This window comes from Chryseobacterium formosense (assembly GCF_900116415.1).
GTDB classification, from domain to species: Bacteria; Bacteroidota; Bacteroidia; order Flavobacteriales; family Weeksellaceae; genus Chryseobacterium; species Chryseobacterium formosense.
On the sequence record NZ_FPAP01000004.1, the window covers coordinates 1 to 57,671 of the forward strand.

56 protein-coding genes and 1 tRNA gene are annotated in these 57,671 nt (G+C 34.9%); 22 read left to right on the plus strand and 35 right to left on the minus strand.

Annotated features, from left to right (window positions below):
• The 22 genes from BM371_RS15735 to BM371_RS15835 all read right to left on the minus strand — a co-directional run.
• On the minus strand, positions 1-3,185 hold a 3,185-nt coding region (locus BM371_RS15735; RefSeq protein ID WP_228423585.1), incomplete at its 3' end, for a hypothetical protein.
• Positions 3,186-3,190: 5 nt separating this feature from the next.
• Positions 3,191-3,931 (minus strand): T9SS type A sorting domain-containing protein, encoded by a 741-nt coding sequence (locus BM371_RS20825; protein WP_228423586.1) that lies wholly within the window; start codon positions 3,929-3,931, stop codon positions 3,191-3,193.
• 42 nt (positions 3,932-3,973) lie between these two features.
• Positions 3,974-4,876, minus strand: a complete 903-nt coding sequence (locus BM371_RS20830; RefSeq protein WP_228423587.1) for a hypothetical protein — start codon at positions 4,874-4,876, stop codon at positions 3,974-3,976.
• 360 nt (positions 4,877-5,236) lie between these two features.
• Positions 5,237-5,310, minus strand: a tRNA-Asp gene (locus BM371_RS15745).
• A 128-nt stretch (positions 5,311-5,438) separates the two neighbouring features.
• Positions 5,439-5,756, minus strand: a complete 318-nt coding sequence (gene trxA / locus BM371_RS15750; RefSeq protein WP_047482929.1) for a thioredoxin — start codon at positions 5,754-5,756, stop codon at positions 5,439-5,441.
• A gap of 75 nt (positions 5,757-5,831) precedes the next feature.
• Complete coding sequence (locus tag BM371_RS15755) at positions 5,832-7,007, minus strand: cysteine desulfurase family protein (protein ID WP_074958843.1); 1,176 nt, start codon at positions 7,005-7,007, stop codon at positions 5,832-5,834.
• Positions 7,008-7,010: 3 nt separating this feature from the next.
• Entirely contained in the window at positions 7,011-7,469 is a 459-nt protein-coding gene (locus tag BM371_RS15760) for a hypothetical protein (RefSeq protein WP_074958846.1), read from the minus strand.
• 24 nt (positions 7,470-7,493) lie between these two features.
• The gene (locus BM371_RS15765; protein WP_065720280.1) at positions 7,494-8,081 is read right to left on the minus strand and encodes an HAD-IB family hydrolase; all 588 of its coding nucleotides are present in this window, start codon (positions 8,079-8,081) and stop codon (positions 7,494-7,496) included.
• 61 nt (positions 8,082-8,142) lie between these two features.
• The gene (locus tag BM371_RS15770; RefSeq protein WP_074958849.1) at positions 8,143-8,868 is read right to left on the minus strand and encodes an SDR family NAD(P)-dependent oxidoreductase; all 726 of its coding nucleotides are present in this window, start codon (positions 8,866-8,868) and stop codon (positions 8,143-8,145) included.
• Between the two features lies 1 nt (position 8,869).
• The gene (locus tag BM371_RS15775; protein WP_074958851.1) at positions 8,870-10,186 is read right to left on the minus strand and encodes an FAD-binding oxidoreductase; all 1,317 of its coding nucleotides are present in this window, start codon (positions 10,184-10,186) and stop codon (positions 8,870-8,872) included.
• Positions 10,187-10,189: 3 nt separating this feature from the next.
• Entirely contained in the window at positions 10,190-11,101 is a 912-nt protein-coding gene (locus BM371_RS15780; RefSeq protein ID WP_065720283.1) for a decaprenyl-phosphate phosphoribosyltransferase, read from the minus strand.
• 110 nt (positions 11,102-11,211) lie between these two features.
• Entirely contained in the window at positions 11,212-11,901 is a 690-nt protein-coding gene (locus BM371_RS15785) for a YiaD family glycine zipper/OmpA-like lipoprotein (RefSeq protein WP_065720284.1), read from the minus strand.
• Between the two features lie 18 nt (positions 11,902-11,919).
• The gene (locus BM371_RS15790; protein ID WP_034673410.1) at positions 11,920-12,417 is read right to left on the minus strand and encodes a lipocalin family protein; all 498 of its coding nucleotides are present in this window, start codon (positions 12,415-12,417) and stop codon (positions 11,920-11,922) included.
• A gap of 126 nt (positions 12,418-12,543) precedes the next feature.
• Entirely contained in the window at positions 12,544-14,220 is a 1,677-nt protein-coding gene (locus tag BM371_RS15795; RefSeq protein WP_034673409.1) for a S8 family serine peptidase, read from the minus strand.
• A 6-nt stretch (positions 14,221-14,226) separates the two neighbouring features.
• The gene (locus BM371_RS15800) at positions 14,227-14,835 is read right to left on the minus strand and encodes a WbqC family protein (protein ID WP_034673408.1); all 609 of its coding nucleotides are present in this window, start codon (positions 14,833-14,835) and stop codon (positions 14,227-14,229) included.
• Between the two features lie 63 nt (positions 14,836-14,898).
• Positions 14,899-16,590: a signal peptidase I gene (gene lepB, locus BM371_RS15805; protein WP_034673407.1), complete on the minus strand. Its 1,692-nt coding sequence runs from the start codon at positions 16,588-16,590 to the stop codon at positions 14,899-14,901.
• A 113-nt stretch (positions 16,591-16,703) separates the two neighbouring features.
• Entirely contained in the window at positions 16,704-17,405 is a 702-nt protein-coding gene (dapB, locus tag BM371_RS15810; RefSeq protein ID WP_034673406.1) for a 4-hydroxy-tetrahydrodipicolinate reductase, read from the minus strand.
• Between the two features lie 118 nt (positions 17,406-17,523).
• Positions 17,524-18,165 (minus strand): DUF5683 domain-containing protein, encoded by a 642-nt coding sequence (locus BM371_RS15815; RefSeq protein ID WP_034673404.1) that lies wholly within the window; start codon positions 18,163-18,165, stop codon positions 17,524-17,526.
• On the minus strand, positions 18,166-19,056 hold the full coding sequence (locus BM371_RS15820) for a ParB/RepB/Spo0J family partition protein (RefSeq protein WP_034673402.1): 891 nt from the start codon (positions 19,054-19,056) through the stop codon (positions 18,166-18,168).
• A gap of 88 nt (positions 19,057-19,144) precedes the next feature.
• Positions 19,145-19,918: a ParA family protein gene (locus BM371_RS15825; protein WP_034673401.1), complete on the minus strand. Its 774-nt coding sequence runs from the start codon at positions 19,916-19,918 to the stop codon at positions 19,145-19,147.
• Between the two features lie 165 nt (positions 19,919-20,083).
• Entirely contained in the window at positions 20,084-20,926 is an 843-nt protein-coding gene (locus tag BM371_RS15830) for an energy transducer TonB (protein ID WP_034673398.1), read from the minus strand.
• Between the two features lie 564 nt (positions 20,927-21,490).
• Complete coding sequence (locus tag BM371_RS15835) at positions 21,491-22,777, minus strand: adenylosuccinate synthase (protein WP_034673396.1); 1,287 nt, start codon at positions 22,775-22,777, stop codon at positions 21,491-21,493.
• Positions 22,778-22,936: 159 nt separating this feature from the next.
• On the opposite strand from BM371_RS15835, the gene BM371_RS15840 reads away from it, so the two are divergent.
• Entirely contained in the window at positions 22,937-23,221 is a 285-nt protein-coding gene (locus tag BM371_RS15840; protein WP_034673394.1) for a hypothetical protein, read from the plus strand.
• Between the two features lie 119 nt (positions 23,222-23,340).
• Positions 23,341-23,961, plus strand: coding sequence for a hypothetical protein (locus BM371_RS15845; RefSeq protein ID WP_034673391.1), 621 nt, complete (start codon positions 23,341-23,343; stop codon positions 23,959-23,961).
• Between the two features lie 74 nt (positions 23,962-24,035).
• Here the strand turns inward: BM371_RS15845 and BM371_RS15850 are convergent, their stop codons facing one another.
• The 3 genes from BM371_RS15850 to BM371_RS15860 form a co-directional block, all read right to left on the minus strand.
• Complete coding sequence (locus tag BM371_RS15850) at positions 24,036-25,625, minus strand: ABC-F family ATP-binding cassette domain-containing protein (protein WP_034673390.1); 1,590 nt, start codon at positions 25,623-25,625, stop codon at positions 24,036-24,038.
• Positions 25,626-25,860: 235 nt separating this feature from the next.
• On the minus strand, positions 25,861-26,769 hold the full coding sequence (locus BM371_RS15855; protein WP_034673388.1) for a LysR family transcriptional regulator: 909 nt from the start codon (positions 26,767-26,769) through the stop codon (positions 25,861-25,863).
• A 111-nt stretch (positions 26,770-26,880) separates the two neighbouring features.
• Positions 26,881-27,810 carry a bifunctional helix-turn-helix transcriptional regulator/GNAT family N-acetyltransferase gene (locus BM371_RS15860; protein WP_034673386.1) on the minus strand — a complete coding sequence of 310 codons (930 nt, stop codon included), beginning with the start codon at positions 27,808-27,810 and terminating at the stop codon, positions 26,881-26,883.
• Positions 27,811-27,964: 154 nt separating this feature from the next.
• Here BM371_RS15860 and BM371_RS15865 point away from each other — a divergent pair, with 154 nt between their 5' ends.
• From BM371_RS15865 to BM371_RS15880, 4 genes are all read left to right on the plus strand, one after another.
• A complete protein-coding gene (locus tag BM371_RS15865; RefSeq protein WP_034673384.1) occupies positions 27,965-28,579 on the plus strand; it encodes an NAD(P)H-dependent oxidoreductase in 615 nt (204 codons plus the stop codon).
• A complete protein-coding gene (locus BM371_RS15870; protein WP_034673382.1) occupies positions 28,579-28,866 on the plus strand; it encodes a putative quinol monooxygenase in 288 nt (95 codons plus the stop codon). Before BM371_RS15865 ends, BM371_RS15870 begins: the two co-directional genes overlap by 1 nt.
• A 165-nt stretch (positions 28,867-29,031) precedes the next feature.
• Positions 29,032-29,781, plus strand: a complete 750-nt coding sequence (locus BM371_RS15875) for a type 1 glutamine amidotransferase domain-containing protein (protein WP_177225356.1) — start codon at positions 29,032-29,034, stop codon at positions 29,779-29,781.
• A gap of 91 nt (positions 29,782-29,872) precedes the next feature.
• Complete coding sequence (locus BM371_RS15880) at positions 29,873-30,334, plus strand: PPC domain-containing DNA-binding protein (RefSeq protein ID WP_051882545.1); 462 nt, start codon at positions 29,873-29,875, stop codon at positions 30,332-30,334.
• A gap of 61 nt (positions 30,335-30,395) precedes the next feature.
• On the opposite strand, the gene BM371_RS15885 is transcribed toward BM371_RS15880, so the two are convergent.
• The 3 genes from BM371_RS15885 to BM371_RS15895 all read right to left on the minus strand — a co-directional run bounded on the left by BM371_RS15885 (position 30,396) and on the right by BM371_RS15895 (position 31,912).
• On the minus strand, positions 30,396-30,839 hold the full coding sequence (locus BM371_RS15885) for a carboxymuconolactone decarboxylase family protein (protein WP_034673379.1): 444 nt from the start codon (positions 30,837-30,839) through the stop codon (positions 30,396-30,398).
• 5 nt (positions 30,840-30,844) lie between these two features.
• The gene (locus BM371_RS15890; RefSeq protein ID WP_034673376.1) at positions 30,845-31,276 is read right to left on the minus strand and encodes a DoxX family protein; all 432 of its coding nucleotides are present in this window, start codon (positions 31,274-31,276) and stop codon (positions 30,845-30,847) included.
• A 63-nt stretch (positions 31,277-31,339) separates the two neighbouring features.
• Positions 31,340-31,912, minus strand: a complete 573-nt coding sequence (locus BM371_RS15895) for a Crp/Fnr family transcriptional regulator (protein WP_034673374.1) — start codon at positions 31,910-31,912, stop codon at positions 31,340-31,342.
• Between the two features lie 65 nt (positions 31,913-31,977).
• On the opposite strand from BM371_RS15895, the gene BM371_RS15900 reads away from it, so the two are divergent.
• Positions 31,978-32,352 carry a DUF1304 domain-containing protein gene (locus BM371_RS15900; protein WP_034673371.1) on the plus strand — a complete coding sequence of 125 codons (375 nt, stop codon included), beginning with the start codon at positions 31,978-31,980 and terminating at the stop codon, positions 32,350-32,352.
• On the opposite strand, the gene BM371_RS15905 is transcribed toward BM371_RS15900, so the two are convergent.
• Entirely contained in the window at positions 32,349-33,179 is an 831-nt protein-coding gene (locus tag BM371_RS15905; protein ID WP_034673369.1) for an anti-sigma factor, read from the minus strand. The genes BM371_RS15900 and BM371_RS15905 overlap by 4 nt on opposite strands.
• Before the next feature lies 1 nt (position 33,180).
• Positions 33,181-33,690: an RNA polymerase sigma factor gene (locus tag BM371_RS15910; protein WP_177225357.1), complete on the minus strand. Its 510-nt coding sequence runs from the start codon at positions 33,688-33,690 to the stop codon at positions 33,181-33,183.
• Between the two features lie 295 nt (positions 33,691-33,985).
• On the opposite strand from BM371_RS15910, the gene BM371_RS15915 reads away from it, so the two are divergent.
• The 3 genes from BM371_RS15915 (at position 33,986) to BM371_RS15925 (ending at position 36,200) form a co-directional block, all read left to right on the plus strand.
• Positions 33,986-34,555 carry a fasciclin domain-containing protein gene (locus BM371_RS15915; RefSeq protein WP_034673367.1) on the plus strand — a complete coding sequence of 190 codons (570 nt, stop codon included), beginning with the start codon at positions 33,986-33,988 and terminating at the stop codon, positions 34,553-34,555.
• A 79-nt stretch (positions 34,556-34,634) separates the two neighbouring features.
• Positions 34,635-35,342 (plus strand): ferritin-like domain-containing protein, encoded by a 708-nt coding sequence (locus BM371_RS15920; RefSeq protein ID WP_034673366.1) that lies wholly within the window; start codon positions 34,635-34,637, stop codon positions 35,340-35,342.
• A gap of 48 nt (positions 35,343-35,390) precedes the next feature.
• Entirely contained in the window at positions 35,391-36,200 is an 810-nt protein-coding gene (locus BM371_RS15925) for a ferritin-like domain-containing protein (protein ID WP_034673365.1), read from the plus strand.
• 36 nt (positions 36,201-36,236) lie between these two features.
• Here BM371_RS15925 and BM371_RS15930 read toward each other — a convergent pair whose 3' ends face one another.
• Both BM371_RS15930 and BM371_RS15935 read right to left on the minus strand, forming a co-directional pair.
• A complete protein-coding gene (locus tag BM371_RS15930; protein ID WP_034673363.1) occupies positions 36,237-36,710 on the minus strand; it encodes a thioredoxin family protein in 474 nt (157 codons plus the stop codon).
• 150 nt (positions 36,711-36,860) lie between these two features.
• Positions 36,861-38,933 carry a TonB-dependent receptor plug domain-containing protein gene (locus tag BM371_RS15935; protein ID WP_034673359.1) on the minus strand — a complete coding sequence of 691 codons (2,073 nt, stop codon included), beginning with the start codon at positions 38,931-38,933 and terminating at the stop codon, positions 36,861-36,863.
• Positions 38,934-39,268: 335 nt separating this feature from the next.
• Between BM371_RS15935 and BM371_RS15940 the strand changes: the two genes are divergently transcribed.
• The 7 genes from BM371_RS15940 (at position 39,269) to BM371_RS15970 (ending at position 47,117) form a co-directional block, all read left to right on the plus strand.
• Positions 39,269-40,456 (plus strand): homogentisate 1,2-dioxygenase, encoded by a 1,188-nt coding sequence (locus BM371_RS15940; RefSeq protein ID WP_034673356.1) that lies wholly within the window; start codon positions 39,269-39,271, stop codon positions 40,454-40,456.
• Positions 40,457-40,829: 373 nt separating this feature from the next.
• On the plus strand, positions 40,830-42,104 hold the full coding sequence (locus tag BM371_RS15945) for an acetyl-CoA hydrolase/transferase family protein (RefSeq protein WP_034673354.1): 1,275 nt from the start codon (positions 40,830-40,832) through the stop codon (positions 42,102-42,104).
• 294 nt (positions 42,105-42,398) lie between these two features.
• Positions 42,399-43,529, plus strand: a complete 1,131-nt coding sequence (gene hppD / locus BM371_RS15950; RefSeq protein ID WP_034673352.1) for a 4-hydroxyphenylpyruvate dioxygenase — start codon at positions 42,399-42,401, stop codon at positions 43,527-43,529.
• A gap of 261 nt (positions 43,530-43,790) precedes the next feature.
• Positions 43,791-44,258, plus strand: a complete 468-nt coding sequence (locus BM371_RS15955; protein ID WP_034673349.1) for a hypothetical protein — start codon at positions 43,791-43,793, stop codon at positions 44,256-44,258.
• A gap of 115 nt (positions 44,259-44,373) precedes the next feature.
• Entirely contained in the window at positions 44,374-45,621 is a 1,248-nt protein-coding gene (gene fahA / locus BM371_RS15960; protein WP_034673346.1) for a fumarylacetoacetase, read from the plus strand.
• 108 nt (positions 45,622-45,729) lie between these two features.
• Positions 45,730-46,137 (plus strand): GxxExxY protein, encoded by a 408-nt coding sequence (locus tag BM371_RS15965; RefSeq protein ID WP_034673342.1) that lies wholly within the window; start codon positions 45,730-45,732, stop codon positions 46,135-46,137.
• Between the two features lie 158 nt (positions 46,138-46,295).
• Positions 46,296-47,117: a flavin reductase family protein gene (locus BM371_RS15970; protein WP_034673339.1), complete on the plus strand. Its 822-nt coding sequence runs from the start codon at positions 46,296-46,298 to the stop codon at positions 47,115-47,117.
• 157 nt (positions 47,118-47,274) lie between these two features.
• Here BM371_RS15970 and BM371_RS15975 read toward each other — a convergent pair whose 3' ends face one another.
• Complete coding sequence (locus BM371_RS15975) at positions 47,275-48,123, minus strand: alpha/beta hydrolase family protein (protein ID WP_034673337.1); 849 nt, start codon at positions 48,121-48,123, stop codon at positions 47,275-47,277.
• A 201-nt stretch (positions 48,124-48,324) separates the two neighbouring features.
• On the opposite strand from BM371_RS15975, the gene BM371_RS15980 reads away from it, so the two are divergent.
• The 3 genes from BM371_RS15980 (at position 48,325) to BM371_RS15990 (ending at position 50,590) form a co-directional block, all read left to right on the plus strand.
• Positions 48,325-49,098: a HipA family kinase gene (locus BM371_RS15980; protein WP_034673334.1), complete on the plus strand. Its 774-nt coding sequence runs from the start codon at positions 48,325-48,327 to the stop codon at positions 49,096-49,098.
• Complete coding sequence (locus BM371_RS15985; RefSeq protein ID WP_034673333.1) at positions 49,085-49,468, plus strand: DUF3037 domain-containing protein; 384 nt, start codon at positions 49,085-49,087, stop codon at positions 49,466-49,468. Before BM371_RS15980 ends, BM371_RS15985 begins: the two co-directional genes overlap by 14 nt.
• Positions 49,469-49,561: 93 nt before the next feature.
• Entirely contained in the window at positions 49,562-50,590 is a 1,029-nt protein-coding gene (locus BM371_RS15990; RefSeq protein WP_034673332.1) for an alpha/beta hydrolase, read from the plus strand.
• A gap of 60 nt (positions 50,591-50,650) precedes the next feature.
• Here the strand turns inward: BM371_RS15990 and BM371_RS15995 are convergent, their stop codons facing one another.
• Together BM371_RS15995 and BM371_RS16000 are read right to left on the minus strand one after the other, a co-directional pair.
• A complete protein-coding gene (locus BM371_RS15995; RefSeq protein ID WP_034673330.1) occupies positions 50,651-51,475 on the minus strand; it encodes an alpha/beta hydrolase in 825 nt (274 codons plus the stop codon).
• A gap of 234 nt (positions 51,476-51,709) precedes the next feature.
• A complete protein-coding gene (locus BM371_RS16000) occupies positions 51,710-54,046 on the minus strand; it encodes an ATP-dependent helicase (RefSeq protein WP_034673328.1) in 2,337 nt (778 codons plus the stop codon).
• A gap of 202 nt (positions 54,047-54,248) precedes the next feature.
• Here BM371_RS16000 and BM371_RS16005 point away from each other — a divergent pair, with 202 nt between their 5' ends.
• Together BM371_RS16005 and BM371_RS16010 are read left to right on the plus strand one after the other, a co-directional pair.
• Positions 54,249-55,562: a M16 family metallopeptidase gene (locus BM371_RS16005; protein ID WP_034673326.1), complete on the plus strand. Its 1,314-nt coding sequence runs from the start codon at positions 54,249-54,251 to the stop codon at positions 55,560-55,562.
• 54 nt (positions 55,563-55,616) lie between these two features.
• Complete coding sequence (locus tag BM371_RS16010) at positions 55,617-57,662, plus strand: M16 family metallopeptidase (RefSeq protein WP_034676944.1); 2,046 nt, start codon at positions 55,617-55,619, stop codon at positions 57,660-57,662.
• Positions 57,663-57,671: the final 9 nt, after the last annotated feature.

Genomic DNA, 57,671 nt, shown 5'->3' on the forward strand with positions numbered 1-57,671 from the left:
GTGGCTCCAACTATTTTTGCTATCGGATGAGTAGAATTATAACCCCAGATAATGGCAGTAGAAATTCCGTCCTTTGTCGTATACTGTAATAAATTCCCTTTTGAATCGTATTGATCGTAAGTAATTTCCGTTGAGACAGTATTTTGAAGATCATAAGACAAAACAGAGGTAGGCAAAACAAAACCTGACGTTTTTATATTAGCTTCAGATTGATTTGTTGGATAAATTGTTTCTGTTTTTGATAAAGTGTTGGTAGTGGCTCCAATACTTTGGGTTGTTATTACTTCTAATGGTATACCTAACATATTTCGATCAACCATCAACTGATTGCCTCTTTCAATAGCATATTTTTTATCGGTAGTGATTTGCTTATTTTCATTTTCATGATAAGTATTTTCTTTAATAATATTTCCTTGCGAATTATAATTAAACGTCTTTTTTGTAATAATTTCGCGGTTTCCAAAATATTGTTTTGATACTATTGAATCTACTTTATGAGATTCAGACATCATTGGAGTAACATAATAGACATATTTTGAAATACCATCATAGTACCCCGTTGAGGCCAGTAGAGGATCTTTGCCACTCAATAAAAACTTTTTCTCTGCTCTAACACTATAAAATTGGTTAAATGGTATTAGATTTTTATATTTAAATGTAACGGATTTAATTGTAATATTATTAGCATCTTTTGACACTTTTTTTTCTAAAAGTCCATTTTGTTGATTCTTAATTGTAGGAAAATAATCAGCTACAGTATTTTCTAAATTATTGTAATAATACTCTGTTTTTCCCTTTGTTTTTAATGGGTTATTAACATCAATTATACTTTCTACAACTTTACTGTATCCTACAGCATCATACTCACTAGAAGAGATTTGATCAGTGATGGACCAAAAACTATTGTAAGAATAAGAGTCGGAACAGTTTGTTGTCTGTCCACAATTGAAACAATAAAAATCTTTCTGTTTTAAAGGACTTATTATATTATGAAGGATACCTTTTCCGTATTCATATTCTTTCCATTCGGATAAAATTCCTTGGTTAGAATAATTTTTTAACGATTTTATTCTTGGCCCATGGCCATAAGAAGTGAAATTACTTCCTATATTTGGTTTTATGACAGTGGTGAAAAATGTTTTTATTCCCGCAGAATGATATAAATCTGCAGGTTGATACATATTGTTATCTATGTTTAATACTACTCTGCAATGAATTGTTGGATCGGTAGACGCAACAATATCAAACAAGCCGTCAACTTGAAAATTATATGTTTGATTGAAAGTGGTTGGATTAGCAAGCTCTCCAAATTTCCATTCTTTAATAACTTCCAGTATTGTTTCACTACCATTAGAATTCTTCTTTATTTTTAATAATTTAATATTAGCATTAGCTGCAGCAATCTGATAATAATCATATCTTTTAGATTGAGGTCCAAATTGACCACCATCAAACCCACCGGAAAACTCGGCATGAAAATTTAAAGAAGCTCCAAAATCATAAGAAAAATCATGTATGTTTTTTAGAGGGCTATATCCTCCGATTCCATTATTATTAAGATGAGTTGTCTCAGTAAGATTAAATATTTGATCATGACTGGGAATGAACTGATTGTTAAAGGAATTAAGTTCATATTCATAATCAGTATAGCCCTTGGTAGGATACTCAATTCTCTTAAGCATATACGTACTGACATAATCTTTATTAGAGTACCTATTATTCCTTTCATAATACACCGGCACTCCCATGGCAGGAGTAAGATAGAAACTTAAATCCGGTAATAAGTTATTATTATAATATCCATTGTAATATCCCCAAAAATCTTTAGCAAAAGAAACTTTCGGAGGTAAAATATTGGAAAGATAATAATCAAACTTATATTCGTTATTATTATTTACTTTATTACCAATATCATCATAAGAAGAAAATGAAATTTTATCTAATTTTAGTCTTTTCCCTAATACATCCTTTATTTGATTATAGGTTTGCAATTCTGTCACTACAGCTGGAAAATTATCCTGATAAGGAAAATATGTATAGAAGAAATCTAATGATTTAAATTTTTTATTATTTCTTATGTTTATAATATCAATAGATTCAAGTTTTTTAAGATTATTCCAAGTATATAAATTAATATCCTGTCTATATCCAAGATTAAAAATTATTTCCAATTCATTTGTTTTAATTTTTTTTAAAATTTTAACATTACTACTGTTTAATATTGCTTGTACAGGCTCAAATTGATAATTTATTTTTCCGAAACACATATCTGTGGATCCTAAATTATAACCTGAAGTTCTAATATTTCTTTGCTGATTAAAAGAATAAAAATTATAATTAGCATCTTGGTATTCAAATAAGATTTGTTTATTATTTGGTAATAGTATTTGGCTAATTTTATAACTTCTACTTGAAAATTCTTCTGATAACGATGTACCATTATAGCTTAAAAATATTTCTTTTTGTCCAAAATAGTATTTTATACCATTATTATCTGTAGCTATGATTTGGTTATTATAAACTTCAAATTTTAAATTTTCATTCTTTTCCAACTGAACGATTTCTTTCGTTTGAAGATTAATAAAAAAACTTCCTGAATGTCCAAAAAAATTAAATCTAAAAATATCGACATCTGCATTCTTTCTATACACTATATCATTTACGACTGTATTACCATCAGAGTCATTTGGAGACGATGGTGGAAAACATCCCGGATTTTGTTGATTTCCAATAGTACACCAGTCATAATCTACAAAACCTCTTTGTTTTACAACTTTAAATCTTCCTGTTCCTCCTGGATAAGTTGCAAGTCTGTTGTAAAATGGGATATATTCATTGGGAGTTGCATAGCTTATATCATTTTGGTCAGCCTTTCCTTTAACATCTTGATAAATAACACCTTCAGGCATTAGGTCCCATCCTAAACCTACCCAAGTTGCCTGATCATCAAGTTTAATACCTGAGGCATTATAACTTAAAGAAATAGGAACTTCAAAACCAGATTCCTGAATATTGTAGATAGGGATACTGGTTTGTGCCACTCCTGTATATGTACCAACCGGGATATCTCCAAATCGTTTAAACATTGCAACTTCAGGTGAAGTGGGAAAATTAACTGTATTCTGAATCTGTGTAAAATAATAATCAGAAAATAGACATATTATTATTAAATATAGTTTTTTCATTGTGTTTATTTTTTAATCAGTTTAGCATTAGCAGTTTGGTTATAATTCGTTTTCACAGTCACCAGATATGCTCCCTGAATCAGATTCTGCGTATTAATTTTAGTGACTTTATTTTTTGTTTTAAGACTCTGAAGTTGTCTTCCGCCCATATCATACAAAATAATATCTGCTTCCTTAAACTCAAAACCTATCTCCACATAACAATAATCTGATACAGGATTAGGATAAATCTTTATATCCTGCTTTTCGATCAATTGGTCAATCTGGCTATCTTCCAATTTCACGATCTTCCAGTTTTCTTTGCCTAATTCTTCAGCACTCGTTCCCGCCAATACAATCGAGCCGTCTTTATTCATTTTCAGATCAGACAATCTTTCTTCCTTCTTCCTCGATTCACCTTTTACGTGCTTTCGCCACTGCTCATTACCATCATTATCGATATAAAGCATCCAGAAAGTTTCATCATCAGCTTCAATTCTTCCTTCAGCCTGTGTATAACCGCCCAGTAATATGCCTTTGGTTGGTGGCTGTCGGTTATCTGTTGATGGTTTTCCTGTGATGACATTCATTCCCATCAGAATATCGCGGTTTTTGAAATTATAGGATTTCTGCCATTGTTCATCACCTTTGGTATTGAGTGAAATTAACCAAACATCGGTTACTTCTTCTATTCCCACTGTTTTGTTGTCTGATCTTTCCGATCTCGATTCTCCACCGATAATATATCCCGAAGAAGTAAATGCCATTGTTCTTATATGGTCATCTCCTTTACCTCCGAAATTCTTTTCCTATTCTACCTTTCCGTCTTTGTTAAGCTTTACAATCCAATAATCGCCTTCACCATGGTTCTCGGTAGATTTTGGATGAGTAATTGGTAATGGGTAATCAGTAATCTGTGATTCATTGGTTTTTGCATTCGAATTGGCATCACTCATTACCGATTGCTTATTACCCATAGAAAAAGCTCCGCTTCTTGAATAAATCCCAAGTAAAGCTCCGCCATCGGGAGTAGGAATCATCTTTTCAACTTCATCAAGGCCTCTTCCTCCTAATATTGATTCTGATAATAGTTTTCCGTTTTTATCCAGTCTCGAGATGATCACATCTTTAGAACCAAAACCGTTTGAATCCTGAGCTTGTCGAAGGGCTGTAACATTTCCAGCCACCATAAATCCTAAATCTGCCGTCTGAATTACAGATCTTGCTTCTTCATCCTGTAATGTTCCCAAAGTTTTCTGCCAAAGCTCGTCTCCAAATTCATTAATTCTGATCAGCCAGATATCAGATCCGCCTTTTGAATCGTCTTTTTTGTCTAAACCTTTTCCGGAATATGAAGTTCCTGCCAATAAGAATCCGCCTTCCTGTGTGGAAACCGTTGCCGAAAGGAAATCATGGTTTTGTCCAGAGAAATACTTTTCCCAGACTTCTTCGCCCTGTTGATCGAGTTTCACCAAATGGAAATCGTACCCGTTGTTTTGTTTTGAGGTAGAAGATAAACTTCCAGCACCGAGCTTCCCGCTTCCAGCCTGAATAGAACTTCCTGTAATAAGGTATTGCTGATCTACTGTCGTGGTAACCTGCGAAAGAAAATCCTGTGTCGAAGATTTGATATCTTTCTGCCATAACACTTCCTGAGAATACAATACAGCTGTCGTACATATAAGAAATGTACCCATGTAGAGTTTTTTCATGATTTGTTTTTTAATGTTTAAGTATAAATTTTATAGAAATCTTTTTAAAACCGTGAATAGGATTTTAAAAATGGGATATTAGTTCTGCATAATGAAAATGCAATTTGAGAAAGGTAAAAGTTTTATTCATCTTAATTTGTGTTTAGTTTAAAGCTGCAAATCTAAAATATTTTAAATTCTCTTCCAAAGATTTCCTTGTATTTTCTTTCATAATATATTGATTTTTAATCTATAATACAAATGTAATCCTGGGCAGCGACAAAAATCGTCGTGTTAAGAATAAATTAGAAAGTGTAGGAAGAATATAAAAATATATTTACACGAAAACAAAAAATCCTGTTTCTTAATGAAACAGGATTGCGATCCGGACGGGACTCGAACCCGCGACCTCCGCCGTGACAGGGCGGCATTCTAACCAGCTGAACTACCGGATCTTTTTACAATTTCAGAATTATCTTCCGTTATTGTGGTTGCAAAAATACAACTTTTTAGTCATTATGCAAATCTTTAAAAACAAAAAATGCTTCCCAAAACGGAAAGCATTCATTATCAAAGTGATTTTTTATAAGTGTGCGCTTAATTTTTCAGCGATTACCTCTTTTGGAGCTACACCAACCAATTTATCTACCACCTCACCGTTCTTGAAAATAAGAACTGTAGGGATATTTCTGATCCCGTATTGCATAGAAATCTCCTGATTGTTGTCTACATCTACTTTTCCTACTACAGCTTTTCCGTCAAAATCTGCTGCAACTTCTTCGATGATTGGTCCTAAAGTTCTGCACGGTCCGCACCATACTGCCCAAAAGTCTACCAATACCGGTTTGTCTGATTTTAAAACCGTTTCCTGGAACGAACTGTCTGTAATTTCTAAAGCCATTTTTTTATCTTTTAATTAATTGTTAATATTCTTATTTAATTTCTTATTCAAAATTACCACTTTAAAATGAAAAGCCTATCTATGCTCAACATTTGTATTTTCTATAACGAAGTCTTTAGAAATTTCTTTTAAGGCATCCACCAATGCATCAATATCTTTTTCAGTGGTCATATGACTGAAAGAGACTCTCAACGGAGTGCAATGATCCATTTCAACTTCCGACAAAATCATCATCATAACCATGGAAGGTTTTGAAGCTCCCGACGAACAGGCACTTCCCTGCGAAACTGCAATTCCTTTCATATCCAGCTGCAATCCGATTAATGGATTTTTATAAGGTAGCAAAAGGCTTACCACGGTATATAAGCTGTTGTCAGCTTCCGAACTTCTTCCATTGAATTTCACTCCGGGAATTTCTTCTGCAATTCTGTTGATTGTATATTGTTTGATATTTTGCATATGTTGCGTATAAGCTTCCATATTATTCAATGAAAGCTCTAAAGCTTTACCTAAACCAGAAATTCCTGCAACGTTTTCGGTTCCTGCTCTCAGACTTCTTTCCTGAGGTCCGCCGGTAATAATTCCTTTTAAACCGGTCGCTTTTCTGATGAAAGCAAAACCAATTCCTTTAGGACCGTGGAATTTATGTGCACTGCATGATGCAAAATCTACAGGAATATCAGAAAAATCCAGATCCATATGAGCCATTGTCTGAACTGTATCAGAATGGAAAAGTGCATTATTCTCTTTGCAGATTTGTGCAATTTTTTTAATATCAACAATATTTCCGATCTCGTTATTGGCATGCATTAAGCTTACTAATGTTTTTTTATCTGAATTTTTAAGTAATTCATCTAATTTAGCTAAATCAATATCCCCTTTTTCGTTAGGACGAATGTAATTAACTTCAACACCTTTTCTGTTTTTCATATCAAGAATACTTTCAGAAACACATTTATGCTCCATCGGCGAACTGATGATTCTTTCTACTCCAAGATGTTCCACACATGATTTGATAATCATATTGTTGGATTCCGTACCGCAAGAAGTGAAGATAATCTCTGCGGGAGTTACATGTAGATAATCTGCGATCTGCCTTCTTACATTTTCTATCAGGATTTTGGCTTCCTGTCCGAAGCTGTGTGTTGAAGAAGGGTTACCGAAATTCACTTTCATGGTTTCAACCATTGCATCGATTACTTCTTCTGAAAGCGGAGTAGTTGCAGCGTTATCTAAATATATTTTGTTCATTTCTTATTTTGTAGGTTTTAGTTGTACTGATGTGAATTTGTAGCCGGACGGAACTGTAAAAATAAACCACGGATTTGAAAGCACCTGAATTTCCATACCACCAGACTCGTACATAGGAACTTCCACATACAGTACATTATCTTGCACGGATAGACTTTTAATTTCTCTTATGGTATGATCTCCAGAGTTGAATCTGCCCAAATTATATAAAACAACTTTTTTATCATTTGGAAAAGATGGAATCACCATAAGAGGTTCCATACCTGCAGCAGCAAAATTTTGAGTGATTTCTTTTTTAAGTTCTTCCTGATTTTTTATGAGCTTAAACCCCACTTTCTCTGTTCCTCCATTCGATTCGGAAGCAAGAATTTCACTTTTATTCTGCATATTTCCAGATTTTTGTGCGGTTGTGCCAGTGCAGCTCATCATGATTGCAAAACACAAGATTAGCAGTTTGTTCATTTTACTTTTATTGATCTTTCAAAATTAATGAAAAAATTGGTAATGACCTTCATTCGCCCACTTAAGCATTGGCTTATCACCCGAAGTATCTCCGAATGCTATGATTTTATCGTATTTATTGTCGGAAATTTCCTTTTTTATGCGCTCTAATTTTTCTTTTCCGTTGCAATTTTTACCGATAAAATTTCCCGTAAAAACACCATCAGTGAACTCGGCTCTAGTAGAAACGAGCTGCATTTGAAGTTTTTCGGCAAAAGGTTTAGTCCAAATATCCAGAGAAGCCGTTACCATAAGACTTTTGGTATTTTCACGATCCATATTAGAAATAAAATCCAGCGCATTTTCACGTACGATCTTCGGATAGTTTTCTTCAAAAAACTGTTGTGCTTTTTCTTCTATTTTAGTTTTTGGCTGTCCTTTAAGAATTGATCCTATGAAGCTTTTCTTTACCTTTTCCGTTTCTGCGAGCTTTAATTTCAAAAGAATAAACAGCGGAATATGCTTCAAAAACTGCACCCGGAATTTTGAGGGATTGTAAAACTTAAGATACATAAACATCGTATCTTTATAGGTAATAGTTCCGTCAAAATCAAAACAATACAATTTTTTCATTCTATTTTTTCCGTTTTTAATATTTTAACGCAAAGGTCGTAAAGATATTTGAATATTATTTTTAAAGCTTCAATTTTTTAAATATAAATTCAGGAATATTTCTGATAATCAACATAATAATCCCCCAAATCGGCAAAACATAAGCCACATTTTTTTGTTTTTTGAATGCTTTATAAATACATTCTGCCGCCTGTTTCGGAGTTGCTGTCAACTTCGGATTTAATGGTAATCCTTCGGTCATTTTTGTTGACATGAAGCCGGGTTTTACAGTCAAAACATGAACCTTCTTTTCAAAAAGATAATTTCTAAGTCCGCTTAAATAGGCTGTAAATGCAGCTTTTGCACTTCCGTAAATAAAATTACTCTGTCTACCACGATCACCTGCAACAGATGAAAGCCCAATAATGGTTCCTGATCTTTTACTTTCAAATTTTTTTGCAAAATAATTGATCACAGGAACTAATTTAGAGTAATTAATATCAATAATTCTTTCTGTATTTTTAGTATCATACAAACCTTCTTCCGTACCTTCTCCCAAATAACCTGTTGCACAAAACAACAGATTCGAATTGATATTTTCAAATTCAAAATAATTGATTTGCTTGGTTAAATCGAGTTCGATGATTTCAGAAAGCTGTAGAAATTTCACGTCGATATGTTTCGCAAAACGTTCTGTTGCTTCCCTGTTTGATGTAAAAAGATAGATTCTTTCAAATTTTTCGCCTTCCTGCAAAGCTTTTTCTACAAAAGCCTGTGCCACTTCAGATGTACTTCCGAGAACTATCATTTTACTTGTTATTTAAGATTCTTTTGTGCTGTAAAGAGACAAATTTTGAACTTTCTACATTTTTCAGGTAGTCTGTCAGTGAAGATTTGCTCATGCTGTCTTTAGTCAGATAAATTTTTCCGCCGTACTCTTCAACAATTGCATCAAGTTTTTCTACCAGTTTTTTAAGCTTTGAATTAACCTTAAAATCCAGAGCTAAAGAATACCCTTCAAACGGAAAAGAATTGTAAGCCTGTGGATTCTCTTTGCCGTATAATTTTAAAACCGCTAAAAAAGAAGCATTTCCATTATCGGCAATGGTTTCAAGGATTTTTTTCATTCCTTCTTTTCCGGTTGCTTTAGGAATCATCATCTGATACTGGATAAATCCTGCTTTACCATAAATTTTATTCCAGTCGTTTACAAAATCTAATGGATAAAAGAAAGTATCGTAGTCTACAAAATTTTCAACCTCTTTTTGAGTTTGTTTTTTATAATACAGCCAGTTGAAAATCTTTACCGTCAGTTTATTCAACGCAAAGTTGGGAAAGTAAAACGGAACTGTTGGCGAGAATTTCTTTTTCAGCCTTAAAGGATTTTCCGAAAATTTCTTGGGAAGTTCATGGACAAAGGCGTGTTCACCTTTCATTAGAATACTTCTTCCTATATTTTTACCTTTTTGAAGGCAATCGATCCAGGCAACGGTATACGTCCAGCTTTCACTTTCTTCGAAAAGCCTGAATATTTCGTCAAGATTTTCAGCTTTTGTGCTTTCCTGTCGAATATATGCAGTTTCAATATTTTTTAGTTTAAACCTTGAAGAAAGAATAATCCCGGTCAACCCCATTCCGCCAATAGTAGCCCAGAATTTGTCTGAATTCTCTTCACGCGAACAATTGATAATGTTCCCGTTTTCTGTCATTAATTTAAAATCAATAACATATTCCGAAAAACAACCTTCTGCATGATGGTTTTTCCCATGAACATCGGAAGCAATAGCACCGCCAACCGAAATAAACTTGGTTCCGGGAGTTACATATAAAAAATACCCTTGTGGAACAGAAACTTCCAGAACGTCTGATAGAAGAACGCCTGATTCGCATTCGATAATTCCGTTTAACCTGTCGAAACTGATGAATTTATTTAATTTTTTGGTCGAAAAAATACTTTCACCTAAAGAAGAATCACCATAACATCTTCCGTTTCCTCTTGCAATAACTTCGTTGTGATTGAATATAAATTCTTTGATCTTCCAATAACTGTCTTCCGACTTCATTTCTTTTTCCACAATGGGAAAATTACCCCAATTTGTTACTTTCTGTGTAAAATTCGGCTTCATGATTTACAGTAAATTAAATTGGTGAATACTCTCTTTAAAGTAAATAAGAATTAAAAACGATATTACCCACAATACCAAAGTAACCTGAATATAACGGTCTCTGTAGAGAATTTTTGTTGGAGATTCGGTACGGTTATATACTAAAGTCTGCTGCAAGTATCTTAGAAATGCAAAAACTACGAAGATTACCGTATAAAAAATGCTTGAATGTGATTTTAGCTGAACTTCCGGAGACAGTGTAAACATTAAGTAACAAACAATCGCCAAGGTAACCGAAATCGACAATGCTATATCGGCAAACTGTACATTGTACCCATCTAAAGCTTTTCTTGTTTTCCCAGAAACCTGAGCATTGATGAGTTCTCCTCTTCTCTTCCCGATTGCTAAAACCAATGCTAAAACAAAAGTTAACAATATTGCCCATTGTGAAATGAAAATTCCGGTAATATAACCTCCTGCCTGAACCCGTAGAACGAAGCCTATGGCAATGATAAAAATATCGATGATCGGAACATGCTTTAATTTAAAAGTATAAGCAAGATTCATCAGGAAATAAAATATAATGATGCACGCAAATTTCCAGATAGAAGTCTGAAGGTAAAAATGAGCAAATAATGTCAGCAAAATATTTACAATCACTAATCCAATCAAAATGCTGATGGCCGTAGATTTTGAAACAGCTCCACTGGCAAGCGGACGTCTTCTTTTTTCGGGATGTTTGCGATCGGCCTCAATGTCGTTGTAATCATTCAGAATATACACAACACCTGCAGCAAGGGAGAATATGATGAATGCAAAAATACTTTTAGTAAGTAAATCTAAATTTTTGACATTACCTGAGAAAAATAGCGGGACAAAAACAAAAAGGTTTTTCACCCATTGTTCTACACGAAGTAGTTTTAAATATTTTTTCATTTATCTGGTTTCGATTGCAAAAATAATGATTTTCAAAAAATAAATCAGCTATAAAAATACAAAAAAAACCGCTGGAGCGGTTTTTTAAACAATATTTATATATTAAATGATTACTGACCTTGCTGTGCATCGTTAATCATTTTCTCATTTGCCGTAATGGCAAACTCTACTCTTCTGTTTTTAGCTCTGCCTGCTTCTGTATCATTTGTTGCAACCGGCATAGATTCTCCTTCACCTAAAGCGAACAATCTGCTGGAAGCAATTCCTTTGGAAACCAAATAAGATTTTACAGAATTAGCTCTTCTTTCTGATAATTTTTGATTATAATCATCCGCACCTTTGCTGTCTGTGTGACCATATACATTGATGTTTGTATCCGGGTTATCAACTAAAACCTGAGCCAGTTTATCTAAATTAGCTTTTGCCACCGACGTAAGATCTGATGAATCAAAAGCAAAAGTTACGATACTTTCGTTCATCGTAATTTTAATACCGTCACCTACTCTTTCAACCTCTGCTCCAGGCAAAGTTTCTTTGATGTCTTTAGCCTGCTTATCCATTTTATTACCGATCACGTTACCTGCAACACCACCGATAATACCTCCTAAAACTGCTCCTAATGCAGCATTTTTACCTTTTCCTACATTATTTCCAAGTACACCACCAATTACAGCTCCTGAAGCAACACCTACTGCTGTACCTCTTTGCTGATGGTTTGAGTTTTGTACCGCTTCACAGCTTGTTAATAATAAAGCTGATGATAAGAATAATGCGCTGATATATGTTTTATTAAATTTCATTTTCAAATATTTTTTTAATTATCTTGTGTAATCCATTCCTGTTCTTTCGAAATTGTAAACCACTCTGATTGTGTTTCCATCAAAAGGAACATTTTGCTCTAAAGAAAACTGATCCGTAGAATTATTGATAACCCTTAAAGTGTAACCAGCCGTATTTTGTTTTGCTTTTGTGCCTTCAGCAATTTTTTTGAAGGTAAAAGTATCTCCTTTAATATCAGCTTTGATTGCCTGTATAATGTTTGGACAAGAACCTCCGCCGTTCAGTGTATAAGATCCTGAATAATTATTCGGAATAAATCTCCAGTGACTTCCTACGAAACATTGTGCATCTGCACCTTCATCAAAAGGTTTGATTTTGTATTGCTTATCGTAATCAATACTTACAATCTGCCAGTCACCTTTCATTTTAAGGAATTCTGATCTGACATTCTGCGCATCTTTAGCCTTCTGAACTGTGGAACAAGACACCGCAAAAAGTGAGGTTCCCACTATACCTGCAAGTAGTAGCTTTTTCATATTGTAGTTTTATTATTTTAACATTAAAGATACCACAAAAAATCATGCCAAATATTAATTATTTGTAAAATAAAAAATCCTGACAAAATCAGGATTTTTTATTTATAGGCTCAATCTATCTGATTATTATCTCTTTACAGATTTCTTAGTCGGTCTTGCTTTTTTAACAGTTTTTGTTTTTGAAGAATTAGATTTTCCGTCATAAAAATTAGCGTAAGCATATTCTGCTGCCTTTTTCACATCGATAACACCTCCAGCCTGAGATTTTTCACCAAACTCATTGGCTGTACTCAGATTGCTCGTTTTTACTAGAGACTCAATGATCTGGGCAGGCTTAAGATTCGGCATGTATGCTAACAAAACTGCTGCTGCTCCCGCCGCAACTGGTGAAGCCATTGATGTTCCCTGAAGATATTCATATCCGCTTTTTGTAACAGTAGAATAAATTTCTTCTCCCGGAGCAAAAACATTTACCATTTTTTTGTTATAGTTAGAGAAGTCAGCTCTCAATGCATCGTTTTTATTGGTACTTGCTCCTACAACCATTACGTTATTTACAAACGGCGCAGCATCTGTTATATTTTTAAAATTGGTAGGATATGCTAAATGTTCTGCGACATCTTCATTTTCATTTCCGGCAGCCTTTACCAAAAGAACACCCTTATCTTCAGCATATTTGAAGGCATCCCAAACTACATTTTTTCCCGGGGAAACAGGTTTTCCGAAGCTCATATTTAAAACTCTTGCTCCGTTATCTACAGCGTATCTGATCGCATTCGCAACATCTTTATCTCTTTCATCACCGTTTGGAACCGTTCTTACCGTCATGATTTTTGCAACTTTCGAAGCCACACCATACTGAATCTCTTTTCCTTGCGGAGATCCTGCAATAATACCTGCAACGTGAGTTCCGTGGGTTGCATCTGGACCTTCATAATGATTATTTCCGTAATTTTTTTCAGAATAATCATCATAGTTATCGCCAACAATTTCTGCTCTCGGATCGTAATTTAAATCATATTGTTTTGCCATCGGACCAAAATGATCCAAAGCTTCTTTCATTTCTTTTTGTAGAAAAGCTTCAACTTCAGCCGGAGTTTTACCTGCCAATTCAGGAGAGAGGACCAAATTATTTAAAACCGTTAGTCCCATTGCTGAAGTTTGATCTGTCGGTTTTAAATTGGCCAAATTTTCTTTAGTAAGCGTTTTTCCATTTAGCAATTTAACGATAGCCGGAATAGCATCATTAAGCATACTGTATCTTTGAAAACTCTGTCTTGCATCAATACTTTTCTTTGTAAAAAGCTCTTTAGACTTCATATACATCGCAAACTCTTCCGGCATTTTTGCCTGATTTGCTTTGTTTTGGGTAGAGTTATCTCCTTCAAAAATCGGTTTATATTTAGCAACAACTCTTGTCACCTCCATATTATCAATATCGATATCGCCATTTTTACCTCCTATGAAATTCCATCCGTGAACATCATCGATGTAACCATTTCCGTCATCATCTTTTCCGTTGCCAGGAACTTCATTAGGGTTTGACCACATATTTTTAACCAATCCGGGATGATCAACCTGAACACCACTGTCTAAAACACCTACAACAACTGTTTTCGGTTTTAAACCTTTTGATTCTAAAAACTTGTAGGCATTTTCTGTATTTACGCCATATACTTTGGTAGTAGCAAAGTCTTTATGATACCACGTCATTAAATCTTTATCTTCACTTTTATCTACAGCCTGAGCCGGAGAGTATGTGAAACCTGCTAAAAAAACTGCTGCTAATAATACCTTTTTCATGTATAATTATTTAATATTTTTAATATAAGTAAGCGATTCCGGACCTTTGTTACAGATAAGATCTAAAATCGATAAATCAGCTAAAAATCCCATTTTGTCTGAAAAGGTTTGATAATACTCTACCATTTCGTATTCTGTAGGGTTTTTCGCTGAAAATCGTTCTCTGAAATTGATCTGTTCCGGATTTTTGATATATTCTTCATTCAAAGAGTATGCCTTTTCTGTTTTCAGAATATCCAAAATGATTTTGATGCTTTTTATATTAAAATCTAGAAGAGATTTTTCCTTTGTTTCGAATATTTTTTTAAGCTTATCTTCATAAAACTCAAAATACGGAGAACTTTGATAGGCTGTTTTAATCGACTTCCAGTGCAGGTTTTGCCAGTCTTCTCTGTAAGAAATCTCTATATCTTTATAAACACGGTTTCCGTTATGGTTGATCGGGATAATCAGTGAAAGCTTACCATTTGCTCCGTAAATATTGGCACGGTTTCTATAGGTCTGTTTAGGAAAATTTTCAAATTGCTCAAAAGTCACTTCATTTTCAGCATTTAAAAATTCTGAAAACCATGAAATGGATGGTAAATAAAATACCGGTAATAATATATTCTGCATAGTCCTTTATAGAAAAATGAAGTACTTTTTCAAATACTTCATCTTATTTATTTTTTAGTTGAATTAAATTTCTTCTTCTTTATTCTTTCCTTTGAATAATTTCATGAAATATTCCCAGCCAAAGAAAAGAATTAAAATCATAGCGGCGATCCACCAATATGAAGTTTTGTTGGCTTCACCAGTGTTGGTTGCTTTAAACATTCTGTCCCAACGGATTTTGAACGGAGCCTGATAAGTAGAACCTTGATCTTTAAACGCTCCCTGCAAACTCATCCAGGTAAACATCGGCTTTCCAACAATATTTTCTTCAGGAACGAAACCAAAGAATCTTGCATCCAAAGAAGCATCTCTGTTGTCTCCCACCATCATATAATAATCCTGCTGAATGGTATATTGATTGGTTTCTTTTCCGTTGATGAAAATTTTTCCGTTTTTATTTTCCAACTTATTATGTTCGTACTGAGAAATGATCCATTGATATTCTGGTAACGTTTCATCATTAAGAGTAACAACATCACCTTTTTTAGGAATTTTTAATGGACCATACTGATCTTGATTCCATTTTTTATTTATTGGAAATATACAATTAGTTGTATCAATTTTGCTTGACCATAATATTTCATGTTTTTCATTTGCCAAAACATTACCATTCGCATCTTTTCTTGGGAAATAACGTATATCTGAGCTACCAGCATCCATAATTTCTTCTTTGACTTCTTTCACACCAGGTAATCCCTTAATATCAGCAGCAACTTTATTAGTTAAACCTTGAAAACTATATAAAAAACCGCCATTCTGTAATGGAACTTCTTCTACCGGAAGAAACCCATAAGCTTTGTATAATGTCTGAATATCTAATTGCTGATCAGTTAAAACATTAAATTTATGTTGAACTTCCTGATCCCCTAAAACAGTTTCCGGTTTTCCGTTCACAAAAAGCCTTCCATTTTTCATTTCAAAAGTATCTCCCGCAACAGCAACCAATCTTTTTACATAAGGATCTGCTCTGTCTAATGAAACATGCACAGAATCTCTTGGATAGTTGAAAACTACAATATCATTTCTCTGAGGTTTACTGAATTGGAAAATTCTTTCGTATGGTAATTTTACAGCTTCTAAATAAGATTTAGGATCGTCTTTAGGATTTCCTGGTTCACCGGTATCCATAATTGTTCCCTGTAAGAAAGGAATTGCGACAGGACGCATCGGCAATCTGTAACCGTAGCTCCATTTATTTACAAAAAGGAAATCTCCCACCAATAAAGTTCTTTCCATTGATCCGGTAGGAATTCCGAAAGGCTGCGTTACAAAAACGTGGATGATGGTTGCAAAAACGACTGCAAAAGTAATCGATCCCATAAAGGTATCTTTCTTTTTTGCGTTTTTTTCTTCTTCAGTGAGATACAGATCATTTTCGTCTTCAATCTCGGTATCTTTAGAATAATTTACCGTTGCCATATAGATAAACGGCAAAATCACAGTCAACAATTGATCTTTGAAAAGATTTTTTCCGAATTTTTTCATTAAATACAGATGAAAAACACTCATCATAATAGGACCAACGATCGGTAAATATGATAAAAGTGCCCACCACTTCGGGTGCTTCGTTTCTTTAAGTATAATGAAATAATTATAGAAAGGGATAAACGCAAATAGCGGACTGTACCCTAATTTCTTGAACAGCTTCCAGGTGGAAATCCCCATCAATACTGATAAAATGAGAACATAAACTGTGTACGTTAAAAAATAATTCATAAACTTTTGTGCCTAAATCTATAATATTAGTAATGAGTAATCAGTAATGAGTAATTTTCACTGCTGATTATCTACTGTTAATTAGTTTGCAATGTAGGGATTTTGTTACAATTCTAGAGTCCTAAAACGTCTTTCATAGTAAAGTTCCCTTTTTTATCTTTAATCCATTCTGCAGCAACTACCGCACCCAATGCAAAACCATTTCTGTTGTGTGCAGTATGTTTAATTTCAATCTCGTCTACTTCACTTCTGTAATATACAGAGTGCGTTCCTGGAACTTCATCTTCACGAATGGCAAAAATACCCAGCTGCTTTTCCTGAGTATCTTCCAATTTCCAAGCTTCAAATTTCGGGTTATTTTTAATAATTCCTTCGGCAAGAGAAATTGCCGTTCCGCTTGGAGCATCCAGCTTGTGAATGTGGTGTATCTCTTCCAGCTGACAAGAATATGCATCTACATTTTTCATTAAATCTGCTAACTTTTCGTTTAAAGCAAAAAACAAATTAACGCCTAAACTGAAGTTGGAACCATATAAAAATGCAGTTTCGTTCTGAACTGCAATATTTTCGATTTCCGGTTTTCTTTCCAGCCAGCCTGTTGTACCGCTAATTACGGGAATTCCGTTCTCAAGACAAGCTTTAATATTATCAAAAGCTACTTCTGGAAGTGAAAATTCGATGACAACATCAGGATTATTAAGATTTTCAGCAGTCGGAGTTTGTTTTAACCGGGCAACCACTTCATGGCCTCTTTTTAGAGCAATCTCATCAATGATCTTCCCCATTCTCCCGTATCCAACCAAAGCTATTTTCATATGTAGATTTTATTGTTTTTTATTTTTCATATGGAATTCTTTAATTCTGATCGATTTTAAGTCTAAGAATCAAGGAGGATTTCATATATGAATCGTTATTTTTCTCTTATTATTAATTTTAAAATCTGAAGCTTAAAGCAAGTCCTGTTTTTGGCGGATTGATATTGTAATCATCATAAATTACAGCCGGTGCAAAAGTAAGATCCGGATCTTTACGACCTTCATACAAATGAGCATCAACAACGGCATCTACGATATTTAAGATATAAATTAAACCCGTGATCGCAATGGCATAATCTCTCTGTCTTTTCGATCGGTCCTGTGCATTTCCCAATGCTGTTGCATCCAGATTCGGATATTGTGAAAGGAATTCATTGGGTGTACCGTTCAGTTTTGCAATGTAATATTCACGATATTCTTTGTAACGATTCTGGTTCCAGATTGCAATTCCCACACCTGTTCCTACCGCTCCCCAAACGATGGGCACTTTCCAGTATTTTTTATTGTAAACCTGACCCAATCCGGGGAAAACAGCAGAATAAAGCCCTGCTTTTGTAGGATTAAGTTTTTTCACCTTTAATACGGAAGCGGGAGCATTGGCTTTTTCAATTTTTTGTATTACTTCAGCAGGAGCCTGCGGTTTTGCAGCAGGAATACTGTCTGTAGCGTAATGCTCTAACCTGATGGTATCTCTCGGATTGATCTGTGAAAAAATCAACCCTGAAAAAAGAAGAAAAAAAGTAAAAAGTAAGTTTTTCATTTATTTAATATGAGAAAGAATATATTCCAGCTCATCTTCATTTTTAAAGTCTAAAACAATTTTACCTTTTTTACCGGTTCCTGTTGTTTTTATCTCAACTTTTACATCAAGAATATCTGCGATCGTTTTCTGCGCTCTTTTGTAGTTGTTAGAAAGCTCTGCTTTTGCTCTTTTTGCAGCAGGAGTTTTCGGGTTTTTAATGGCAGCCGCAGCTTGCTCAGACTGACGAACGTTCAGTTTTTCTTTGATTATTAAATCGAATAAAGTCTGCTGATGTTCTTCGTTTTCGAGACTGATGATTGCTCTTCCGTGACCTGCAGAAATCTCTCCGCTTCTGATTGCATTCTGAATATCCGGACTTAGTCTCAAAAGCCTGATCGAATTCGTAATGGTACTTCTGTCTTTTCCAACTCTCTGGCTCAGGTTTTCCTGAGTAAGACCGATTTCTTCCAAAAGTCGGTGATACGTCAATGCGATCTCAATAGCATCAAGATCTTCACGCTGAATATTTTCTACAAGAGCCATTTCTAAAAGCTCCTGATCGTTTACCAGACGGATATATGCCGGAACAGTCGTAAGACCTGCAATTTTACTTGCTCGGTAACGTCTTTCTCCGGAAATAATTTCAAACTTTTCACCGTCTTTTCTCAAAGTAATAGGCTGAATTACACCTAAATTTTTGATGGACTGCGCTAGTTCATTTAATGCTTTTTCGTCAAAATAAGTTCTTGGCTGAGTCGGGTTCGGATAAATATCTTCAATGGAAACCTCCATAATGTTTCCTACAAAGTTTTCTGCTCCTGCATCAGTTGCCGTATTGACCGTGGCTTTGGATTCTGCACTCAGAATTGCGCCCAAACCACGTCCCATCGCTCTTTTTTTGTCTTTCATATTGCAAATGGCAATCGGCGTATAGCTTCTTGCTTTAATGTGTTATAAATTTAGCAATCGATCAAAAGCCAATTGCTATAAGCTATTTTTAATTTTTTACTAAATTTTCGTTTTTCAATAAAACCTCTTCTGCAAGCTGAATGTACTGAATTGCGCCTTTACTTTCCGCGTCATAATTCAAGATACTTTCACCGAAACTCGGGGCTTCACTTAATCTTACATTTCTACTGATGATGGTTTCAAAAACCATTTCCGGGAAGTGGGCATTTACTTCTTCTACGACCTGATTAGAAAGTCTCAGACGACTATCATACATAGTTAATAACAATCCTTCGATGTCCAGATCTTTGTTGTGGATTTTCTGAACGTTTTTAATCGTGTTTAAAAGTTTACCAAGACCTTCCAGAGCAAAATATTCACACTGAATCGGGATAATCACAGAGTCTGCTGCTGTAAGAGCGTTTACCGTAATCAAACCTAAACTTGGAGCACAATCGATGATGATATAGTCATAATCAGCTCTCACTTCTTTCAATGCTTCTTTCAGCATATACTCACGATTTTCTTTGTCTACCAATTCGATTTCGGCAGCAACCAAATCGATATGCGAAGGAACAATATCTAAGTTTGGAGTTGTTGTTTTCTGAATACAGTTTCTGGTTTCAACACTGTGTTCCAAAAGATTATAGGTAGAATACTGCACTTCTTCCACACCAAGACCTGAAGTCGCATTTGCCTGCGGATCTGCATCAATGATCAGGATTTTCTTTTCTAAAACTCCTAACGCTGCAGCTAAATTTACAGCAGTGGTAGTCTTTCCTACCCCACCTTTCTGATTAGCGATACCTATAATTTTTGCCATTATTTGAACTTTAAGCTTCAAAAATACACTTTTTTCTCTGCTCTTGGGGAATGACTAAAACGAAAATTGAGTTAAAATATTGTTAATAAGGGTTTTAGATATAAAAAAAATTATCCACAAAAAAAATTCTTTGTGGATAACTATCGATATTCGTTTTCAGGTTAATTAATTATCAAACTTCATTGAAATCGGGAAGCTGAAATAACTTCTTACGGATTCATTTTTTTTATTTTTTCCGGGAATCCATTTTCCTTTTACTGCTTTAATGGTTCTGATGGCTTCAGCATTGAATGAAGCATCTTTTCCGTTTGCTTTGATATTCGAAATCGTACCGTCTGTTTCTACCACAAAGGTTATTTTTGTACTTACAACTCCTCCTTCTTCAAAAGCAGAAACATCAAATTTATTCATTACTTTATTTCGGAAAGCATCAATTCCTCCTTCGAAATTTGCACTCTTACTTAATGCTCCTTCGCCAACAATTTCGTTAGGATCTTCTACAGGAACAATAGGAACTATTTTGGGTGGGACTACCGTTCCCGGACCGGAAATTACACTTGTAGGAACATTAATCTGCGGGGCCGGAGGTGCTGTAAAATCATTTTTTAATCCTGCGATCGCATCATCTGGAATATCTTTTACAATATTACTTTCATCCGCATCTTTTGTAGGCGTAGGAACAGTGCTATCAAACTGTCTTACACTTGCAGGAGGTGGCGTAACAGTTTGTGGAGGTGTTACTACAGGAGGAGTTTCGGGAACTTCAATGATATTAATCGGAGGAGGTAATTCATATCCCCCACCATCAATAACTTCTGTAGTTTTAAAAGCCGAAATTGCAGCTGGAATAATTGAAACTGCAGCCAATAAACCAACCCCAACAAAAAATGCCTTAGTTAAAATTCTGTCTGATTCTGTTCTTAATGCATAAGCTCCATATGCTTTGTTACGGTGTTCGAAAAGGATTTCGTTCAGTCGGAAATCCTGATTGTGTTCTAGGTGTTTCATCACTATAAAATTAAAATTGTTAATACATATTGATTATCAGTTTTCAACATGATTTTGAATAATCTTTGAAACAATATCAAAATATTTGCCAAATTTTTATAAAAACAAAACACTTCCAGTGAAAACTATGTTAAAGTGTAAATTTTAACTATTCATTGGATAAGGATTTGGCTGGATGATAGAAGCTGAGTGTTAGGTATTTTAAATTTTTGAAAACATTTTGTTTTTGAGAGCTGGATTTACAATGGTGTTAAATGAATCTGAACATGTTTTATTTTTCCGTAATTTAAATCGAAGAGATTTTCCTAGCCCCGATTGCAGCTTTGTTTGAGCTCATTTCTATTAGGATTCAGCGGTGCGGCGAAGCCGCGCCGCTGAATCCTAATAGAAATAGCGAGTGCGGAAAGCGGGAAAAAGCTTCTTATTTGAGTTGGAGAGTTTGAGGGTTTGAGAATGGATTATTTTACTTCAACGATAACGGTACAGATACTAGCACCTCCCACAATGACAAAAAAAAGACCGCCAAAATTGACAGTCTCTTTTTAATTTATTTAAAAATATTCCTTAGAATAATTCTTTTCTGATAATATTTTGGCTTCTTTCAGGACCTACAGAAACTAAGTAAACATTGATTCCCAAATACTTTTCGATAAACTCGATGTATTTCTGAGCATTGTCCGGAAGTTCGTCGTAGCTTCTTACTTTCGTTAAATCTTCCGTCCAACCTGGTAAATCTTGATAGATTGGTTCGTAATTGTATAATTTCTCTGTTGAAGAAGTGAAATAATCGATGATTTTTCCGTCTTCAGTTTTGTAATGCGTTACGATTTTAAGGTTTTCAATCCCTGTAAGAACGTCTAATTTCGTAATCACTAAGTTATTGATTCCGTTGATCATACAAGCGTGCTTCAAAGAAACAAGGTCTAACCAACCTGTTCTTCTTGGTCTTCCTGTCGTCGCTCCGAACTCACCACCAATTTGTCTGATGCTTTCTCCTAATTCGTTGTCTAATTCAGAAGGGAAGGGTCCGTTTCCTACTCTTGTACAATATGCTTTTGCAACACCAATTAAGTTCTGTAATGAAGTTGGCGGAACTCCCGCTCCTGTACAAACTCCTCCTGTAGAGGGAGAAGAAGAAGTTACGTATGGATACGTTCCGAAGTCGATATCCAACATTAAAGCCTGTGCTCCTTCGAATAAAACGTTTTTTCCGTCTCTGATTGCTTCATTCAACTCCAGTTCCGTATCAACGATTCTGTCTTGAAGCTGCTTTCCGATTTCTAAATATTCGTTGTAAATTTCTTCAACGTCTAATGTCGGTTTTCCGTAATATTTTTCAAAAAGAGAATTCTTAATTTTTAAGTTTTTCTCGATTTTGTCTCTTAAGATTTCAGGATTCAGAAGGTCGATCATTCTGATACCCACTCTTGCAATTTTATCTTCATAGCAAGGTCCGATCCCTTTTTTCGTTGTGCCGATTTGCGTTCCTCCTTGCTCTTCCTCACGGTAAGTATCCAAAAGAATGTGGTAAGGCATGATCACATGCGCCCTTCTGCTGATAAAAATGTGGTCAGTTTTCAAGCCTTTGCTTTCGATCTGATTCACCTCCTTAATGAAAGATTTAGGATTTACCACTACTCCATTCGCAATGATACACTTCCCTTTGCACTGAAGAACTCCCGATGGAAGAAGGTGCAAAACGAATTTCTCTTCACCTACATAAACCGTGTGACCAGCGTTGTCCCCTCCCTGGAAACGTACAACGTAATCCGATTTTGCCGATAAAACATCCGTGATTTTTCCTTTACCTTCATCTCCATACTGAAGACCTACAACTACGTAAGTTGACATATTTTACTTTTATTTTAGATTCATGCAAAATTACTTTTAAAAAATTGGGTGGGCAAATTTGAGAGGAATTTTATTTTTGGGTGGGGTGGAAATCGTGGGGTTGAACTTAAAATTCCTAGCAAAAAATATTATATTTGAAAATCAATTATTAAAACATACATGAAAGTATTAAATAAATTTGTTTTCTTATTAGTCATTATAAGCTCCCTAACTTTTGCACAGATAAATAAAATAAAGGGAAATGAATATGAAATGACCGGAAAAATCATCAATGATATTTCTCTACCACCAGGTTGCGGCTATGTTGCGTTTGGAGTTGTTGTAGAATTTGAAATTATTAATACTAATCTAAAAAAATTTACAAATAGGAGAATTCCTATTATTGTAACGTGTCCAGAATCGTATGGGAAAACTTCTTTGAGAAAAATAAAACTTATAAGCTGATATTTTCAGATAAAAAACAAACTGATTTTGGTTGGACGATTCCCAATCTAAGTATTTTAGAAAAATATGGTTTAAAAAAAAAGTTTTGGTTAATGAATATTGGAAACACTTAAAATAAAATGCAAGAAAACTCAAAAGATGAATATTTAAAAATAGCCAAAGAATATCTTTTAAATGAATATGGAGATATTGTTCAAATATTCGAAGACCATATAAGTGAAACTGATGATACATTTTGTTTTCATTATCAATCTAAAAAGTTTTTTGAAACATTAAAATTTGAACACCAATTTGTCGGACAAGGTCCTTTATTCATTTTAAAAAGAAGTAAAAGAATAATTCCTTATGGAAGTGCAACAGGAGAAAAAGCTGGTCTTATTAAAATAATTAATCAACTAAATAAGGAAAGATTAATAAGGGTCTACTATAAAGATTATGATATCTGGGATGGAAAGTATGATTTAATAATTAATAAAGTAGAAGATGAAGCTTGTGGATTGGAAGATGTAATTATTGAAAACTTAGTCAGTGTTTTACTAAAACACAAAATCTGGAAAGCTAATCAATATGATAGTGACAATCCAAACGCCTATTACTACACTGAAAAAGAATTAAAAGAAACTCTAATAAAATCTCCATTAATATTAAAAAAACCTTTTTGCAAAAACTTGGAAGATCTTCTCGTTGATCTTATTAACACAAATATGTATCTTGATTGGACATTATCAGAAGTTAAATAAATATTATTCCGCAGAAGCCTTTCAACAGCTTAGATTCCTTCGGAATGACAAACAATTTGGATATTTTATTATTCTTATTTCAACAAAACCTCACCACTCACTCCAATATCCTCCAAAAACACCCCATCATGCGAAATCACCACCAAAGTCCCATGATAATCCTTAATAGAATTCGTCAGAATTTCCACATTTTGGATGTCTAAATTATTCGTCGGTTCATCGAGAATAATCATGTCTGGAGCTTTATTGCTGATGGAAAGTCCGCACAGAAGAAGTCGCAGACGTTCTCCACCACTCAGAACATCACATTTTTTGTCCCAGCTTTCCTTTCCGAATAAAAACCGTGATAATAAAGTTTTCATTTCCGATTCCGGCATTGCATTGTCGTTGAACTGTTGGGCAAAATCATAAACCGTCGCATTTCTATCAATCAGAGAATATTCCTGATCGATATAAATCGTCTGAAAATCCGACTTCGAAATTTTTCCGACAAAAGGTTTCAAATCTCCCAAAAACAGCTTGATTAAAGTCGTTTTCCCCGAACCGTTCGAACCTTTAATCGAAATTCTGTCACCACTTCGGATTTCAAGATTAAGATTCTCTTTCCAAAGATTTTCTTCATTATATTTAAAATTAGTTTCCTCCACCAAAATCAAAATTTTCCCTGAATGCAGATTCGAATCATTAAAATTTACTTTCATCTGATCGGCATTTCTCACCGACGAACGCAAATCCCGCAAATCACCCGAAATATCATTGATTTTCTCAGCATGAATTCCTTTTAACTTAGACGAATTTTTTTCAGCATTATTCCGAAGTGTATTCATCATAATTCTCGCCACACCCGATTTTTCCTGTTTTCCTTTTCCTCTTGCATCCAATTTTTGCTTTCGTTCCAGCGTTTCGCGTTCCTTCTCCTTTGCTTTTTTCAGTGCCCGTTCTTTGGAATGAATATCGTTTTGCAGCGCTTCATTTTCGATTTCTTTTTGTTCGGCATAAAAATCAAAATTTCCACCGTAGGTCGAAATCCCCTGATTGCTTAATTCAAAAATCGTATCAACCAAATTCAGCAAAGTTCGGTCATGACTGACAATCACAACCGTTGAATTCGTCTTTTCAATAAGATCGTACAACAGATTTCGACCTTCCAGATCGAGATGATTGGTCGGTTCGTCGAGTAAAATAATTTCAGGTTGATTGATCTGAATTCCAGCTAGAAAGACCTTTGTTTTTTGTCCGCCACTTAGACTTTCCAATGTTTGATTTAAATCTAAATTTTCAAGTTTCCAGTGTTGCAAAGCGATTTGACAGCGTTCTTGAATGTTCCAATCGTCATTCAATATTTCAAAATAAATTTCATCCACTTCTCCATTTATTATTTTTTGAAGTGCATTCAATTTTTTGTTGATTTTTAAACATTCCGCTACCGTCAGATGATTAAAATTTCCAAACATCTGCGGAATATAGAAAATATCACCTTGAATATTGACATTTCCTTCCAAAGGTTCAATTTCATTCGCAATGATTTTCAGCAAGGTAGATTTTCCCATGCCGTTGCTTCCGACCAAAGCCGATTTTGTGTGAGTTTGTATCGTTAAGTTGATAGAATTAAAAAGCAGATTCCTCGCCGGAAACCCAAAGGATATATTTTGTAGAAAAAACATGATTTCTTTCTGTAATTAAAGTTAAAACTGCAATAACTTCGTTCGTTATTGTTTATTAAATCTGAAAGAAATTGTATCCTACATCCTGGTATTTTGAAGTTTATGAGTGGCAAAGTTAAGGAAAATTCTGTATTGTATTTTTTATAAACTTTTTAGCATACAGTTAGAAAGTCTTGAAAATAGTATACCACCCCTCCAAAGGAGGGGAATTTTCCTCAAATAAAATTCAGTAAAATCATACCTCAATTTTATCCATCACCTGTCTGAAAAGTCCTTTGATATGATCAATCTCCGATTGATACATTGTTTTTTTACGACAACCAAAATAAAGGGTATTTTCGAGCTTTTTCTCTCCTTCCCAGATGAGTTTTACATTACCGTTTTCAACTTCTTCTTTACAGAGAAAATTAGGAATTACCGCCAAACCGTTTCCTCCTTTCAGACAACGAAGGATAGAATTCAGATTAGGAACAATATAATTCGGACGGAAATTTGGTTTATGCCCGAAATTGAGCAACCAAAACTGGAAAAGATGTTCCATATCTCCCGTTGTTCCGTACCATTTTTCCTGTTTCAGCCAGTTCTCGATTTTTTGGGAATCTTTTGCTTTTAAAACCTCATCAAAACTTTCTTTGTCAATATTTTTACCACCAATCAAGACAATTTGTTCGGAAGAAAAAGCTTCGTGTAAGATGTTGGGTGAAGTGCCTTTTTTGGGTGTAATAATTAAATCTAAAATCCCTTTATCCAACTGATCCAGCATTTCTGGATATTCTCCAAAACTGATAATCAGATTAAAATCAAGACTCGAAACATACTGTTCCAAAGTGGTCTGAAAAGTTTCAAAACACATTCCCACACTGATGGTCGGAGTATGTTTTTCTGTAGATTTCTGAAAGTTTTTCTCAACCTCTTCAAGCTTCGTTAAAGGTTCTGAAATGGCATTAAACAAAACCTTCCCTCTTTCGGTTGGTATCATTTTTCTGCCCGTTCTGTCAAATAATTTATATCCGACATAAGCTTCCAACGAGCCCAAATGAAGACTCACTCCTGGCTGAGAAATAAATAAAGAATCTGCCGCTCCCGTTAAAGTTCCGGTTTTGTAGATCGCTTTGAAAGTTCGGTACCATTCTAAATTAACCATGATGCTAAATTTTTTGCCAAAATGATATTTTAATAATGGAGTAATTCACAATTCAACAATATCATTTTTCTGATACAAAGTTACAAAATAATCAGATTACTGATATTTTTTTTAATTAAATGTTAAATCAAACCTTTCTTCCACAAGCAATTGTCCCCATTGCACAGATTCTACAGATTCCGTTTTTACAAAGCCAACTTTTTCGTACATTGCAATCGCTTTTTCCTGAAAGCTAGTCGTTAATAAATACAAATTCTTGTATTTCTTGTCTTTACAATAATCCAGAGCCGTATTCAACAGCTTTTTCCCAATTCCTGTTCCTCTGAACATGGGCAATGTTAAAAACCACCGCAGCTGCGCTTCCTCAGAAGAACGTTGAAGAATAGCCACACATCCGACAATTTGCTGATTGTATTCCGCAAGCCAGATTTTATCATTTTCCGGCGAATAATTTTCTAGAAATTCGGAAAAAGTTTTTATTACATATTTTTCGAAATCCTGACTGTAACCGGATTCTTCGGTGTAAAGCTTACCGTGAAGATGAATCAAATAACCGATATCTCCAGGTTTTAATCCTTCTCTGAATTCAACGTCTTTTGCAAGATTTGCTTTATTATAATCTGGTGATAGTAAATTTTTAATGCTTCGCATGGAATTCACCAACATCTCTTTTTCTCCAGTATGTAAAGGATGAACAATTTCTTCAATCTGCCTGTCCGATTTGGATTGTAAAATTTTCAGCAACTGATCCCCTTCGTCTGTCAGTTCAATATAAAAGGCTCTTTTATCTTCATTAGATTGAACTTTTCTTATAATATTATCTTTTAAAAACAATTTTAAAACCCTGCTAACATATCCTTTGTCAAGATTTAAAAATTCGCTTAGTTGTTGAGAATTAACTGTCGGATGCTCGCCAATTTCATATAAAAGCCTTACTTCTGACAGTGAATAGGGACTGTCTAAAAAATTGTTTTTTAACATTCCGATATGAGAAGTATAGAATCTATTAAAACTTCTGATTTGTTGAATGGTATTTTTCATGTAACAAATGTAAGAATTTAGTTGACTTTGTCAACTAAATTAAATCTTTTTAACTCCTATTATTTTTATGATACTTAACTATAATTCACATTATTTTTATTATACATAACCTCGTTATAACTTTGCATCATAAAATTTAAATATTCATAAAACAATGAAAAAAGTATTAATCATCAACGGTGGACAAAACTTCGGACATTCCGGAGGAAAATATAATCAGACTATTGCAGACAACACTTTGGAGGTATTCAAAGGATTTGAAAATGTAGAAATAAAAATCACAAATGTAGATGAAGGCTACGATAAAGATGAGGAAGTTAAGAAATTCGTTTGGGCAGATTACATCATTTACCACACGCCAATCTGGTGGTTTCAGTTACCCAACGGTTTAAAAAAATACATCGACGAAGTTTTCACCGCAGGTCACGCAAAAGGAATTTATCTAAGCGACGGAAGAACAGCAGATAATCCAAAGATCAACTACGGAACCGGAGGAATGCTTGGCGGAAGAAAATATATGGTTACCACAAGCTGGAACGCTCCTGAAACAGCTTTTACGCTTCCCGGAGAATTTTTCAATGAGACAAGTGTAGATAATGGACCATTATTTGGTTTTCATAGAATGAATGCTTTTGTCTCATTAGAAAGAATAGATGGTTTTCACTTCCATGACGTAGAGAAGAATGCGAATATTGAACGGGATATGAAACTTTACAGAGAACATCTTACTACAGTTTTTGAAAAAGAATTAAAAAAACAATTAGCCTAATGAAAATTTATCTTACAGCCGTTATAAAAGCCAAAGAAGAACATAGAGCCGAGGTTTTGGAAGTTCTTCAAAATATGGTAAAAGAAACTCAAAAAGAAGAAGCCAACGAATTATATACACTTCATCAGGGAATTGAGGATAAAAATCAATTCATTTTCTACGAAATCTGGAAAAGCAAAGAAGGTTTAGCACAACACAATCAGCAACCTTACATTCAAGCTTTTGGAGATTTGGTTGATGAAAAATTGCAGGAAAAACCACAGATTTATCTAACTGAAATTATTTAGAAATTAGCTTTTACCGCAAAAAAATCAAAAGAAATAATTAAGACAAGAATAACAAAGTAAACAAAATGTGATACTTCCAATTTTGCTTACTATTGAAAATCTTATTAGGTAATAAAAATCTTTTGATTCTTTTGTGGTAAAAATTCAAACCAATAAAATTTAATCATGAAAAAATTAGCATTTTTATTGCTTACCATCTTTACGATAGGATTCGTACAGTCACAAACCAAAAAATCAAAAAATATGAAAAAGAAAATTTTATTTGTCGTTACCAGCCATGACAAAAAAGGTGATACAGGTGAAGAAACCGGATATTATCTTGGTGAAGTTTCGCATCCTTGGGAGGTTCTTCACAAAGCCGGCTACGAAATCGATTTTGTAAGCCCGAAAGGCGGAAATCCGCCCGTTGACGGATTTGATTTGAAAGATTCCGTAAACAAAGAATTTTGGGAAAGTAAAGACAAAAGTAAAATCGACAATTCTTTGAAACCTTCTCAAGTTAACCCAAATGAATATTCTACCATATTTTATGCAGGAGGTCACGGAGCCATGTGGGATTTTGCTGACAACACAGAATTATCAACAATTGCTTCAAAAATTTACGAAAACGGTGGAATTGTAGCCGCAGTTTGTCACGGACCAGCCGGTTTGGTGAATATTAAACTGAATGACGGCAAATATTTGGTTGACGGTAAAAAGATCAATGCTTTTACCAATGAAGAAGAATCTGAAGTAAAGCTGACAAACGTTGTTCCTTTCCTTTTGGAAGATAAATTAAAAGAAAGAGGTGCCAAATTTGAAAAATCAGGACTTTGGCAAAATCATGTGGTGAGCGATCAGAGAGTGATTACCGGACAAAACCCTCAGTCTGCTAAAAGTGTTGGGGAAGCTATTTTAAAAGAATTGAGTAAATAGTTGTTTTTGGTGTAAAAATTTCATACCCTGACTAAATCAACCGATTATGAAGACAATGAAATACATTTTTATCATCTTAACAATTCTAATAATGAACAATTTAACAGCACAACAAGATAAGTGTCGATACATTAAAACTCAGACAGGCTATTTGATGGTTCTCCGACAAGATGATGATGTGATTGCGAAGATCGAAGATTTGGCCAAAACCGAAAATATTCCGTCGGCTAACTTCACAGGGATTGGTTTTGCTTCTGATGTAACTTTTGGATTTTATGATTTTAATGCTAAAAAATTTAATCCGAAAACCTTCAAGAAAGTAGAAATGGGAAGTCTCACCGGATCGATTGCCTGGAATGAAAAAGGACCTTCCATTCATGTTCATGGAGTGGCTACGGATGATAAATTCAATGCCTATGGCGGACATATTTTATCACTTCATGTCGGAACGGGTTCAATGGAAATTTATATCAATGTCAACGATAAAAAACTGGAAAGAAAGGTTGAACAACCACTCAATGCAAATGTTTTACAGCTGAAGTGCCCACAATAATTAAAAACGCTTTCCTAAATCGGAAAGCGTTTTATTCTAAATAACATTTACGGATAATCAATTATTTTGCAATCGGCAAATGAGTAGAAATTGCAATTCTGTTCCACATATTGATCGAAACTGCTGCCATGATAATATCGGCAATCTGGCTTTCGTTAAAAATTTCTTTCGCTTTTTGGTACGTTTCTTCAGTCAGTCCTTTTTGGCTGATTAATGTAATTTCTTCAGCCATCATTAAAATAATCTGCTCTTCATTGGTAAAAAGCTCTTTCGCATCTCTCCATGCATTTAGCAAAAAGATTCTTTGAGGAGTTTCGCCATATTTTAAGGCATCTTTTGTATGCATATCGAGACAAAATGCACAGCCATTGATCTGTGAAGCTCTGATTTTTATTAATTCTTTCTGAATTGGGCTTAAAAAAGAATTTTGAAGGGCTACTTCCATCCCAATTCCAGCTTTGTAGGCAGCAACATGTGTTGTTGACATATCGAATCTTGCGCTCATAATACTTAATTTTTTTTAGTTAATGTATCTATTGAATAATTATAATGTTGTTGTGATGCTAAAAGAAATGCCGCTGCACTTCCAATCCATACCGAATAATCTAAAGGAGCTTTTACCCCTAAAGCGATCGTCATCGATAAGGCAAAAGTCAGCAATAAAAATCCTGTTCCGTAAGCTGCTATTTTGGTTTTGAAACCTAAAATCAGCATCAAAGGAAAAAGAATCTCAAAAAAAGTTGCAGTATAGGCTGAAAAAATCCCTAAGCTTTCAGGAAGAAAAAAAGTAAGATGTTTCGTATACTTCTCAAAGTTTTCCCAGTTTCCCCATGCAGAATTTTTGCCCCAAAATCCGAACCTGTCTGCAACAGCAGAAAGCATCGTCACTGAAAGAGCTAGTCTTAGAAATAACTGTGAATACTGAACTTTTTGTGTTGCCATGATGTTTGCTTTTAATTACATGACAAAGTTCAGCATATAGAATCTTAAAAATCTTAAACTGGTTTAAGAACGTAATTTTGCCCGTATTTCACTTAAATATTCCGGAGTGAAACCTAAAAAGGAAGCAATCAAATATTGCGGAATTCTCTGAATAAACCAAGGATATAATGTACTGAAGTTGACATAAAGTTCTTCTCTGGTCATTTCATAAAGATAGCGAATTCGCCTTTCAGAAGCTGCATAAGCTCTCTGATAAATCATTCTGAAATAACGCTCCATCACCGGATGTTTTTTCAGTAATTCTTCCTGGGTCTGAAGATTTATTTCTAAGATGATCGATTTTTCAACCGCCTGAATACAAAAATCGGTCTTGATCTGCCTTTCATAAGCAAAAGTATCGGTCATCCACCAGTTTTCTATCGCAAATTCAGTAGTTTGTTCTACTCCCTTTTCATTAACGAAAAATTTTCTCAGACAACCTTTTACCACAAAAAACATTGATCTGCAAACTTCCTGGCTTAATATCAAATCCTGCTTTTTTTTAACCTCCCTAACCTCAAAAAAAGATAACACTGAAGTAAATTCTTCGTCACTGATCGTTATAAATTTATCTAAATGCGCCTTGAAACTTTCCATTTTTGAAATTGAGTATTCAAACTTAACTTTATTTTTTTAGTTTTACAACGACAAAACTGGAAATCATGGAAATCGTTGCCAAAATTTTAATCGCACTTGTAGCTATTGAACATCTTTACATTCTCTGGATGGAAATGTTTGCTTGGGAAACCAAAGGAAAAGAAGTTTTCAAAGCAGCTTTACCTGCCGAAATGTTTAAACCCACAAAAGGTTTAGCAGCCAATCAGGGACTTTACAATGGTTTTCTTGCAGCCGGATTGATCTGGTCTTTTCTGATTGAAGACCCGAAATGGCAAATTAATGTTGCTTTATTTTTCTTGGGATGTGTTGCCGTAGCAGGAATTTACGGAGCAATTTCCGCAACAAAAAAAATCTTTTTTGTGCAGGCTTTGCCGGCGATTTTAGCAATTATTGCCGTGTTGTTATCTGATTCTTTCTAAAGAACATTGCCCAGAACGTACATGTTTTCCATTGTCGGAACAGCACTTCCACCTTCGTTTTCAAGAGTTATTGCGAAAGCCTGCGCTTTGTTGATACTGGCTAAAGAAGTATTGGTATCTTTTTCTTTCGTGTAAAGACCTGCACTTACAGGTTTTCCATCTGCAATTGCCCACAGCTGATACTGTTTTCCTGCAGGAGCCTGAGGAAGATTTTGTGCATTTAGATAAACTTTATGATGAGCTTTATCCCAAAAAACAACCGCTTTTGCATCGGGATGAGCTTCAGTTCCGGACATTACAATTTTCTGAATATCAGGATTTGCAGTTACTTCAAGTTTCTGGTTGATTGCTTTAATCTTTTCATCCGTTGCCGTTTTTTCTTTTGTGAAAACACTCAATTGTTCCTGAGTTTTGTTCTTTTCACTAAACCAATAGAGATTGGCACCAACACTGAAGATCAACAAAATTGAAGCAGCGACAGCCCATTTGTTCCTCATTACACCCGCTGTATCTTTTTTATCCGAATTATTTACTTGATTTTGAATTTCAATCGGTAATGGTATGCTTTTAGTTTCTTCAGTAATATCTGAATTTATAAGAGAGTTATCTCTTACCTTTTCCCAGATTTTAGCCTGAAGATGATCAGGAGGCTCTATAGCCTGAGCGGTTGTAAAATCTTCAAGAATTTTCTGAGCTTCCTCAAAGGCAGCTCGTACTTCTGCATTGTGAATCATCACGCATTCTAAAATGCCTGATTCTTCTTTGCTTGCAGTGCCCAAAATATAAGCTTCGAGTATGCCTGATGATATGTATTCCTGAGTATTCACTTTACCTGTAATCTTTTAACAAATCCTTTAATTTCATAAGTGCATTCCGCATCTTTGTTTTTACCGTACCTAGAGGTATTTTCAGTTTTTCGGAGATTTCTGACTGGCTAAATCCTTTATAATAAGCAAGATCGATAAGTTGTTGCTTATCTTCGTCTAATTTATCTAAAATTTTATTAAAACCAATAAAATCCTGATTATCTGAAACCGAAAGTGTGGTATCATTATATACGAAATCAGGTAAAGATTGGTTTTTTAAGCTGTTCTGAAAATTTTTGGATTTAATATGATCAAGAGCAGAATTTCTAGCAATATTAATCATCCACGTGTAAAGTCTTCCTCGACTACAGTCATACTGATCGATTGAATTCCATATTTTCATGAAAGTATCCTGAATAACTTCTTCAGAAGCTTCTTTAGAATTGGTAATTCTGAAAATAACCCCATATAAAGCAGAAGCATAGTTCTCATATAAATAATGAAAACCATTCTCATTATGCTGTTTTACCAACAGGATAATTTCCTCTTCAGAATATTTTGCTTTAATAAGTTGAATATTTTATCCCAAATATATAAAAATAAACACCTGTTATTGCAAATCATTTAAATTTTATTTGAATCTGTTAATAAATATTAATCAAAAGTTTATTAAAAAAACATAATCAAGAAGAACGAAATGAAATTTATACAACTGATAATCAATGCAATACAAATTATTTTCAAACTTTATAAAACTGATTTCCATTCACTGTTCGTAAGTGATTATAGATTTCAAAATATAAACATTAAATAAAAAATCAGAAAAAATGAACATCACATCAAAATTTGCAGCAATAGGAATGATCGCATTATCATTTGCCTTAAGCGGAAACGCAGCTGCACAGTCTATGAAAGAAAAAACAGTAATGGTAGGCGGAGCAGCAATGTATCCTTCAAAAAATATTGTTGAAAATGCTATGAACTCTAAAGATCATACAACTTTAGTCGCAGCAGTAAAAGCAGCAGGATTGGTAGAAACTTTGCAAGGAAATGGTCCGTTCACTGTTTTTGCACCTACCAATGCAGCTTTTGCCAAACTCCCAAAATCAGCAGTAGATAATCTTCTAAAGCCTGAAAACAAAACAATGCTTCAAAGTGTACTTACTTATCATGTTTTACCTGGAAAATATTCAGCAAAACAAGTTTGGGCAGCAGTAAAAGCCGGAAACGGAAAAGCTACCATGAAAACAGTTCAGGGAGAATCTTTAACATTTTGGACCAAAGGAAAAGACCTTTATGTAAGTGATATGAAAGATAATAAAGCAAAAGTGACGATTGCCGACGTGAATCAGTCCAACGGAGTGATCCACGTTATTGATACCGTTCTAATGCCCTAGGATTTATGATTCTGTGCAAGAATAATCAAGAAAATTTCTTGCACAGTTTATTTTACAAAACTCTAAAATATTATATGTTATGAAAAAACCAATTACTGTTTCCGGAGCCACATCCATAGATACCGGAAGAAGAAATTTTTTAAAGCTGGGCGGAATCGGCGTAATGATTGCCGGTTTAGCACTTGTAGGTTGTGACGACGATGATTTCGATTATAATCCGGGCAACAATATCTTTGATTTGGGAGCGGGAGATGTAGGAGTTTTAAACTACGCTTACGCTTTAGAACAATTAGAAGCAGACTTCTATACAAAAGTTGTGAATAATTTTTATACAGGAGCCTCTACTGCAGAAAAAGAAATCCTTACCGATTTGTACCATCATGAAGTGATCCACCGAGATTTTTTCAAAGCTGCACTTAGCGGTGCGACAACTCAGGTTTTACCTACTTTGGAATTTCAGTATCCTAATGTAAATTTCAACGACAGAACATCTGTACTAGCAACAGCTAAAGCTCTTGAAGATACCGGTGTTGCAGCATACAATGGTGCCGGAAAATACATTACGAACCCAACTTATCTTGTTATTGCAGGAAAAATTGTTTCGGTAGAAGCAAGACATGCAAGTGCGATCCGAGATTTAATCAATCCGGGAACAGCAGCATTTTCAGGAGATGATGTCATCGATACGAACGGTTTAGATCTCGCCAAAGAGCCTAAAGATATTGTTGCCGTAGCCGGAGGTTTTATCAAAACACCTTTCACCTGGAAAGAAAGAGGAATCGGATAATAAAACATTTAGACTTCTCAAATTTTATTAACCACAAAATCTAAACTTATGAATATTCTAAAAATATTAGATAAATTATCTGATGACACCCTTTTCAGCAAAACATTTTCAAGAACCGAAAATTTAAATCATATCTCATCAATCGGTAAAAAAGCAGCCATCACCGCAATACCTTTAGGAATGGGTTCGATGCTTGCCGCCGAAACAAAGAACGAAAATTCTGCAGACAGCACTTATTTCAAAAAAGATGCTCTTACCGATGCTTTACAACTGGCTTTGGTTTTAGAATATCTTGAAGATGAATATTACAAAATTGGTCTTAATACTTTATCATTGATTCCTACTGCAGACCGAACTGTTTTCATGCAGATTTCAAAACACGAAAATGCACACGTTAATTTCCTCAAGACGACCCTTACCTCATTGGGAGTAACTCCGGGAGCAAAACCTACATTCGACTTCACAGCAGGTGGAAGTTTTACGCCCTTTTCCAATTACAGCCAGTTTCTGACTTTAGCACAGGCTTTTGAAGACACAGGAGTAAGAGCATATAAAGGACAGGCAGGAAACGTAATGAGCAATAAAACCGTTTTGCAGGCTGCACTACAGATACACTCCGTTGAAGCAAGACACGCATCAATGGTAAGAAGAATGAGAGCTAATAAAGGCTGGATTGAACTTGCCAACGGAGGAAATATGCCTCCTGCGACAAACCCCGTTTATGCTGGAGAAGATCTAATGGTACAAGCGGGATTTAATACTGCAACAGCATTCGGAAATGCAGCCGGATCTGCATCATTTGACGAAATTCTTACCGGAACAGACGCACAGGCAATAGCCTCGCTTTTCATAGTATAATATTATTTTTTGGTAGGTAAATATGCAGTTTTCAGTTTAATTCTGATGGCTGCATATTTTTTTTAAGTCAGCTTTTAATTGATCTGTATTATATTTCCCTTCATGATATTCAAGCAAATCCTGATTTTTATCCAAAACAATCCACAACGGATAAACAGGCTGTTTTTTATTTTTAGATAAAGCCAGAACCAACTCATGAATTCCGGAATTTCCATTCGGTAAATACCCAAATTCTTTTCCCTGAAAACGGATTTTCTCTTTTGTTCTTTCCGCCTCAAAATTGATGAAGTAAAAATTATTATTAATGAACTGGGTGAGTTCTTTGTCTTTATTCAGTTCAAAAAATTCAATCTTACAAACCGAACACCAATCGGTATAAATATGAATAATAACCGGCTTCGGATTTTCCTTCTGTCGAATTTCCAAATCCGAAAAAGTGTCTGTCTTTATCTGCGAAAGACAAAAACACGGCACTAACATTAAAAATAAAAATATCGTTAACGTTTTCATTCTGTATATTTTTTTCGACCGCAAAAGAGACAAAAGATTTTTGAAACCTTTTTTAGATAATTAAAAGTAAACAAAGCTTGAAACTTAAGTTTTGTAAACTTTTGCAATCTTTATTTTCAATCATTTTTTTCCTTCTTTTGCGGTAAAACATTATTTCAAAGTATACTTTACACCCAAAAACCCTCTGATTTTCTGCATAGGCGCATATCCATAAGTCGTATCAAAAGTATAATGATTCGGATTACTGATCGGATCATCTGCATTTTTATCAAACGGATCAAACGGTCGCATCAACGGATTCTCTGGAGTAAAATTGAATAAATTTTTAATTCCGCCATAGACTTCAAATCCGGATTTAAAACTTTTAGAAACCTGAATATTCGCAAGATTATAAAACGGTGAATATTCCGGTCGGTAGTCATTCGGCAAAACAGGCAGTCGCATCGGTCCATAAAACTGTCCCGTAAAATCGATCGTTAAATTACCCGGAAATTTATACGTCAGATTGTAAGTGCCACTCCACTTTGGAGCATGAAACTGTTGCGATTTTTCATTTTCTCCGTCAAATTTCTGGTAAACATCCAAATAAGTTACTCCGAGATTTACGCTTAAAGGAAAATTAAAAGTATAATCCAAAATCAAAGAAGCACCTCTCGAAATACCGTAACCATTAAGGTTATCATAAATAATTTTCTCCGGATCAGTATCAAAATCACTAACAATTTTATTGCTGAAATAGGTATAAAATGCAGAAGCGTCAAGATTAATTAACTTTTCGCCAACAGGAATTTTCCAAACATAATTTAAATTTCCGTTAATTGATTTTTCAGGTTTTAAATTGGATTGAATCACCACATCACGGGAACCCGTCAACGCTGCATGATCTTCTGTAAACAAATTTACCACACGGAAACCCGTTCCGAAATTAAACCTCAATGTATGATAAGGATTCGGAGAAAATTTCCATGCAAAACGTGGGGAGTGCACTGCATGATGGATTTTATCATAATCAAATCTGTAACCGAGCAATAAAGTATTTTTCTCGTTGATTTCCCATTGATCCTGAATAAACGCTCCTAAAATCGGTGACTTCATCGGCTCATTCATTACTCCGTCTGAAGACAGAGTTCCGGGTGTATTGTCGTCATAAAAAGTTCGTTTGAAGGTTGCTCCTACAATTAAATCATGATTTCCCAACTTTTTATCCCAATACGTCTGTGCAAAAGCGACTTTCTGCGTTGCTGTAAAAGGATTTGTTCCGTAAAAAGAATTCTGGTCATGAAAATTATAAGAAAACTGCGTCACAATGTTTTCCTCCATAGGCCATTGATAGACACCAAAAGCCTCTACTCTATTGGTATAAATACTTTCACCGTAAATTTCACCGCTTCCACGATACGATTTGTTCCACTGTATTTCTCCGCCGAAACGGTCTTCATACAAATACCTCAACGCAAAGCTTGCCTGTCGGTTTTCTTTTCGCTGGAAATTCCATTTATTAAAAACTGAAATTCTGTTCTGCAATGCTCCATCTGTGAAATTATCGTTGTTTTCGTCGAATCTTTTTGTAAAATTGAAATAATTTATACTTAATAGAGAAGCTGCATTTTTACCTAAGTTAAATTTCGTCGACAAATCAACATTATTTTCCGCCCAGCTTGTCGTCATTAGGTCAACACTTAATTTTGGAGCTGTCAACGCATTTTTTGTAATAATATTAATCACTCCACCCATCGCTTCAGAGCCGTAAAGTGATGATGCAGGACCTTTCACTACTTCAATTCGGTCAATTAAACTATTGGGAATTCCGCTTAATCCGTAAACTGTGGAAAGTGAACTGACAATCGGCATTCCGTCAATTAAAATCATCGTATAAGGGCCTTCCAAACCATTGATGTGAATATCTCCCGTGTTGCAAACAGAACAGTTCAGTTGAGGTTTCACTCCGTTCACCATTGCAATGGCTTCAAAAATATTCGGAGTCGGATTTTTCTGAAAAAATTTCTGACTGTAAATTTCTACTGCAACCGGACTTTTTGATTTGCTAATGGGTTTTATCGTTCCGGTAATCACTACATCATCAATAACCCGGGTTTTAATTTCTTTTTTCTTTTCAGAGGTAGCTGAATCAATCTTTTGAATTTGATTAAAATCTAAAGTATCTGTTTTCTGAGCAAAACAGAATGACGATAAAAAGAGAGCAGAAAATAATATTCGTTGCATGAAATTTAAATTGTTAGACAAAACTAACAATTATTTTTAGAAACACAAAACTAATTTTATTTATCGTAATAATTTAACCACAAAAGTCACAAAAGATTTTACTCTGTATTAATAAGTTCATCATTTTGAAAAGATAAGTTCAAAAAAGAAAGTGTAAAACTTCAAACCTTTTTTGAACTTAAATGGAGTTTATATTAAAACTCATTTTAGCATTAAACTTTTGTGACTTTTGACTTCGTCCAATCTTCGATTTGTGGTTAAAAAAGCATCAAAAAAATGTTTTCACCCAATTCATTTAAAAATATTAAATTTGAGAATCCACATATAAAAGTAAAATGAGATATCATCAGTCGGGAAATATCCCACAAAAAAGGCATACGATTTTCAAATCTCCGGAAGATAAATTCTACTACGAACAGCTTTTCGGAACGGAAGGGTTTCATGGAATTTCTTCATTATTATATCATATTCACCGTCCGACCCAAATCAAATCGATTGGGGAACCGAAAGATGTAGCACCAAAAATCGCGGTTGAAAAAAACGTAACGCCAAGGATGTTTAAGGGAATGAATGTTACGCCTGAAGACGATTTTATGGACAGCCGAAAATTTTTGATGGTGAACAATGACCTGAAAATGGGATTGTCGAAGCCAAGAAAATCGATGGATTATTTCTATAAAAATGCCGAGTGCGACGAACTTTTATATGCTCACAGCGGAAGCGGAATTTTAAAAACTTTTGTCGGAAACCTTGAATTTTCCGTTGGTGATTATTTAATTATCCCGAGAGGAACGATTTATCAGGTGGAATTACATTCTGACGACACCGTTTTCTTTGTGGTAGAAAGCCATTCTCCGATTTACACACCAAAAAGATACAGAAACGAATTTGGGCAGCTGCTGGAACATTCTCCATTTTGCGAAAGAGATATTATCGCGCCCACTTTTGTTGAACCAAAAGACGAAAAAGGAGAATTTTTAATTAAAGTAAAAAAAGAAAATCAGATCACGGATTTCATCTACGCAACGCATCCTTTCGATGTTGTGGGTTGGGACGGATATTTTTATCCCTATAAATTTAATATTAAAAATTTCGAGCCGATTACAGGAAGAATTCACCAACCGCCGCCGGTTCACCAGACTTTTGAGGCACACAATTTTGTGGTTTGCTCGTTCTGCGCAAGAATGTACGACTATCATCCGATGGCAATTCCTGCTCCTTACAACCACTCGAATATCGATTCTGATGAAGTTTTATTCTACACAGAAGGTGACTTTATGAGCCGTAATCATATTGATCTAATGGATTTTACTCTTCACCCGGGAGGAATCGTTCACGGACCTCACCCTGGAGCAATGGAAAGAAGTATCGGCAAAAAATTCACTGAGGAATATGCGGTGATGGTTGACCCATTCCGTCCTCTAAAAATTACGGAAGAAGCGTTGAAAGTTGAAGATCCGTCGTATAAAACTTCATGGTTGGAAAGTGAAGACCATAGTTTGGAGGATAGGTCGCAGGAATAATGTAACTTTTGGCAATTAGCTTCCGGCTTTAGCTTTAATTTTTTTATAAAAGATAAAAAGGACTGAATATGAAATATTTAGTCTTTTTTGTTGATCAATCGCTAAGGCGTAAAGTTTTTTTATCTTCATATTGCTTTTAAGGCGCAAGAAAATCATAGATTTTAGGCAAAGTGTTTTTTCCAGTATTTATATTTTATCGCAGATAAAATCCTTGCGTCTTAAACATCCTTTATTTAATATACTTTGCGCCTTAGCGATTAACAAACAAAAACACAATTTTCAATAAAAACATGACAAATATCTTCGGATAATTGGGCATATTAAAAACAATATGACTTATCTTTAAGACAAAGAAAATTATAAAACTTTCAATATGTACAATTATATAAGTGCGGAAGAAGCTGTATATACTGTAAAAAGCGGAAACCGGGTATTTTTTCACGGAAGTGCATGTACCCCGAATTATTTAATTGATGAATTGGCAAGACAATCTCACCGATTGGATCATGTGGAAATGGTTTCCATTACCCAACAGGGAAATGTGGAAATTGCCAAACCCGAATACAAGGATAAATTTTTCGTGAATTCCCTATTCGTTTCTTCACCGGTGAGAGATGCGGTGAATTCTGATAGAGGAGATTTTGTTCCTGTTTTTTTAAGTGAAATTCCGATTCTTTTCAGAAAAAATATTTTACCGCTTGATGTTGCATTTATCACGGTTTCTCCACCCGACAAACATGGTTTTTGTACATTGGGAACTTCCGTAGACGTAGCAAGAGCCGCAGTGGACACCGCTCAAACTATCGTTGCCATTGTTAATCCTTTGATGCCGAGAACGCATGGCGACGGAATGATTCACATCAGCAGAATTCATAAACTGGTTTGGCATGAAGAAGAACTTCCGACTGTTGATTACGGCGCAAAAGTAGGTCCTGAAGAAATGTTGGTCGGAAAAAATGTTGCAGAATTGATTGATGATAAATCTACCCTTCAAATGGGAATCGGAACTATTCCTGATGCGGTTTTAAAATGTTTAGGAAATCACAAAGATTTAGGAGTACATACCGAAATGTTGAGTGACGGCGTGATTGATTTAATTCAAAACGATGTCATTAATAATAAATATAAAGGCTACAACGACAATAAGACGATTACAAGTTTCTGTTTCGGAACGAGAAAACTGTATGATTACGTTGACGATAACACGGTATTTTCTTTTGATGATGTAAGCACGGTAAATTTCCCGATCAACATTATGAGAAATCATAAAATGGTAGCTATCAATTCTGCGATTGAAATTGATTTGACCGGACAGGTTTGTGCAGATTCTATCGGAACGACACAGTACAGCGGAATTGGCGGACAAATGGATTTCATGAGAGGAGCCGCACTAAGTGATGACGGAAAACCCATCATTGCCATTACTTCAAGAACAAAAAGAGGAGTTTCCAGAATTGTTCCTTTTCTAAAACAGGGAGCAGGAGTTGTAACAACAAGAGGTCATATTCATTGGGTGGTTACAGAGTATGGAAGTGTTTATTTATACGGAAAAAATCTCAGACAAAGAGCTCAGGAATTGATTAGTATAGCACATCCTGATGACAGAGAGATGTTGGAGAGAGCGGCTTTTGAGAGATTTAAGCATTAAGCATACATTAATTTTTAACACATTAGTCACATTAGTTTTTTTTAAATTCTCATGTATAGAAAGAACACAGAAGATAAAAAATCAAAGATTTTTATGAGGAATTATTGAAAATCTTTGATTTTCTCTTATGTGATCTAAAATATTTTCAAACCATGAGAAAAACTTTATGTGACTAATGTGTTTATTAGCTCTTTGCTTTATTAAAACTTTAACTAACAACTGTTTGTTTTCGATTTTAAAGGTTTCGCAGAATTTTGTAATTTGCAACCTAAATAAAAGTAAAAAATAGAAAATATGTCAACATTAACATTTGCCGAAAAAATTGCTCAGGCAGAGAACTTTTTGCCGATCAACGGTACAGATTACATCGAGTTTTATGTGGGTAATGCGAAGCAGGCAGCTCATTTTTATAAAACAGCGTTCGGTTTTCAGTCGGTTGCGTATGCAGGTCCTGAAACAGGAGTGAGAGATCGTGCATCTTATGTTCTTCAGCAAGGAAAAATCAGATTGATCTTAACAACAGGTCTAAAGTCTGATTCTCCTATCAATGAGCATGTAAAAAAACACGGTGATGGTGTTAAAATTTTGGCACTTTGGGTAGACGATGCTTACGCAGCTTTTGAAGAAACCACTAAAAGAGGCGGAAAACCATATTTGGAGCCTACAACATTGACAGACGAGCACGGTGAAGTAAGAATGTCCGGAATTTACACCTACGGAGAGACCGTTCACATGTTTATCGAAAGAAAAAACTATACCGGTCCTTTCATGCCTGGTTACGAAAAATGGGAAAGCGATTATCAGCCTGAAGAAGCAGGTTTATTATATGTTGACCACTGTGTAGGAAACGTAGACTGGGACAGAATGATTCCAACGGTTGAGTGGTACGAAAAAGTAATGGGATTTGTGAACATCCTTTCGTTTGATGATAAACAAATCAACACAGAATATTCTGCTTTGATGTCTAAAGTAATGTCAAACGGAAACGGTTTTGCAAAATTCCCGATCAACGAGCCTGCAGAAGGTAAAAAGAAATCTCAGGTTGAAGAATATCTTGATTTCTACGAAGGTGAAGGCGTTCAGCACATCGCAGTTGCAACGAAAGATATCATTCACACTGTAACTGAACTAAAGAAAAGAGGAGTTGAATTCCTTTCTGCTCCACCGGAAGCGTATTATGATATGGTTCCAGAAAGAGTGGGTCACATCGACGAAGATCTTAAAAAACTTCAGGATTTAGGTATTCTTATCGATCATGACGAAGAAGGATATTTATTACAAATCTTTACAAAACCGGTTGAAGACCGTCCTACTCTATTCTTCGAAATCATTGAAAGACACGGAGCTCAGAGTTTCGGAGCAGGTAATTTCAAAGCACTTTTTGAAGCTTTAGAAAGAGAGCAGGAAAAAAGAGGAAATCTTTAATTTTAAATAAAAGAAAGAATATAAACAGTAAAATTTCAAATCATTAAGAAAAATTAGTGAGTTAAATTTTTAAGAAAATATTTGAAGATATTTGTTAAGTAAAGTGCTTAATTTTAGATTTATCTAAATCTTAAAAAAACTTAAAAACTAAAGAATCTTAATGGTTCAAATTAATTTCAATGTTTTATATTCAATATCGTTAAATTATAAGTTTTTGTCAGGACAAAAAATCCTGACAAAACTTTTTATAAACACAGGAATATGATCAAAATTTTCAGCGGACTACTGCTTATCGGTGCAAGTTTTTTTGCAAATGCACAATATGGGAGCTTGAATGCCATTCTTACTAAATTGGAAGAAAGAAAAGGCATCAATCAGAATTTAAACAATGTCAACATTGACGACAAAAAATTTGTTCTGGTAAAAGATTCTCCGGATCACACCGAGAGAGATTTTATTGTCATTAAGGGCAATAAAGTAACCTATGTAGAAATTTTCGACGATAAAGCTTCAGGAGAAAGTACATCCAACGTATTTTCCGGAGATATTGTGAGAAGCAGAAAAAATATAATCTCTTTGAGAGCCGATATGCTTGAAAACAAAAAAGTACCAATCCCTGTAACCAAAACTTTTTTGCTGACAAGACTTGATGATATTTTGTACCTTATTGATGTTAACAGCAGAGATCGATGGATCGATGAAGCGTCTTTTTCCAAAGCTAAAAAATAGTTGCTTTAGCTAAAAAATCAATTTTAACACAAACTGCACAATTTTTTTTCACAGATAAACACTAATGTCTAGTGAATTTTTGAAAAAATTCGTACCACTAAAATAATTTAAACTTATGAAATCATTTGTAGAATACTCGTCAAATTCAGATTTTTCAATTCATAATATTCCGTTTGGAGTAGCCGTTTTCAATAAAGAATTTATCGGATGCTGTACAAGAATCGGAGATCAGGTTGTTGATCTTGCAACGTTGTATGATCTTGGTTATTTTGAAGAAATCGAAGGTCTTGATGATAATGTTTTCGAAGCATATACGATCAATGAATTTATCGAACTGGGAAAACCGGTTACCAATGTCGTTCGTTTGAAAATACAGGAACTATTGCTTGAAGGTTCAATTTTATCGAAAGATGAAAAAACAATCGAAGATGCATTCTACGATCTGGATCAGGTGAAAATGATGATGCCTGTTCACATCCCGAATTATACGGATTTTTACAGCAGCATCGAACACGCTACCAATGTTGGAAAAATGTTTAGAGATCCTGCAAATGCACTTCTTCCAAACTGGAAACATTTACCTGTAGGTTACCACGGAAGAGCATCATCTATCGTAGTTTCCGGAACGGAAATCAACCGTCCTAAAGGTCAGATGAAACCTGCAGATGCAGACAAACCTGTTTTCGGACCATGTAAACAATTGGACTTCGAACTGGAAATGGCTTTCATCATCAATAAAAACACCGAAATGGGCGAAAGCATCTCAACAAAAGATGCCGAAGACGCCATTTTCGGGATGGTGGTTTTCAACGATTGGTCAGCAAGAGATATACAGTCTTGGGAATATGTTCCGCTTGGACCATTTTTGGCTAAAAATTTCGGTTCATCAATTTCACCTTGGGTTGTAACTCTTGAAGCTTTAGAACCATTCAGAACAGCCTCTCCGACACAAGATCCTGAAGTTTTAGATTATCTAAAATTTGAAGGGGATAAAAATTATGATATCAATTTGGAAGTTTATATCCAGCCTGAAAACGGAGAACAAAACCTTATTTCAGAAAGCAATTACAAATTCATGTACTGGAACATGACCCAGCAATTGGCACATCACACCGTAAACGGTTGTAACGTAGAAGTTGGCGACCTATATGCAAGCGGAACCATTTCAGGAAGCGATCCAAAATCTTTCGGTTCGATGCTTGAATTAACCTGGAGAGGCCAAAACCCTTTACAATTAAGCAACGGACAGGAGAGAAAATTCATCGATGATAACGACACGGTGACCATGAAAGCCTGGGCTGAAAAAGATGGAGTGAGGGTTGGTTTCGGTGAAGTTGCTGGTAAAATTATTCCTGCAATATAAAATTTAACCACAAAAGTCACAAAAGTTTTTTTGAACTTTAAAGACCGATCATAACTCTTTAAAGTTCAAAAAAGTTTACCTCATAAATAACTGAAATCAAATACACAAATGATAACGCAGTCATACTTAACAGATTTAACCTATAAAATTAATGGGGCTTGTATTGAGGTTCATAAAATTTTGGGAGCAGGTCTACTTGAAAGTGTCTATCATAAGTGCCTAGAAGAGGAATTTAGATTAAGAAATATCAATTTTAAATCCGAGTTCAAAGTACCTATCATTTATAAAGGAAAAGAAATTAATTGTGATTTCTTTTGTGACTTTTTGGTTGAAGATTTAATTGTAATTGAATTAAAAGCAGTTTCCGAACTCAACGAAATTCATCGTGCTCAAATTTTGAATTATATTAATTTAATGAAGAAACCCAAAGGAATATTAGTAAATTTTAATGTGAAAAATCTCTATCATCAAGGACACGAAACTTTTGTGAATAAATATTACGATATGCTTTTTTGAACTTTAAAGAATTAAGAGAATTAACTGATAAAAGCTTTTGTTACTTTTGTGGTTTAAAAAACATTAAAAAAATAACCTGCACGAACCTTTTTTGAACTTAAAAAAATAAAATTTACAACTCATAAACTTTTATGACTTTTGTGGTTAAATAAAAATAAATGAAAACAGTAATCCCATCCGAAATAACTCCCGTACAACTGCAAACTATCATGCAAACAGCCGTTTCACCACGTCCGATTGCTTTGGCTTCAACGGTTGACAAAGACGGAAACAGCAATCTATCGCCGTTCAGTTTTTTCAATATGTTCAGTACGGTTCCGCCAATTTTGATTTTTTCACCATCGAGAAGAGTTCGAGATAATACGACAAAACATACCTTAGAAAATGTTCTGGAAACTTCTGAAGTCGTTATTGGAACGGTAAACTTTCCCATCGTACAGCAAATTTCTTTAGCCTCCACTGAATACGGAGACGGTGTGAATGAATTCATCAAGTCCGGGTTAACTATGAAAGATGCTGATTTGGTTCAACCTAAATTGATTGCTGAATGCCCTGTAAATTTTGAATGTAAAGTTTTAGAGGTAAAATCTTTAGGTGATCAGGGAGGTGCTGGAAATTTAGTAATTTGTGAAGTGCAGAAAATTCATATCCGTGAAGAATATCTGAATGAAGAAGGAAATTTAGACCAGATAAAACTGGATATGGTTGCACGTTTAGGCGTGAATTGGTATTCCAGAAGTAATGAAAACAGTCTTTTTGAAGTGCCAAAACCTTTGGTAACAAAGGGAATCGGATTTGATTTACTTCCAGATTCTATAAAACTCAGCAAAGTTTTTACAGGCAATGATTTGGGAATGTTGGCAAATGTCGAGGTTTTACCTTCCGAAAATTGTCATGATGACGAGAATATTCATTTGGAAGCTCAGAAATTATTATTGGAGAGTAAAATTGACGAGGCGTGGAAAATATTGGTCAAATAATTTTGGAGACTGTTTCAAATTATATTTTGCACTTATAAATCACCCCGTCAAAAATTCTTACGAATTTTCGCCACCAGTGACTCATTATTTTTATTTATTTTTTGTTTCGGCGAATCTCGTTCCTCGATTTCCAAAGGAGGGGAATTTTTCACCGTTTTTATTCATTTACAATTTTATCGTTGATAAATTCAATAGATTTTTCAATGACTTCATTCAAATCTTTGGATAAATTATTTTCTTCCCAAGGTTCTTTTGTACCAAAGGTATGATTTGCATTTTCAATTAAATAAAGTTCAGAATTCGGATTCAAAATGTGCAGATGTTCTGCATTTTTCATACTTACCGATTCATCATTTGTCCCGTGAATGATGAGTACATGAGCTTTTGCCATTTCCATAGATCGTTCTACATCAAAACGATGTTCATTATTTTTAAAATCTTCAAAAAATTGATAGTAATGAGGCATTTGTTGTTTTGTCCGTCCGTTTTCAACATAATAAACCCCTTCTTTTTTCCAGTTTTCAAAAGCATTATTTTTTGGGAAACGATCTAAAATATCAACACTTGCCAAAGTAATTAATCCGTTAATTCGAATGTCTTCGCAGGTTTTAATAATCGAAATTCCTCCACCTCTGCTGTGCCCGATTAAAACGATTTTCTGGTCATCAACTTTTTCATTTTTAATAAAATGATCAATCACCACATTGAGATCTGAAAGCTCTTTTGAATAATTATTATTTCCGAAAGCTTCCAGATCTGCAAAATTTTTGGGATCTTCAATTGTAGTTCCGTTGTGAGAAAAATTAAATTTAACAAAGAAAAATCCGGCTTCCGCAAACTTTTCAGCCATTAAATTCCATGCTCCCCAATCTTTGTATCCCTTATAACCATGTACAAAAATGATTAGCGGTAATTTTTCATTGGTTTCAGGATAATAAGCATCTGCTAAAAAGTCTCTGGTTTTTGTGTTTGAAATGATGATATTTTGTCTTTTTGTGATTTGCATATTTTTTTGTTTTTTACAAATTGATTAAGTATTTTTTGTCATTTCGACGAAGGAGAAATCTATATGTTTACTAGATTCTTCACTACGCTCTCGCTCCGTTCTGAATGACAACCGCATTTTTAAAAATTAATCAAAATTGATTTTAAACTTAAAAATAGTATAAATAGAAATAAACACAAAGGAAAACCTTATTTTTGCTCTATGTTGGATTTAAGAACAGTAACGGTAATGCGCTACATTCTGCCACTTCGGGAAGGAGGTTCTCTTCCTGCTTTGGCAGAAGCGGATGATGATTTTAAATATGTTTTGAAATTCCGTGGCGCCGGTCACGGAGTAAAAATGCTGATTTCGGAACTGTTAGGAGGAAAAATTACAGAAATTTTAGGATTAAAAATTCCTGAACTGGTTTTTGTAAATCTTGATGTTGACTTCGGAAGAACTGAGGCCGATGAAGAAATTCAGGATCTATTGAAAAATTCTGAAGGATTAAATTTAGGTCTTCACTATCTTTCCGGTTCTATTGCTTATGATTCGAGTGTAAAAATCGATCCGCTTTTAGCTTCAAAAATTGTTTGGCTGGATACTTTTATTACCAATATCGACCGTACTTTCAAGAATACCAATCTTCTGATGTGGCATAAAGAATTGTGGGTGATTGATAATGGGGCATCTTTTTATTTCCATCATTCGTGGCAGAATTTTGATGCTGCCGCAAAAACTCCGTTCAAGTATGTAAAAGATCACGTTTTGCTCCCGCAAGCGACAAAACTGGATGAAGCCGATCGGTTTGCGCATGAAGTTTTAAATGATAATATTTTCAGAGACATTGTAAATCTTATTCCGCAGGATTGGCTGCACTGGGATGATGCGGAAGAAAGTCCGGACGAAATCCGTGAAGTTTATTTCAACTTCCTGAAAACACGATTAGAAAATTCTCAAATCTTTGTAAACGAAGCCAGAAATGCAAGAGGATAAAATATACGAATATGCCGTAATACGTTTGGTACCGAAGGTTGAAAGAGAAGAATTTTTCAATATCGGACTCGTTTTGTTTTCAAAAAGGGAAAAATTTATCCGGGTTGAATTTTATTTATGTCCTGATAAATTCAAACTGATGCACAGCAGGCTTGATTATGAAGACGTGGTTCAAAACCTTGAGGCTTTTCAAAAAATTGCAGAAGGAAAAAAAGACGGCGGACCGATTGCGGCATTAGAAGTTCCGGAACGTTTTCGATGGCTTACTGCGGTAAGAAGTTCGGTGGTTCAGACTTCAAGACCTCATCCGGGAAAATCAAAAGATCTTGATAAAACATTTGATAAGCTTTTTGCGGAATTGGTTTTATAAATTCGATACAATTTAGATTCATCAATATGCTTAAATATTTTTTTGGTAGACTTTTTGAGTTGCTTTTAAAACATCATCTCACAAAAAAATTCTATGGAACAAATTCGCAATACTATAACTTACAGGTTTTTTTTGAACCTGTTTTTTATTTTTCTTTTAAGTTCATCCAATTTATTTTATTCTCAACCACCCAATCTCGAAACTTCAGCTCCGCAAACAACCATTCTTCCTTTAGAAACTGCCTATTCGGAAAACATAACCTATAAAACCGATCATGAGGGAAAACCAATTAAACTGGATATTTATAAACCTAAAAAATCAACAACAGAAAAGCTTCCTGTTGTCATATACGTTCATGGCGGAGCATGGGCGAAAGGCGACAAAATTGTGAGATCAGGAAGTTATATTGAAAGTTTTATCCTTAAACTGGTTGAAAAAAATTATGCTGTTATCAGCATTGATTACACACTTGTGAGTGAAACCGTACACTTTCCATTACCGATTCAGGATACCAAAGATGCAGTGAGATGGGTAAGAAAAAATGCTGAAAAGTATAATTTTGATGCTGATAATATTGGATTTTTCGGTGCTTCTTCGGGAGCTCATTTATCCATGCTTTCCGCATACACAGATGATAATGATTATGTTGGAAGTGCTGAGCTTAAACCCTATTCTGCAAAAGTAAATTATGTTGTCAGCAATTTCGGGCCTACTGATCTGAATAAGCTTTTGCATACACGATTAGGAAAAGTTCCGGTTGCTATTGTGGGATTATTTTTTAAACCGATCGTTGAAATCAGACAAAAACTGGTGTTCGGAATTTCAGGGTATGATATAAAAACTGAAAAACGAAAAGCTGTAGACTATCTTAAAACGGTTTCACCCATAAATGATGTTGAAACGGCAGTTCCCACATTTATTCTCCATGGAAATAAAGATAAGGTTGCTCCTGTAAAACATTCTAAAAAACTCGTGAGAAAACTAAAGAAACAAAACATAGAAGCACAGTTAGTGACAGTTGAAGACGGCGCCCATGGTTTCGGAACTACTGATAAAGCCTACATGGATCAACTGAATGATAAAATGGTAAACTTTATTGTTTCTCATACCAAACAATTATAAAATTTTTTCAGCGATGTTTGTATCCGGCGCGGGCTTCGCCCGCGCCGGATACAAACATCGCTATTTTTTATTCTTCAGCTTTTCAACTCTTTTTATTTCATTTAATAGCAATGGAAATGCTGGATGAGCCATTCCGCCATGATCAAAACCATCGAGTTCATACAAAACCGTTTCTTTATGACCTTTGAGCTTCATCATTCGCCACATATAAGCATTTTCCTCATATCTTCCGAGAAGTTCCTTTTCACGGTCACCGGTAATCAAAAGCAAAGGTGGTGCATCGGCACGGATAAAATGCAAAGGAGCCATCTCATCAATTCTTGCATCCAATTCTTCAATTCCTTTTTCTTTTCTGGTGGTAAAATGAGAAATCATCTGTCCGCTGAAAGGGATAATTCCGGCAAGCTTATTCGCATCAATCTGATATTTGTTTAAATAAGATTTATCCAAACCCACCATTGAAGCTAAATAACCACCTGCAGAATGCCCTGTAATAAAAACCAAGTCTTCGCTTCCGCCATAGTTTTTAATATTTTTAAAAACCCAGGCTGTTGCAGCTGCGGCATCTTCTATATATTTCGGAGCTTTTACTTTTGGAGAAAGTCGGTAATTAACACCAATTACGGCTACTCCTTTGTTTTTTAATTCTTCGGGAATATCTTTTTCTCCACCTGTAATTCCGCCGCCATGAAACCAGATTACGGTTGGAAAGTTTTTAATATTGGTAGGAATATAAACATCTAAAACACATCTTTCATTGATGTAAACATCAGATTTATTGGTCTTTTCATCATAATAACGGATGTTAGTGATGGTTTTGTAATCCTGACCAAAGATTTGGATTGAAATGATGTTGAGTAAAAGAAATATAAAAAGTTTTTTCATTTTAAATATTTTGGAAGTTTAATTTAGATAAAAAACCTACAGATTTTCGCAGATGATTTAGTTTAAATTCTATCGTAAATTATAGTGTATTATTTGCCACGAATGCACGAATTTGACATTTGACATTTGACATTTGACATATAAATCTTAATAATATTAATTCGTGCATCCGTGGCTATTCCGGTTTTACGCAATCATCTGTGAAAATCCGTTTGATCTGTGGGAAAATATTTTTTAAATCTTCGTCAGTTTAGCATATTTCAAAATCAGATTCTTCTCGCCTTCATGCAAGAAAACAACTTTTGCTTTGATGTTTTGAGGGTCTGTTCCGTCTAAGAAAGCAACTTCACCAATTCCGAAACGGTCGTGTCTCACCTTGTCTCCCACCTCAATATCCTGAGAAGAAGCTCCGCTTGGATTGATGATTTTTGCCGTACTTACTGGCTTCAATTTTCTTGGTTCAGCAATGGGTTTATCACTTTCGCTTTTGGAAATTGTTTTCTTTTCGACCTTTTTAAAACTTCTCATTTCTGAGGGATATTCATCAAAAATATTGGAAGTTATACCTGAATTGTTGATAAATCTCTTTTCAATCGCAGGATTTAAAAATTCAATAAACTCATCATCAACTTCACTCAAAAATCGTGAAGGTTCTGCATCGGTAATTTTCCCCCATTGAAAACGGGAAACTGCGTATGAAAAAAATGCCTGTTTTTCGGCTCTTGTTAAGGCAACATAGAATAAACGTCTCTCCTCTTCCAGATCTTCTCTGGTTGACGAACTCATGAAACTCGGGAATAAATTTTCCTCTAATCCTACCAAGTGAACTACCGGAAACTCCAGACCTTTTGATAAGTGAATCGTCATCAGCGAAACCATATCTTCATCGCCGTTCTTCTTATCCTGAGTGTCGGCTGAAAGGGCAATATTTTCAAGGAAATTTGGCAAACTCGGATCTCCGTCTTCGATCTGCATCTGCTCTTCGATGAAACCTTGCATCGAGTTCATCAATTCCTGAACGTTCTCAACTCTTGAAATTCCTTCCGGAGTCTGGTCGTCTTTTAAAAATTTAATTAAACCGCTTCTTTTAGCAACTTCCATTGCAACGTTGTAAGCTGTTTCTGTTTTAAGCAAAACCTGAAACGCTTTAATCATCGACCAAAAATCACTCAACTTGGTAATTACCCCGTTATTAAAACCTAAATGTGGCGCATAAATCGGAAGGCTATCCAAAACTTTTGAAATCGAAAGATTCTGAGCATCTGCAAATACAATCAGCTTGTTTTGCGTTGTTTCACCAATCCCTCTCGCAGGATAATTGATGATTCTCATTAAAGCTTCGGAGTCATTTTCATTCACTAAAAGCCTTAAATAACCTAATAAATCTTTAACTTCCTTTCTTTGGTAAAACGAAAGTCCGCCATATACTTTATAAGGAATATTTTTTCTTCTTAAAGCATCTTCAAAGGCTCTGGTTTGAGAATTGGTACGGTACAAAATCGCAAAATTGCTGAATTTTCTTTGTTCCCGGTTGTGAAGTTCCCAGATATTTCCGGCAACGAAATTGGCTTCGTCTGCATCGGAAAGCGAACGGTACACTTTTATCTTCTCACCTTCTTCATTCTCACTGAAAACATTTTTCTTAAACTGCTGAAGATTTTTTGCAATAACAACATTGGCTGCATTGACGATATTCTGAGTCGAACGATAATTTTGTTCCAATGAAACGGTTACCGCTTCGGGATAATCTTTTTTGAAATTTAAAATATTATAAATATTGGCACCACGGAAAGAGTAAATCGACTGGGCATCGTCACCAACCACACAGATATTTTCGAATTTTGAGGCTAAAGCTTTTACAATTAAATACTGAGAGTGGTTTGTATCCTGGTACTCATCTACCAAAATATATCTGAATCTGTCCTGATATTTTGCTAAAACTTCAGGAAATCTGGTTAATAATTCGTTGGTTTTTAACAATAAATCATCAAAATCCATCGAACCATTTTTGAAACATTCATCAACATATTTCTTATAAATCTTTCCCATGAATTTCATGTTGGCTTTTTCATCAGCTTCAATTAATTCAGGGTTGTTTTCGTAAGCTCTTACGGTAATCAGATTGTTTTTATAATTGGAAATTCTTGACAGAACTTTCTTTGGTTTGTATAAATCTCCATCAATATTTAGATCTTTGATTACTTTTTTAAGCACATTCAAAGCATCCTGCTGATCATAAATTGTAAAGTTAGAGGGATAGCCTAAATAATGTGCCTCGCTTCTCAGAATTCTTGCAAAAACTGAGTGAAAAGTTCCCATCCAAAGACTTTTCGCATTGCTTTGCCCTACAACTTTTGCAATACGCTCTTTCATTTCTTTTGCTGCTTTATTGGTAAAAGTAAGCGCAAGAATATTAAAAGGATCTACTCCATTCGTAATCAAATGAGCGATACGCATCGTAAGAACACGTGTCTTCCCGGAACCTGCTCCTGCAAGAACCATCAGTGGTCCCTGTAACGTGGTAACAGCTTCAAATTGTGATTCATTCAGTCCTTTCAAATAATCCTCCATACTGCAAAAAAATTAGAAATACAAAATTAGTGTATTATAAGGAGAATTCAAATTTGTATTTGAGTTGAGTTATGTGAGTTGGTTTAATCGAATTTAAAAAATACAGTAAGTTTAAGCCAGACCAAAAATTCTTAAAAAAATATTAAAACTTTTGTAACAATAAGTCTAAATTTGACACTCATTGACAAAACAATTTCTATTTATGAAAAAACGACTTCTTAGTGTTGCAGCAGCTGCCTTTTTCGGAGCAATGCTTAATGCACAGCAAATCAAATTTGAAGAGTATGATTTACCAAACGGTTTACATGTAATCTTACATCAGGACAATTCTGCACCGGTAGTTACAACAGGTGTAATGTATCACGTGGGAGCAAAAGACGAAGTAGTGGGAAGAACAGGTTTTGCACACTTCTTTGAGCACCTTTTATTCGAAGGAACTCCAAACATTAAAAGAGGAGAATGGTTTAAAATTGTTTCTTCAAACGGTGGACAGAACAACGCAAACACTACAAACGACAGAACATATTACTACGAAACTTTCCCATCAAACAACGAGCAATTAGGTCTTTGGATGGAAGCTGAAAGAATGCGTCACGGTATCATCAACCAAATCGGAGTTGATACTCAGAGAGAAGTTGTAAAAGAAGAAAAAAGATTGAGAATGGATAACCAGCCTTACGGAAATCTTTTCACAAACGTACAGAAAAATCTTTTCACAAAACACCCGTATAACTGGTCTACAATTGGTTCTATGGAAGATCTGAATTCTGCAAAACTAGAAGAATTCCAGGCATTCTATAAAAAATATTATGTTCCGAACAACGCAACTTTGGTTGTAGCCGGAGACATTAAACCTGAGGAAACAAAAAAATGGATCGAAACATATTACGGAAGCATCCCGAAAGGAACAGTTTATCCTAAAAACTTCCCGAAAGACGAACCTATCACAAAAGAAAAAGAAGTAACGGCTTACGATCCGAACATTCAGCTTCCTGCTTATGTTTTTGCCTACAGAACGCCGGGTAATAAAGAGAAAGATGCATATATTTTAGATATGCTTTCTTCATATTTAAGCAGCGGAAAATCTTCAGTTTTATATAAAAAATTAGTAGATCAGGAGAAAAAAGCACTTCAGGTATCGGCTTTCAACCAAGGTCTTGAAGATTACGGTATTTTCGCATTTTTTGCAATCCCAATGGGAGCTACAACGAAGCAGACTTTACAGACTGACATCGATGCGGAAATCAAAAAACTTCAGACGACTTTAATCTCTGATGAAGATTACCAAAAACTTCAGAATCAGTTTGAAAATCAGTTTGTCAATGCAAACTCTAGCATTCAGGGAATTGCAGCTTCATTAGCTACAAACCATGTACTAATGGGAGATACAAACCTTATCAACAAGGAAATTGATATTTACAAATCGATTACAAAGCAGGATTTACAGAATGCGGCTAAAAAGTATTTAAATTCTAACCAGAGAATCATCCTAAATTACTTACCTGAAAAAAAATAATCGTATAAAAACATCCGCGTTTTAGATATGATTATAAATTTTAAATTTTTTACAATGAAAAAACAATTTACATATATAGCCGTAGCATTTTTATTCTCAGGAATGCTTTCTGCACAAAAAATTGACATTAATGCAATGCCAAAACCAGGACCAACTCCTGCCATCAACATTGCGAAACCAAAAACTTTCCAGCTTAAAAATGGAATGACCGTAATGGTTGTTGAAAACAACAAATTACCAAGAGTAAACGTGAGCCTTTCTATGGACAGACAGCCTTATTTCGAAGGTCCTGTAGCGGGAGTAAGCGAAATCATGGCAGATCAGCTTGGTAACGGAACAACGACTTTAAGCAAAGATGCATTCAACCAGAAAATAGACTTTTTAGGAGCCAACCTGAACTTCTCTTCCGCTGGAGCTTCTTCAAATTCTCTTTCGAAATATTTTCCTGAAGTTTTAAATTTAATGGCTGATGCAATCATCAATCCTAAATTTTCTGCTGACGAAATCACAAAATCAAAAGAAAGAGCAATTGAGGGATTAAAATCTTCTGAAAAAAGTGCCGATGCTATTGCTTCAAGAGTTTCAAACGCGTTAGCTTACGGAAAAGAAACTTCAAGAGGTGAATTTGAAACTGAAGAGTCTTTAAAAAAGATTCAATTAGCAGATGTTCAGAATGTGTACAAAAAATATTATGCACCTGATAATGCATACCTTGTAATTGTAGGTGATGTAAAATTTGATCAGGTAAAACCAATGGTTGAAAAAGCTTTCAATAACTGGAAAAAAGCGGATACAAAATTCCCCGCTTTAGAACCGGCTGCAAATGTTGCTAAAACTGAGATCAACGTAGTTGATGTTCCTACCGCAGTACAATCTGTAGTTTCTGTAGGAAACCTGAACACATTGAAAATGAAAGATCCTAATTACTTCCCTGCAACTATTGCCAACTACATTCTTGGTGGTGGTGGAGAAGCAAGACTTTTCATGAACCTACGTGAAAAAAACGGCTTCACGTACGGAGCTTATTCAGATATGAGCGCAAGCAAATATTCTCCTTCTTTCTCTGCTGAAGCAAGTGTGAGAAACGAGGTTACTGATAAGGCGGTAAAAGAATTCATGAACGAAATCAACGGAATTTCTACAGTAAAAGCTGACGAATTGGCAAATGCTAAAGCTAAATTAAAAGGAAGCTTCATCATGGCATTAGAGCAGCCTGCAACCATTGCAAGATTTGCTGTGAACCAAAAAGTTCAGGATTTACCTGCTGATTTTTATACAAACTATTTAAAATCGATCGATAAAGTAACTGCGGCTGATGTTTCTAATGCAGTAAAAGCTACAGTTATGCCTAACCAGAGCAGAATTTTCATTGCCGGTAAAGCTTCCGACATCTCTGAAGGATTGGAAAAATTAGGATACCCTGTAAAATATTATGATGCTTATGCAAATCCTGTTGCAAAACCTGTTGCTCAAAAAGTTGATGCAAATGTAACAGTTGCTTCAGTTGTTGATAAATATATTAATGCAATTGGTGGCAAAGCAAACTTGTCTAAAATTTCATCATATACAATGACTGCTGCAATGTCTATGCAGGGACAGAACATCGATCTAAAAACTACAAAAGCTCAGGGAGGAAAAGAAGCACAAACAGTTTCTGCTGGTGGAATGACAGTTCAAAAGCAAGTTTTTGATGGAAAAACAGGTTATTCTGAGCAAATGGGACAAAAAGTTCAGATGACTAAAGAAGAAATCGCTGACAACTTAAAAAATACTGAGCTTTTTGAAGAATTAGGTTTTGCTAAATCTGCAGATTACAAATTGACAGGAATTGAAAAAATCAACGGTGAAGATTCTTATGCAATCAAAGCTGGTGATAAAGCTTATTACTATAGCGTAAAAACTGGTCTTAAAACAGGTGAGACCGAAACAGTATCTGCACAGGGACAAACATTCACAGTTCCTACAACTTTTGCTGACTACAAAGATGTTTCAGGGGTAAAAATGCCTTATACCATTACCGTAAACCAAATGGGTATGGAGATGGTGATGAAAGTAAAATCTTACGAGGTAAATCAGGCTAAAGATTCTGACTTCAAATAAGAATTCACA

Bases quoted from the DNA above. Each gene is read 5' to 3' on its own strand.
- BM371_RS15825 (WP_034673401.1), bottom strand. From the start codon at position 19,918: ATGGCAAAAATTATAGGTATCGCTAATCAGAAAGGTGGGGTAGGAAAG.
- BM371_RS15835 (WP_034673396.1), bottom strand. From the start codon at position 22,777: ATGTCAACTTACGTAGTTGTAGGTCTTCAGTATGGAGATGAAGGTAAA.
- BM371_RS15780 (WP_065720283.1), bottom strand. From the start codon at position 11,101: ATGAAAAAATATTTAAAACTACTTCGTGTAGAACAATGGGTGAAAAAC.
- BM371_RS15970 (WP_034673339.1), top strand. From the start codon at position 46,296: ATGAAAACAGTAATCCCATCCGAAATAACTCCCGTACAACTGCAAACT.
- BM371_RS15830 (WP_034673398.1), bottom strand. From the start codon at position 20,926: ATGAAACACCTAGAACACAATCAGGATTTCCGACTGAACGAAATCCTT.
- BM371_RS15875 (WP_177225356.1), top strand. From the start codon at position 29,032: ATGAAAAAATTAGCATTTTTATTGCTTACCATCTTTACGATAGGATTC.
- BM371_RS15820 (WP_034673402.1), bottom strand. From the start codon at position 19,056: ATGAAAGACAAAAAAAGAGCGATGGGACGTGGTTTGGGCGCAATTCTG.
- BM371_RS16010 (WP_034676944.1), top strand. From the start codon at position 55,617: ATGAAAAAACAATTTACATATATAGCCGTAGCATTTTTATTCTCAGGA.
- BM371_RS20830 (WP_228423587.1), bottom strand. From the start codon at position 4,876: ATGAAAAAACTCTACATGGGTACATTTCTTATATGTACGACAGCTGTA.
- BM371_RS15855 (WP_034673388.1), bottom strand. From the start codon at position 26,769: ATGGTTAATTTAGAATGGTACCGAACTTTCAAAGCGATCTACAAAACC.
- BM371_RS15975 (WP_034673337.1), bottom strand. From the start codon at position 48,123: ATGCAAATCACAAAAAGACAAAATATCATCATTTCAAACACAAAAACC.
- BM371_RS15915 (WP_034673367.1), top strand. From the start codon at position 33,986: ATGAACATCACATCAAAATTTGCAGCAATAGGAATGATCGCATTATCA.
- BM371_RS15890 (WP_034673376.1), bottom strand. From the start codon at position 31,276: ATGGCAACACAAAAAGTTCAGTATTCACAGTTATTTCTAAGACTAGCT.
- BM371_RS15935 (WP_034673359.1), bottom strand. From the start codon at position 38,933: ATGCAACGAATATTATTTTCTGCTCTCTTTTTATCGTCATTCTGTTTT.
- BM371_RS15880 (WP_051882545.1), top strand. From the start codon at position 29,873: ATGAACAATTTAACAGCACAACAAGATAAGTGTCGATACATTAAAACT.
- trxA (WP_047482929.1), bottom strand. From the start codon at position 5,756: ATGGCTTTAGAAATTACAGACAGTTCGTTCCAGGAAACGGTTTTAAAA.
- BM371_RS15770 (WP_074958849.1), bottom strand. From the start codon at position 8,868: ATGATAGTTCTCGGAAGTACATCTGAAGTGGCACAGGCTTTTGTAGAA.
- BM371_RS15785 (WP_065720284.1), bottom strand. From the start codon at position 11,901: ATGAAATTTAATAAAACATATATCAGCGCATTATTCTTATCATCAGCT.
- BM371_RS15755 (WP_074958843.1), bottom strand. From the start codon at position 7,007: ATGAACAAAATATATTTAGATAACGCTGCAACTACTCCGCTTTCAGAA.
- BM371_RS15865 (WP_034673384.1), top strand. From the start codon at position 27,965: ATGAAAAAAGTATTAATCATCAACGGTGGACAAAACTTCGGACATTCC.
- dapB (WP_034673406.1), bottom strand. From the start codon at position 17,405: ATGAAAATAGCTTTGGTTGGATACGGGAGAATGGGGAAGATCATTGAT.
- BM371_RS16005 (WP_034673326.1), top strand. From the start codon at position 54,249: ATGAAAAAACGACTTCTTAGTGTTGCAGCAGCTGCCTTTTTCGGAGCA.
- BM371_RS15965 (WP_034673342.1), top strand. From the start codon at position 45,730: ATGATAACGCAGTCATACTTAACAGATTTAACCTATAAAATTAATGGG.
- BM371_RS15760 (WP_074958846.1), bottom strand. From the start codon at position 7,469: ATGAACAAACTGCTAATCTTGTGTTTTGCAATCATGATGAGCTGCACT.
- BM371_RS15940 (WP_034673356.1), top strand. From the start codon at position 39,269: ATGAGATATCATCAGTCGGGAAATATCCCACAAAAAAGGCATACGATT.
- BM371_RS20825 (WP_228423586.1), bottom strand. From the start codon at position 3,931: ATGGCATTTACTTCTTCGGGATATATTATCGGTGGAGAATCGAGATCG.
- BM371_RS15895 (WP_034673374.1), bottom strand. From the start codon at position 31,912: ATGGAAAGTTTCAAGGCGCATTTAGATAAATTTATAACGATCAGTGAC.
- lepB (WP_034673407.1), bottom strand. From the start codon at position 16,590: ATGAATTATTTTTTAACGTACACAGTTTATGTTCTCATTTTATCAGTA.
- hppD (WP_034673352.1), top strand. From the start codon at position 42,399: ATGTCAACATTAACATTTGCCGAAAAAATTGCTCAGGCAGAGAACTTT.
- BM371_RS15870 (WP_034673382.1), top strand. From the start codon at position 28,579: ATGAAAATTTATCTTACAGCCGTTATAAAAGCCAAAGAAGAACATAGA.
- BM371_RS15800 (WP_034673408.1), bottom strand. From the start codon at position 14,835: ATGCAGAATATATTATTACCGGTATTTTATTTACCATCCATTTCATGG.
- BM371_RS15980 (WP_034673334.1), top strand. From the start codon at position 48,325: ATGTTGGATTTAAGAACAGTAACGGTAATGCGCTACATTCTGCCACTT.
- BM371_RS15920 (WP_034673366.1), top strand. From the start codon at position 34,635: ATGAAAAAACCAATTACTGTTTCCGGAGCCACATCCATAGATACCGGA.
- BM371_RS15995 (WP_034673330.1), bottom strand. From the start codon at position 51,475: ATGAAAAAACTTTTTATATTTCTTTTACTCAACATCATTTCAATCCAA.
- BM371_RS16000 (WP_034673328.1), bottom strand. From the start codon at position 54,046: ATGGAGGATTATTTGAAAGGACTGAATGAATCACAATTTGAAGCTGTT.
- BM371_RS15795 (WP_034673409.1), bottom strand. From the start codon at position 14,220: ATGAAAAAGGTATTATTAGCAGCAGTTTTTTTAGCAGGTTTCACATAC.
- BM371_RS15790 (WP_034673410.1), bottom strand. From the start codon at position 12,417: ATGAAAAAGCTACTACTTGCAGGTATAGTGGGAACCTCACTTTTTGCG.
- BM371_RS15985 (WP_034673333.1), top strand. From the start codon at position 49,085: ATGCAAGAGGATAAAATATACGAATATGCCGTAATACGTTTGGTACCG.
- BM371_RS15845 (WP_034673391.1), top strand. From the start codon at position 23,341: ATGCAAGAAAACTCAAAAGATGAATATTTAAAAATAGCCAAAGAATAT.
- BM371_RS15850 (WP_034673390.1), bottom strand. From the start codon at position 25,625: ATGTTTTTTCTACAAAATATATCCTTTGGGTTTCCGGCGAGGAATCTG.
- BM371_RS15815 (WP_034673404.1), bottom strand. From the start codon at position 18,165: ATGAAAAACTTACTTTTTACTTTTTTTCTTCTTTTTTCAGGGTTGATT.
- BM371_RS15945 (WP_034673354.1), top strand. From the start codon at position 40,830: ATGTACAATTATATAAGTGCGGAAGAAGCTGTATATACTGTAAAAAGC.
- BM371_RS15840 (WP_034673394.1), top strand. From the start codon at position 22,937: ATGAAAGTATTAAATAAATTTGTTTTCTTATTAGTCATTATAAGCTCC.
- fahA (WP_034673346.1), top strand. From the start codon at position 44,374: ATGAAATCATTTGTAGAATACTCGTCAAATTCAGATTTTTCAATTCAT.
- BM371_RS15860 (WP_034673386.1), bottom strand. From the start codon at position 27,810: ATGAAAAATACCATTCAACAAATCAGAAGTTTTAATAGATTCTATACT.
- BM371_RS15765 (WP_065720280.1), bottom strand. From the start codon at position 8,081: ATGAAAAAATTGTATTGTTTTGATTTTGACGGAACTATTACCTATAAA.
- BM371_RS15885 (WP_034673379.1), bottom strand. From the start codon at position 30,839: ATGAGCGCAAGATTCGATATGTCAACAACACATGTTGCTGCCTACAAA.
- BM371_RS15990 (WP_034673332.1), top strand. From the start codon at position 49,562: ATGGAACAAATTCGCAATACTATAACTTACAGGTTTTTTTTGAACCTG.
- BM371_RS15775 (WP_074958851.1), bottom strand. From the start codon at position 10,186: ATGAAGCCGAATTTTACACAGAAAGTAACAAATTGGGGTAATTTTCCC.
- BM371_RS15925 (WP_034673365.1), top strand. From the start codon at position 35,391: ATGAATATTCTAAAAATATTAGATAAATTATCTGATGACACCCTTTTC.
- BM371_RS15955 (WP_034673349.1), top strand. From the start codon at position 43,791: ATGATCAAAATTTTCAGCGGACTACTGCTTATCGGTGCAAGTTTTTTT.
- BM371_RS15930 (WP_034673363.1), bottom strand. From the start codon at position 36,710: ATGAAAACGTTAACGATATTTTTATTTTTAATGTTAGTGCCGTGTTTT.
- BM371_RS15900 (WP_034673371.1), top strand. From the start codon at position 31,978: ATGGAAATCGTTGCCAAAATTTTAATCGCACTTGTAGCTATTGAACAT.